The organism is Paenibacillus agri (assembly GCF_013359945.1).
GTDB classification, from domain to species: Bacteria; Bacillota; Bacilli; order Paenibacillales; family Paenibacillaceae; genus Paenibacillus_AQ; species Paenibacillus_AQ agri.
The window spans coordinates 1-47099 of record NZ_JABWCS010000182.1; the positions used below are offsets into that span (position 1 = coordinate 1).

Here is a 47099-nt window from a genome sequence, read left to right on the forward strand (position 1 = left end):
CAAGATGAGATTTCCCAATTAGTAAGACCCCTTGAAGACGACGAGGTAGATAGGTTGGAGGTGGAAGTGCAGTAATGCATGGAGCTGACCAATACTAATCGGTCGAGGGCTTATCCTAAAACTACCCCAAAAAGTGAAGAAGAGGCTGCGAAGCCGATTCCGAGTACTTTCCGGGGGCCCCGTGAAAAGGGCGAACGCAAATTCGTTTCGGATTCAGTTTTCAGGCGATTAAGCCTGTATGGATTATATGGAAAAAGTCTTGTTTGGAGAGATACCCAAGTGGCTATAAGGGGACCCTCTGCTAAGGGGTTAGACTGCGTAAGCGGTGCGTGGGTTCGAATCCCACTCTCTCCGCCATTCCAATCCATATCAATATTAATTATTGTGGCGGTGTAGCTCAGCTGGCTAGAGCGTACGGTTCATACCCGTGAGGTCGGGGGTTCGATCCCCTTCGCCGCTACCATAATACCTGGAGGCTTAGCTCAGCTGGGAGAGCATCTGCCTTACAAGCAGAGGGTCGGGGGTTCGATCCCCTCAGCCTCCACCATTTTTACAACTGTAATACCTTACACTGTGCCGGTGTAGCTCAATTGGTAGAGCAACTGACTTGTAATCAGTAGGTTGGGGGTTCAAGTCCTCTCGCCGGCACCATTTTTCATCTAAATTGTGGAACCGTGGTGTAGTTGGCCTAACATGCCTGCCTGTCACGCAGGAGATCGCGGGTTCGAATCCCGTCGGTTCCGCCATTTATCTTAATGAAGTATAGTTTTCCACAAAAGAGTGGAAGTGTAACTATTCCGCTTCATTGTCATGTAAAAATTTCATATGGCTCGGTAGCTCAGTCGGTAGAGCAGAGGACTGAAAATCCTCGTGTCGGCGGTTCGATTCCGTCCCGAGCCACCTTTCTTGGGGGATTAGCGAAGTGGCCAAACGCATCAGACTGTAAATCTGCTCACGTACGTGTTCGGTGGTTCGAATCCATCATCCCCCACCATTTATGAGCCATTAGCTCAGTTGGTAGAGCACCTGACTTTTAATCAGGGTGTCGAAGGTTCGAGTCCTTCATGGCTCATCCCAATTAGAAAAAGTCATCACCTTTATGGTGGTGGCTTTTTTGCTTTTTAGTTATTTTTTTGTTTTTCCAGTGAAAAACTGAAGAAGGATTAGAACAAGCAAGTTTAAAAATCCGGAATTCGTTTAATTATAAGGGTATTCATGCAGTACAGAAACGAGGGATATTCCTTGATATATGATGCGATAATTGTTGGTGGTGGGATTGCTGGTTTACAGGCAGCGATTCAGTTGGGACGGTACTCGGCTTATCGTGTGTTGGTGGTGGACGCTGGGAAGGGACGCTCGAGTCTGTGCCGAAGCTATCATAACATACTGGGATGGCCGGATGGTGTATCGGGAGAGGCGCTGAGGTCCAGTGGTAGACAGCAGGCAGAGCGTGTCGGAGTAAAGTTTTTGGTGGATGAGGTCCTGAAGGCGGATAAGCAGGAGAACCATTTTCAGCTGCTGGGCAGTCAAGGTCAGACTTATCATACGAAAACGATATTGCTGGCAACTGGGGTATCGGATCGTTTTCCAGACCTGCCAGGGTTGACCTCCTTGCTGGGCTGCAGTGTATATGTCTGCCCCGACTGTGACGGGTATGAGATTCAGGACCGGCAGACCGTGCTGATGGGTGCGGGGGAAGCCGGGGCGAATATGGCTTTTATTTTACGTGAACGAACGAAGTATTTAACCTATATTAATCATGAGAAAACAGCCTTGACCCCTGAATTGCTCAATCGCCTGAACGCAGAGGGCATAACATATATAGAAGAAACTATATCGCGTGTGAACGGGCAGGAGGATGGAATGATTACTGGAGTAACTCTGGAAAAGGGTACATTTCTTCCCGCAGAGCGTGGCTTTATTGCTTTTGGCGGAAACCCTGTGCATTCGGAGCTTGCAGCCCAACTAGGCGTGGAATTGCATAAGAACAAGCACATAGAAGCTAATAAGCGCTCAATGACAACCAATGTGGAGAATGTATGGGTGGCAGGAGATGTAGCTGTTCATGCTGAGCAAGCGACAGTAGCTATGGGCGAGGGTGCTCTGGCCGCGATCTGGATGAACAAGGCTTTGAAGAAATTGAAACGTGAAGAACATGACTATTCTGAGAGTACAACCGGAATATGACATAAAATTGCACAAGATATTATCGTTCGACCTGTTCTGACACCGCATGATGCATAGAAATATGTTAAAATAGTCGAAAAGAGTAAGAGTGGTGGAGTATGGTGACGATGGATAGCGAGACATTGCGTCAAAAGTTGGAACAGCTCACCGGAAAAAAAACCGGACTCAAGCAGTTAGGGAGGCAGCAATCCGCTTCCCTTTTTGGCGTAGGAACGGAAGGCAAGGAACAGCAGCCTGTTATCTCTGAAGGAAGTTTGTGGGTGCCCTTATATGATAATGATGGCCGTATAACGACAGTATGGGTTGAATTGGAAGGTCTTAGTTCGCGGGAAGTTCAGCTGGTCAATTATGCAGCCCAGAACTTTGCAGTAGCGCTGAAAGCCACAGGATTTCGTGAAGAAGGCGAGGTGGAAGCCCGTCAGCTTAGCAGTTGGTTGAATGTCCAGTTGGAGCAAGAGAAGGATGACGCAGAGATCCCTGATGATATGGCTTTAAAGAGCCGGCTGTTCAGCGATATGATTCCTTTTCTTCTAAGTAGTGAAAACGTACACAGTCCTCAGGTATCTTACAGATCGCTAATGAAGTTGCTGCGGAGTTATTTTGAGAATGAGGTTCTGCTTATTCCGCTTCAGGAGAAGGAATGGTTGATTTTAGCGCGTAAGGAGCTGCTCACCGGCGGGGATGATAAGGAAGATGAAGAAGAGAATGACGATGATCTGCTGGCCCAGACTTCAATGGGGCTGCATGAGCTGATCGCCAGTGAATGGGTGGGGATCTTTCATCTAGCGGTAGCACCAGCGGTTGTTCCGGTCAAAGGTCTAACGGGTTCAGTGGCGTTGCTACGGGAAACCATCATTTTAGGTCGGATTTTCCAGGTCGGCGAATATATTCATCTCCCTTGGGAGCTGCGCTTAGAGCGTCTAGTGAATAGTATTCCTGACACCAGACGACGCAAGCTACTTGGGCAGATCGGCGACTATAGCTCTGTCTTGTCCGACAAGGAAATGCTGCTGACACTGGAGACTTTCTTTGAAATGGACTGTAATGTGAGTGAAACCGCTAAGAAGCTATATATCCACCGTAATACGCTGCTCTATCGTTTGGACAAGATCAAGCAGGAGACTGGGGCCGACGTCCGAAGCTTTGGAGACGCTGCAATTGTAAAGCTGACGATGCTATTGTATAAAGTGACGAAAAGAAAATAGGTTTTTTGTGAACGTTACAAATAGCCATCCCGGCATAACTGGGGTAAGATAAATGTACAAGAAACGAATTGATGTTTTAATCCAATAAATGACTCGAGGGGGAAATACAATGGCAGGCGTACGTTTAGAGCATATTTTCAAAAAATACCCGGGTTCTGATAAAGCTACAGTTGAGGATATCAATCTTGATATTAAAGATAAAGAATTTCTAGTACTGGTTGGACCTTCCGGTTGCGGTAAATCCACAACTTTGCGGATGATCGCAGGTCTGGAAGAAATCTCCGAAGGTAAAATGTACATTGGCGACCGTGTCGTGAATGACGTTGCTCCTAAAGACCGTGACATCGCGATGGTATTCCAATCTTACGCGTTGTACCCGCATATGAGCGTGTACCAAAACATGGCGTTTGGTCTGAAACTGCGTAAAGTGAAGAAAGAAGAAATCGACAAGAAGGTACGTGAAGCTGCGAAGATTCTCGACATCGAGCACTTGCTTGAGCGTAAACCAAAAGCACTCTCCGGTGGTCAACGCCAACGTGTCGCTTTGGGACGTGCGATTGTCCGTGACCCGCAAGTCTTCTTGATGGATGAGCCTCTTTCCAACTTGGATGCTAAACTTCGTGGTCAAATGCGCGCGGAAATCACTAAACTGGTTAAGCGCCTTGAAACTACTTGTATCTACGTAACGCATGACCAAACAGAAGCTATGACAATGGGTGACCGTATCGTAGTTATGTACGATGGTATCATTCAACAAGCTGCTTCTCCTGAAGAGCTTTACAACCAACCTCAAAACCTGTTCGTAGCGGGCTTTATCGGTTCCCCTACAATGAACTTTATTACAGGTACTTTGAGCGACGTAAACGGCGCTGTTCGTTTCCGTGCTGATAACCTGGATGTTGAAGTTCCAGGCGGCAAAGCTCAAATCGTTCGTAACAAAGGCTTCATCGGTAAAGAAGTGGTTATGGGCGTTCGCCCAGAAGATATCCATGAAGAGCCAGTATTCCTGGAAGCTTCACCGAATACAATCTTCTCTTCGCTGGTTGATGTTACCGAGAACCTTGGTCACGAAATGCTCTTGTACCTGAGCGGTGTAGGCAACGGTACTGTAATCGCCCGTGTAGACGGACGTTCTACAACTCGCGAAGGCAGCAAGCCAAAATTGGCGATCGACATGAACAAAGTTCATTTCTTCGACAAAGAATCCGAAAAGAACATTTTGCTGGGATAAGATTTATTCCCGCTTTACGAGCCACCCCTTTGGGGGTGGCTTTTTTGTTGGCCTGTGAAGGGGATGCATCCCTCTCTGAAAGGGGATATACCCTTAGTTGGAGGGCTTTAAGATTGCATTCATAGGCATTATCCATTAAGATTAGCAGGAGAATTACCTGCGGATGGAATGGGAATATCATCCTAACCGAACGCGGGATAGCGGAGAAAAACCGCAGGCGAGGAAAGGAAGAATTCACATGGCTAAGAAGGTAAAAGTATCTGAATTGGTACAGCATTTTCAATTAGAAGTGGTATCGGGACATGAGGGTCTGAAGCGGCCGATCACGGTCGATGACCTCAACCGCCCTGGTCTGGAAATGGCCGGTTATTTTGAATATTACCCTGAAGAACGTGTACAGCTGCTGGGCAAGACCGAGCTGGCTTTCTTCTCCATGCTGCCGGAGGAAGAGCGGAAGAGCCGTGTCCGGGGCATTTGTAATGACAATACACCTTGTATTGTAATCACCCGTGCTTTGGAAGTACCACAGGAACTCATTGATATAAGTAATGAAAAGGGATTGCCTGTGCTGCGCAGCTCGATGGCTACTACGATTTTTTCCAGCCGTCTGACGAGTTTCCTGGAAGGGCGTTTGGCTCCTACGGCTACCATTCATGGCGTATTGTGTGACGTGTATGGGGTAGGGATGCTTATTACTGGTAGCAGTGGTATCGGTAAGAGTGAGACGGCGCTTGAGCTTGTAAAACGCGGTCATCGTCTGATTGCCGATGATGCGGTTGAGATTCGCCAAACTTCGGATAACCAGCTTCATGGTACAGCACCGGAACTGATCCGTCACTTGCTGGAGATTCGCGGCGTAGGAATTATCAACGTGATGACGCTATTTGGTGCTGGTGCGATTCGCAATCATAAGCGTATTACGCTAGTGGTTAGACTGGAAGCTTGGCAGCAGGATAAACAATACGACCGCCTGGGACTTGATGAAGAGACGACCCGTATTATCGATACGGATATTCCGCTCGTAACCATTCCGGTTCGTCCGGGACGTAACCTTGCGGTTATTATCGAGGTTGCGGCGATGAACTACCGTTTGAAGCAAATGGGCTTTAATGCGGCGCTGCAGTTTACCAACAAATTAACAGCCACCATCTCTGAGGATATGGATGATCTGGACTAGGAGAGTGAGAGAATGTTCCCTTTAGCTTTGGACCCTATAGTCTTTAGAATTGGATCTCTGCCGGTTCACTGGTATGGATTGATTCTAGGTCTGGGCGCACTGGTGGGATTATTTCTGGTCATTCGCGAAGGCAGCCGGTTTGGCATTCCTCAGGAGTTCTTTATGGACATGCTTTTGCTGGGAGTGCCCTCCGCAATTATCGGTGCCCGCATTTATTATGTAGCGTTCAAGTGGAATGACTATAAGGATAACTTTGTGGATGTCTTCAAAATCTGGAACGGAGGCATTGCCATCTACGGCGCGCTAATCGGTGCCATTATATGCGGAATCATCTATTTCCGGTATAAAGGTTATCCATTCTGGCGGATTATTGATATTTGCGCACCTGGGCTGCTTGCCGGTCAGATGATCGGGCGCTGGGGGAACTTCGTGAATCAGGAAGCCTATGGCGGTGTTGTTGAGGAATCTTTCCTGCGCAGCAAGCTACATCTGCCTGACTTCATTGTTAATCAAATGTACATAGGAGATGCTTTTCATCATCCTACCTTCCTCTATGAGTCACTCTGGAGTCTGCTCGGGATCGCAATTCTAATGATACTCCGGCGCCAGAAGTTTGTCCGTGCAGGTGAAATATTCCTGTCTTACTTCATCTGGTACTCCATCGGACGTTTCTTCATTGAGGCCTTGCGTACGGACAGTCTCGGTTACAATGGAAGCAGTGGTCTGGCATCCTTTATCAATGGACTTTGGAGTCCGATGAAATGGCTGGGCTTTGAACCAGGGTTCCTGGATCCAAACTACGGAAATATCCGCATTTCTCAGCTGTTGTCTTTGTTAATTATTGTTGCTGCAGTGGTGCTCATTATTATCCGTCGGACTACAGGACAGCCGAAAGCTCATTATTCCGATCCTATTGTTTCGACAAAGACCGGGAACACAGATGCCGTTGTACCTGACAGCGCTGAGCATACACCACAGCAGGCCCCTAAGGGGTCACAGGCCGGTCTCAAGCCGCCTGCTGAAGAGGATAAGAAGGAGCAGTAAACTTGAAAATAGAATGCGTTCTTTTTGATCTGGATGGAACGATTGTTGATACGAACGAGTTGATTCTGAATTCGTTCATGTATGCACTACAGCACAATAACCTGCCCCCACTGAGCAGGGAAGAGATGATTCCCCACATGGGGACTACGCTTCAGCATCAGATGAGAGTGTTCTCGGGGCTGGAGGATATAAGTGGTTTGGAAACTTCCTACCGCTCCTATAATTACGAGCATCACGATGCGCTGATTCGTTCCTTTCCACATGTGAATGAGACGATGGAAGCATTGGCGCGGCGGGGGATCAAGATGGGGATTGTAACCACGAAGATCCGTCCGACAACTATCAAAGCGCTAGAAATGTTCGATCTGCTCAAGTACATGGATACCATTGTAACGGTGAACGATGTTACGGAACCTAAGCCACATCCTGAGCCTGTCCTGACAGCTGTACGCAATCTGAATGCTGATCTCCGTACAACCTTGATGGTGGGGGACAGCATCGTGGATATTCAGTCAGCTAAGGCTGCGGGAGTGTATGCGGCAGCTGTCGCCTGGTCACTCAAGGGCGAGGAGACGCTTAGCAAGTATGGACCGGACTATATCATCCACGATATGAAGGAAATCTGTGATCTCGTGGATCAAGGGACGGATTAATCGTGAGAAATGTGACCCGCTATCCCGTGGAAGGGCATAACTCGCTGTGGTACATTTACCGCACGGTCAGCCCGTGGAAGGGCGTCAAAAACTTTATTTTCATTCAAATTGCCCGTTACTGTCCGATTCTGCCGTTAAAGAACTGGATTTACCGGCATATGCTCGGTATGAAGGTGGGGAAACATACGGCATTTGGACTGATGGCGATGGTGGATGTATTTTTTCCGGAAAAAATAACGGTTGGTGAAAACTCAATCATTGGCTATAACACAACTATCCTGGCGCATGAGTATCTCATTAAGGAATATCGTCTGGGTGAAGTCATTATCGGGGAGAACGTACTGGTGGGTGCCAATACCACGATCCTTCCCGGAGTGACCATTGGCGATGGGGCGATCGTAGCTGCAGGCTCTGTAGTCCACAGAAATGTGCCAGCCGGTGCTTTTGTGGGAGGTAATCCGCTTAGAGACCTGAGACCGTCCCAAAGCGCAGAGAGTGTGGAAGAATTGTGAATAACAGCTTGGACCCTGCAGTTGAATATTGCGTGCTTGTGCGCAACACCTGCAGGGTTTTTCGCGTCTTATATGAATAATGGAAACACAAAGCTTAACAGGAGGGAAGATGATGAAGCAAAAAGAAAGGATTCCACAGCTGGATATTTTCCGGGCCATTGCTATTTTTGCCGTGCTGGCGATTCATGCTACTTCGCGTACGCTCGCGGAGACGCTGGGAACCTCAATGTTTCACCCGTTCTTATTCATTAATAAATTCAGTCAGTTTGCAGTCCCTTCATTTGTATTTTTGAGTGGGTTTGTCTTGTTCTACAATTACATAGATCGGCCGCTAAGCGGCAAGACGCTTGGGAAATTCTATAGCAGACGGTTAATTTATATCATAGTCCCGTATGTGATGTTCTCGCTGATGTACTTTATTCTGAAAATGACCGCAGGACACACGTGGAGTCTGCCACCTATGGAACTGGCTTCCAAGCTGGGCAAGTATCTGCTGACAGGTACGGCGTATACGCACCTTTATTATGTCATTATCATTATTCAATTCTATGTGCTGTTCCCGCTGATCCTGTGGTGTCTGCAAAAGGTCCGTTCCCTGGCGGCTTGGGCTCCGTTAATCGGGCTGGCACTTCAGTGGGGCTTCGTCGTTCTTAACAAATATATGACCAACCACGGGTACTGGCAGTTGACGAAGGGAAGCCTGGCTAGTACATACTTCTCTTACTTCCTGCTCGGGGCAGGGATAGCGGTCTATTACGGATCATTGAAGAAATGGCTGGTACCTTCTCGCGAAGGCTGGCGTGCCGGTAGGGGTTCTGTCTGGGTTGCGCTCTGGTTGCTGTGGATCGCTGCAGGTGTGGTTCATGTAGAGCTGTGGTTCAATAACTTTACCAAGAAAACCGTCATCAACAGTCTGTGGTATGAGGCATTCTCCAACCTGCATGCGCTGCTCTCCTGCCTTGTTCTGCTGCAGCTGTCCTTCCTGCTATACGGGGCGGGCCGCAGTCTGACTGCTAGATTGCTGACCTCTGCAGGCGCATGCTCGTTCGGAATCTACTTGATCCATCCGGCGCTTCTCTTCTTCTATAGAAAACTGCCATTCCATGGCGGTTCGCTGGCCTACACTGCAGCCATTGCCGGAGGCTGGCTGGTCGCGTTGCTCGTGTCCTGGTTGATTGTCGCTATAGCCTTCCGCTATGTGAAGCCAGCATGGATTGTGTTCGGCTCTGCACCGCAGAAGGCGAAACCAGGCGTGCAGAGCTAATCTGCTGACCTGTAGCCTACATTCTGCCTAAAATACTCGGTGACAGCTTAGAAAGCGCCGTACATCCCCAAAGTGGGGTGTACGGCGCTTTCTGGTTACTATAGAAGAAATAGCTGATTCTACTCCCCGGCTTGTTCCCGCTGGAATTGGGCAATGGCCTCGTACTGACTTTCCAGACTTCTAAATACGGAAATATAGATTGGCAGGAGCTTCTTGTACACCTTGGCATGCTCACTGAACGGATGGTGCTGGTGTGTGGAGCCAATCATATCGAACACGACGTCGAAGGATTCTGCACGCCCAGTGGCGAGCAGTCCGAGGACAACCGCGCCTAGGCAAGAGCTTTCGAAGCTCTCTGGCACAACCACCTCCTGGTCAAAAATATCGGCCATCATCTGCCGCCAGAGCGGGGAGCGGGCGAAGCCGCCTGTCGCGAGAATTTGATGCGGACGGCCGATGCTCTCTTCCATCGCCAGCAGCACGGTATACATATTGAAAATTACGCCTTCCAGCACCGAGCGGATCATATGCTCTTTGTGATGGTTCATCGACAGTCCAAAAAAGGAGCCGCGGGCGTCAGGATTCCATAGTGGCGCTCGTTCACCTGTCAGATAAGGATGGAACAGTAAGCCGCCGCTGCCGGGGGGCACCTGCTCGGCAATACGTGTCAGCACCTCGTAGGGATCGATGCCAAGACGCTTCGCTGTCTCTACTTCGGAGGCGGCGAATTCATCGCGTACCCAGCGGAACAGCATGCCGCCATTATTCACTGGTCCGCCGATGACCCAATGGTTTGCCGTAAGAGCGTAACAGAAAATCCGCCCTTTGGGATCTGTAATTGGACGATCTACAACCGTTCGGATAGCCCCGCTGGTCCCAATCGTAGCGGCGACAACTCCCGGCTTAATGGCACCTACACCGAGATTGGACAGCACGCCATCACTCGCGCCAACGACGAAACGGGTCGATTGGAGCAAACCAAATTTGTCCGCCAGCCCGGGGAGCAGGCCCTGCATGACATGTGTAGTCGGCACAATCTTCGAGAGTCGGTCTTTGGTAATCCCGGCGATATCCAGGGCTTCAGCATCCCAGTCGAGCTGCTTCAAGTTAAGCATGCCTGTCGAAGAGGCGATGGAGTAATCGATAACATATTCGCCGAACAGCTTGGCGAATATGTATTCTTTAATGGAAATGAACTTATCCGCCTGCTGGAACACGTCCGGATGATCTTCCCGCAGCCACATTAGCTTGGTAATTGGCGACATAGGATGGATAGGCGTCCCTGTTCGAAGGTACAGGTCCTGGCCATGCAGTTCATTCTTGAGGCGCAGCGCACAACCTGCGCTGCGATTGTCAGCCCAAGTGATACAGGCCGTTAAGGGATTGCCACTGCGGTCAACGGCAATGACACTGTGCATAGCGGAACTGAAGGAAACGAACAATACATCGTTCGCCCGGGTCCCGCTCTTTTTCATTACATCCGACACGGTGCGGATGACCGCCTCCAGAATTTCATTCGGGTCCTGCTCTGCCACTGATGGGGACGGCTGATGAAGCGGGTAGCCGCTGTTAGCCTGGGCTACAATGTCACCATTTTCCCGGAAGAGGACCGCTTTGGTGCTAGTCGTCCCGATATCCACGCCAATCATATAAGAATTGCTCATGCTTCATTCCTTCTTTCCACTGGAAGTACTGCATAAGATACGAACATTTTAAAGGGGATTTCATGCAGTCTGAAGAAAATGTATTACGTACAGAATTACATAAATAATCTCTGATGCATTCCTGCATTCTAAGTATAAAGAGGTCGTCCGAGCCGGACTCCCTAACGATTTTAGCATACCTTGAGAGGGCGGTTCCAACCCCTTTAAGCCAGAGATCTGCAATGCGTCTGAACGGAGTGGAAGGTCCGAGGGGTTTTGTAACTACGGTAACCATCAAGAAATTAGGCTTGAACATCGCCAGTTTTATAAGGCACAATTGACGATTAAGAGTAGTACGTGATACGATATTGCAAATACTTTAATTTACTACCACTTTACCATAGTAAAGTGATTTAAATTTATAAATCCCAATGATACCTGATGAGGTGAACCTTGAAGATGTCCAAACCAAAAGGATTCGAGAAGCCGGCCGGCGTGCGTGACTATCTCCCGCATGCGGTATCGAAGCTGCGCAAGATTGAAAGAGACGTGCTGCATTGCATGAGCCGTTGGGGATACCGGCAGATGATCACACCTACGCTGGAATACTACGATACCGTTGGTGTTGCCAGCTCTACATCCGATCAGAAGCTATATAAATTGCTGAATAACCGCGGTCAGGCATTGGTGCTGCGTTCGGAGATGACTGCACCGGTAGCCCGTGTGGTCTCCTCGCTGCTGAAGGATGAGCCGCTGCCGCTGCGTCTCTCTTATCACGCTAATGTCTTCCGGGCAATTGAGGAAGAGGCCGGGCGGGAAGCGGAATTTTTCCAGACTGGTGTTGAACTGGTGGGTGACGATTCCCCAGAGGCGGATGCAGAGGTGGTTGCGCTGGCGATTGCATCGCTGCAGGCTGCAGGTGTGAAGTCTTTCAAAATCGCGATGGGCCATGTCGGATTCCTAAATGGGCTGTTCCAAGAAGCTGTACCGGGACTGCCAGAGGCTCAAGAGGAATTAAAGAGCCACCTGCTGAGCAGGGATTATGTCTCCTTCCGTGAGACCCTGCGCCGTCTTGAGCTGCCTGAAGCACAGAAGAATGAGCTTAACGACCTGCTGCGTCTTCGTGGCGGTAAGGAAATATGCAATCAGGCGCTGGAGCTTAGCGTTCACCCGCTGGCCCGGGCTTCCATCGAGCATTTATGCAAAGTGTGGGAGGTGCTGGAATCTTACGGGGTATCCCAGCACGTGTTGATCGATCTGACGATGATCGGAGACTTCACTTACTATACCGGAATGACCTTCGAGGGTTACGCGGCTGAGTTGGGCTTCCCGGTATGCAGCGGCGGACGATATGACAATCTGTTGCAGCAGTTTGGTCGTCCCGTTCCTTCCACAGGCTTCTCGCTCAAGACGAATCGTATTCTGGACGGTGTTCCTGCAGAGAATGAAACGGAAGAGCTGCCTATTCTGGTACAATACGATGTATCCCGGCGTCAGGAGGGGCTGCAGGAGGCTGCACGATTACGGTCCGAGGGGCGCGTTGTAGTAACTCGTTTGCTCTCCGAGCAAAGAGATTCTGATAGCGGCGATAAACCAGGGGCTGATAGTGCCGGGTTGCAGGAAGAAAGATATGAGGAAGTACGTACATTCGCGGTCCGTTCATGACTTCGAATTATAAATATAATTAACCAGATCTAAATAACTGTCGTGAGCGGCAGACAAAAATAACCAATGATCGCACCGGAAATGGAGGCAATTGAACAATGGCGCAGATTTTGAAGGTGGCTATGCCTAAAGGCCGCATTTACAATAAAGCGGCGGAATTATTCCGTCAAGCCGGGCTTCCGATTCCGCCGGATGGCGAAGAATCCCGCAAGCTGGTCGTCCCAATTCCCGAAGCTGGCATGGAATTCATACTGGCGAAGCCGGTAGATGTTCCTACATATGTCGAATATGGTGTGGCAGACATCGGAATCGTGGGGAAGGATGTTTTGCTGGAAGAGGACCGGGATGTGTATGAACTGCTTGATCTGGGTATTGCACGGTGCCGGATGTCGATTATCGGCCTGCCGAACTGGCAGCCGGGTATTCAGCAGCGGGTGGCAACCAAGTACCCTAATGTAGCGTCCCGTTACTTCCGCGAGCAGGGTCAGCAGGTGGAGGTTGTTAAGCTGAACGGCTCTATCGAACTGGCCCCGCTAATCGGACTGGCGGATCGGATCGTTGATATGGTAGAGACCGGACAGACCTTGCGGGATAACGGACTCGTGGAAATGACCAGTATCTTTGAAATTACAAGCCGTCTTGTGGCGAACCGGGTAAGCTACCGGATGAAGAATGCAGAAATCCAGCAGCTGTGCGACCGCCTTCAAGGCGTGATTGCAGGTCCAGGGCTCGAAGTTGGCGTGAACAAGCAGCGTTAGGGATGTCTAAAGGAGGAACCAGCAGTGAAGATCCAATCAAGTAAAGAATTCAATCTTCAGCGGGAAGTTGAATATGGAACCCCGGAGCAGAATAAGGCCGTGAAGGAAATAGTGGCCGATATAAAAAAAGAAGGAGACGCTGCGCTTTTCCGTTACACGGAGCGTCATGACGGCGCCCTCTTGACGCCGGATACACTGCGGGTGAAGCCGGAGGAGCTGGAGGCAGCCTACGGGAAGGTTGAGGCGTCGTTTGTCTCCGCCATCCGCGCGGCGGCAGCTAACATTCGGGCGTTTCATGCCCGGCAGAAACGCAATTCCTGGATGGATCTGCAGCCGGATGGCACCATCCTCGGCCAGATCATTCGCCCGCTGAAGCGGGTGGGCGTATACGTCCCTGGCGGGAAGGCGGCATATCCTTCTTCCGTGCTGATGAATGTCATCCCCGCCCAGATCGCGGGCGTGCCGGAGATTGTGATGGTGACTCCGCCATCCACCGGCGGCAAGGAAGGCATTGACCCTTATATTCTCGTGGCCGCCGCGGAAGCAGGCGTACACGAGATCTACCGTGTCGGCGGTGCGCAGGCGATAGCCGCGCTGGCCTACGGCACGGAAAGCATCGCGCCTGTCGATAAGATCTGCGGCCCCGGCAACATCTACGTCGCGCTGGCGAAGCGCGAGGTGTACGGGGCTGTCGATATCGACAGCATCGCCGGTCCAAGCGAGATTGTCGTGCTGGCGGATGAGACCGCCGAGCCGGCTTATGTCGCTGCTGACCTGCTCTCACAGGCCGAGCATGACGAGATGGCCTCGGCCATTCTGGTGACGCCATCGCAAAGCTTGGCGGAATCGGTTGCCGCCGAAGTGGAGCGGCAATTACAGGCGTTGCCACGGCAGGCCATCGCCCGGGCCTCAGTAGAGAATTACGGTGCGATCATCGTCGTAGAGTCGATGGAAGAGGGCATCTCGGTCGTTAACCGGCTGGCGCCGGAACACCTGGAGATTGTAACCGCTGATCCGATGAGCCTGACCGGAGCCATCGAGAATGCTGGTGCGATTTTCCTGGGCGCGTACAGCTCGGAGCCAGTGGGGGATTATTTTGCGGGACCGAACCATATCATACCGACCAATGGAACGGCACGCTTTTCCTCCCCTGTGGATGTGGACGATTTTATTAAAAAATCAAGCCTGATCTACTACAGTAAGGAAGCTTTACTGCGTGACGGGCAGACGATTATAGAACTGGCGCGCCGTGAAGGGCTGGAAGGCCATGCGCGGGCCATTGAAATCAGACTGGAGAACGAACTGAAAGGTGGAAACGGACATGGAGAGCAATAACGGACAGGTGGCACGCGAAGCGGGGTTAAGCCGCACAACGAACGAGACGGACATCAAGCTGTCCTTTGCTGTAGACGGGAACGGGACTTCGGAGCTGGAGACTGGAGTACCTTTTCTGAACCATATGCTGGATCTCTTCACCAAGCACGGCCAGTTTGATCTGACAGTTCAGGCGAATGGCGATATTGATATTGACGATCACCACACGGTGGAGGATATCGGTATTTGTCTCGGGCAGGCGCTGCGTGAAGCGCTGGGCGATAAAAAGGGAATCAAGCGTTATGCGAGTGTGTTCGTTCCAATGGACGAGGCGCTGGCTCAGGTTGTTATTGATATCAGCAACCGGCCTCACTTTGAGTACCGGGCAGAGTATCCTTCTCAGCAGGTAGGAAGCTTCTCGACAGAGCTGGTGCATGAATTCCTCTGGAAGCTCGCACTGGAAGCACGGATTACCCTGCATGTCATCGTACACTACGGCTCCAACACGCACCACATGATCGAGGCTGTGTTCAAGGCGCTGGGACGTGCACTGGATGAAGCCACCTTGATTGATCCTCGTGTGAAGGGTGTGCCTTCCACTAAGGGAGTGCTGTAACATGGCTGTTGCAATCGTCGATTATGGCATGGGCAATCTGCACAGTGTTAGCAAAGCCGTCGAACGCTTGGGCTGCGAGTCTTTGGTGACGGGTGACCGTGAGCAGATCTTGGCTGCGGACAGCGTTATTCTGCCGGGTGTCGGCGCCTTTGGCGATGCCATGGAGCATCTGCGGGAGAGCGGCCTGGATACGGTGGTAAAAGAGGCCGCTGCCGCTGGGCAACCACTCCTCGGTATCTGCCTCGGCATGCAGCTGCTGTTCAGCAGCAGCCAGGAGCACGGTTCACATGATGGCCTGGATATTCTGCCAGGCTCCGTGGTACGTTTTGCGCCCCGTGATGGCTACAAGGTGCCGCATATGGGCTGGAACCGCTTGAGCTTCCGCCAGCCTGAGAGTCCACTGCTGGAAGGGCTAGAGGAAGGACATGTATATTTTGTCCATTCCTATCATGTGGAAGTGGGCCGGGAGAGCAATCTGCTGGCCGTGACTGATTATGGTCATCCGGTAACGGCAATCGTCGGACAGGGTAATGTCTTCGGCATGCAATTCCACCCGGAGAAGAGCGGGGAGCTCGGCGTGCAGTTGCTGGGGAATTTTTTGAAGCTTACTAGGGAACGGGTTTAGGGGATTTTTAACGGCTACGGGCTATGAGCGTCTGAGAATCAAGTAAGGGCTAAAAGTAAGGTGCTAAAACCGTAGCAACGAGAATTAGAATACTAGTTCCGAGAGTAACAATAACCGTATCAGCTATAACAAACATAAGCCCATTGCTGGGCTATAACCATTTTGCAACGAGAGCGGGGAGCGTCAATGTCTTCTTTTATAGTGTATCCGGCGATTGATATCCGGGATGGAAAATGCGTCAGATTGCAACAGGGCGATTACAATCAGGAAACAATCTTCAGCGACAGTCCACTGAAGGTGGCGCAGTCGTGGGAAGCCCAAGGTGGAGAGTTTATCCATCTGGTTGACCTTGATGGAGCGAAGGCCGGGCATCCGGTCAACGATGCCATTATTGGCGCCATTGCTTCCAGTGTGAATGTTCCTGTACAGGTTGGTGGAGGTCTTCGTACCCTTGCCGATGTGGAAAAGCTGCTGGGCCTCGGGGTCAGTCGTTTGATTATCGGGACAGCGGCGATCAATGACCGCGAATTCACGGAAGCCGTGCTGGGTAAATACGGCGACAAGGTAGCCATCGGCATTGATGCGCGGAACGGCTTCGTAGCCACGCATGGCTGGCTGGAAACCTCGGAGGTGCGTGCGGAGGATCTAGCCAAGGAATTGGCGGCCAAAGGTGCTGAGACCTTTATCTACACTGACATTTCCCGGGACGGGATGATGCAGGGTCCGAACGTGGAAGGCATTCTGTCGATGGCAGCGGCCAGCGGCAAAACAGTGATCGCTTCCGGCGGTGTGACCAGCCTTGATGACCTGCTGCGTCTGAACGTGCATAGCAGCAGTGGTATTGGCGGCGCAATTGTCGGTAAAGCGCTTTACACTGGCAACATCGACCTTGGCGGAGCACTGAAGGCGCTGGGACAGAAATAAGATCGGGGGATATCATCTATGTTGGCTAAACGTATCATTCCCTGCCTCGACGTCAAGGACGGGCGGGTAGTCAAAGGCGTCAACTTTGTCAATTTGCGCGACGCTGGTGATCCAGTCGAACTGGCAGCTCTATACGACCGCGAAGGTGCGGATGAGCTGGTATTTCTGGACATCTCCGCTTCAGTGGAAGGCCGGGCGACCATGATTGAGGTGGTACGGCAGACCGCAGGTGAGATCAGAATTCCTTTTACCGTCGGCGGCGGAATTTCTGCACCGGAGGATATGAAGCGGCTGCTGCGCGCAGGTGCGGATAAGATTGGTATCAACACTGCGGCTATAACCAATCCGCAGCTAATTTTGGAAGGTGCCCGGCGTTTCGGTTCCCAATGTATTGTCGTGGCTATTGATGCCAAATACAATGATGCTTGGGGCGAGTGGGAAGTGTATACGCATGGCGGACGCAAGCCCACCGGAATCCGTGCACTTTCCTGGGCCAAGGAAGCGGAAAAACTGGGAGCAGGTGAAATCTTGCTTACGAGTATGGATGCTGACGGCACAAAGGACGGCTTCGACCTGAAGCTGACAAGCGCTGTCTGCGATCTGCTCAGCATTCCCGTGATTGCCTCAGGCGGGGCCGGGAAGAAAGAGCATTTTTACGATGTATTTACGGAAGGAAAAGCGGATGCTGGGCTGGCCGCTACCATTTTTCACTATAAAGAAATTGCTATTCATGAGTTAAAGACTGATTTGAAGCAAAAAGGGGTGGAGATCCGATGAGCCAGGAGCAAGGAAAGAAAGAGCTGACACAACAAGAGGTCTTGGAGGGCATCCGCTGGAACGAGGCAGGTCTGCTGCCTGCAGTCGTTCAGGATGCAAATACGCTGGAGGTTCTAATGTTCGCCTATATGAACGAGGAATCGCTGCGGCTGTCGCTGGAGAGTGGACAGACTTGGTTCTGGAGTCGTTCGCGCAGTGAACTATGGCATAAGGGCGGTACTTCCGGGAATACCCAAGGAATCACTTCCATTCATTATGATTGCGACAGTGATACTCTGTTGGTCAAAGTGGTTCCTGAAGGCCCCGCATGCCACACAGGCGAGACCTCCTGCTTCTTCCGCGAGATTCCGCTTAATCGAACAGTTGAGGTGGCACTGGACGCAGGGAAAGATGCGCAAGCGGACACTGCTGCAGCCAATCTTTCAGACGCTCAGCGCTTCGCGGTGCTTGGCGAACTGGAACGCGTCATTGCTGAGCGGGAAGTAGAACGGCCGGAAGGTGCGTACACAACTTATCTGTTCGATAAGGGCGTCGACAAGATTCTGAAAAAAGTAGGCGAAGAAGCTTCCGAAACGATCATCGCCGCCAAGAATAAAGATAACGCCGAGCTGCGCCTGGAGATCAGTGATCTGATCTACCACCTGCTCGTGCTGCTGCAGGAACGCAAGCTGCCGCTGGACGAGATCATGGAAGAACTAAGCGCTCGTCACGAACGCCCACGCCGCGACTAAGGGGGTTCTTAAGAAATGCATATCGACTATCATACCCATCATGAACGCTGCGGGCATGCTGTGGGCAAGCTGGAGGAGTACGTCAAGCGCGGGATAGAGCTGGGTCTGGAACAAATGGGCTTATCTGATCATTTGCCGTTGATTCATGTGGACCCGGCCAGCTATTATCCCGAGATGGCGATGCCACTGTCAGAGCTGCCCTGCTATGTGGAAGAGTGTCTGTCGCTAAAAGAGCGATACCGGGGCATTATTGATCTGAGAGTAGGCCTGGAGGCTGATTATATCGAAGGCTACGAGGAGCAGATTCGTGAGCTGCTGTCTCCGTACCCGTGGGATTATTTAATTGGTTCCGTACACTTTCTGGGAGAGTGGGATATCACGGATTTCCGGCAAGTTCACGGCTGGGAGGGCAAGGATCCCCTGGACGTTTACCGGAAATATTATGATGCGGTTAGGAAGTCGGCGTTATCGGGATTATATGATATTATAGGACATATGGATGTGATTAAGCGCTTCGGCTATGGGCCCCAAAGCCCTGAAGGTCGTGCTGAGGTAAAGGAGCTTGAACGCAGCGCGTTGCAAGCCATTGCTAAAAGTGGCATCGCCATGGAGCTGAACGCTTCCGGGCTGACTAAGCCCTGCGCCGAGATGTTCCCGGCGGAGCATGTGCTTCAGGAGGCGCTGGCGCTCGGTATTCCGCTTACCCTTGGTTCTGATGCTCATGACCCAGCTAAGCTCGGCGAAGGCCTTCAAGAGGCACGCAGGCTGCTGTGGGAGACGGGCTTCCGCGAGTTAGCGGTATTCGAGGGTCGCAAGCGCACATTCGTACCGTTTGAACTATAAAAATATAATCTTGCAGGAGGGCGTCATGCATCATCATCAATTGCGTATTTTTTCCGGTTCGTCGAATCCAAAGCTGGCCGCAAATATTGCGGAACGGTTAGGAGTGGAATTGGGGCAGATCAAGCTGACCCGCTTCAAGAGCGGCGAGATTTACGTGCATTACGAAGAAAGCATCCGGAACTGCGACGTATTTTTGGTGCAATCCCTCTCTCATCCCATCAATGAGATGTTTGTAGAGCTGCTGGTAATGATTGATGCCGCCAAGCGTGCATCGGCTCGCACCGTCAATATTATTGTGCCGTATTACGGGTATGCCCGGCAGGAACGCAAGTCCGCACCGCGTGAGCCGATCTCGGCTAAAATGGTGGCGGATGTGCTGACCACAGCGGGTGCGAACCGCGTCATTACGATCGATCTGCATGCAGCAGCCATTCAGGGCTTCTTCAATATTCCTGTCGATCATCTGACGGCGCTTGACCTGATCAGCGGATATCTGAAGAATAAGAAGCTTACGGATCTCGTGGTCGTCTCTCCGGATGCCGGACGTGCATCGATGGCTGAAAAGCTGGCGAACCGTCTGGACTCGCCGTTCGCGATCATGATCAAGAAGCGTCCAGCCCATAATGAATCAGTCATTACTCATGTGATCGGTGATGTGGAAGGGCGTACGCCTATTATTATAGAAGATCTGATTGATACGGGAACCACGATTGTTAATGTGGTCGAGGGTTTGAAGGAAAGAGGGGCCAAGGACAGCATCATCTGCGCTACGCATGGCCTGTTCTCCGGGCCGGCATTAGAGAAGCTGGATCATCCTAACATTCAGGAAGTCGTGGTCACCGATTCCATCGCATTGCCTGATAACCACTCCAGCCGCTTCAAAGTATTGTCTGTCGCCCCTATGTTGGCACAGGCTACGCGCATCATTCTGGAAGGTGGCTCCATTGATCAATTATTCAGAGACGCGGGAATCTAGATTCCCCGTCTTTTTTTATGCGTAATCTTCATGATTGAGGTCTCAGGCTCTCTCTGAAGGCTTTCTTTTCCTGTTTTTGCAGTCAGAACCCTATTCGCATGGTGAGAATCTCCTTGATACATGTGGTATACTGTGTGAAGACAGTCGGAACCATTACTGGAAACGACAGAGACCTTAAATAAGGAGTAGGGCTGCCGCAGGGCGCCACTCTCCTATTTTTTATAAGGATAAAGGAAGCTTACAAGGGAGGTGCGTTGCTTCCATGATGGAAACCACTTCAGAGAACGATGCGGTGAACAGCAAGCTGATCCCCGTCACTCTGGATGCCAATTTTTTCTTTGAAAGAGCCGTTCGGTCGCTGGACCGCTTTCAATATGATAAGGCATTAAAACATTTTCGCAAGGCTGTAGAGTACGAACCGGATAATCCGGTGAATCATTGCAACATGGCGGGTATATTATCAGAGATGGGCAAATACGAAGCCTCGAATGATATATTGGCTCAAGTTCTGGAAACAATAGATCCAGGAATGACGGAATGCCACTTCTATATGGCTAATAATTACGCTAATATGGAAAGCTTTGAAGAGGCGGAGCGGGCGCTCGTCACATATCTGGAAGAGGATGCCAAAGGAGAGTTCCTGGCTGAATCCGAGGAACTGATGGAATTGCTGCAGTACGAGCTGGATCGCCCGGCACCGCTGAACCGGATCAAGAGCCGGGAAGGGGTCGTGGAACATGACCGGGCCCGGGCGCTTCTGGAAGCTGGTCAGTTTACGCAGGCAGTGGGACTGCTGGAAGAGATCGTGAGCGCTACTCCGGACTTTCTCGCTGCACATAACAATTTGGCCCTGGCCTATTTCTATATGGGGCGTTTCGCCAAGGCCCGGGAGTGCATCTCCGAGGTGCTTGAGCAAGATTCCGGCAATTTGCATGCCCTGTGCAATCTGGCGATCTTCTTGCAATATGAAGGGGACCGGGATCAACTTACCGGGCTGGTACGCATGCTAGAGGCTACAGTTCCCTTCCACCAGGAGCATGTCTTCAAATTGGCAACGACCATGGGTATTCTGGGCCGCCACCGCACCGCTTACGGCCATTTCCGCCGTCTGCTGAAGGATGAAGAGGTCGGCGGGGATGCTAGCCTCTACCATTACTGTGCGGCTGCAGCCAGCAACAGCGGGCTTTATGCCGAAGCCCAGCGCTGCTGGCGGCAAGTTACCAAGCTGGACCCCGAATCGGTGGTCCCGCAGTTCTTCTTAGCCCAGCTGGAGCAAGCCCAGAGTGAAGGGATCGAAATGCCGCTGGTGAGCTACAACTATCAACTGCCCTTTCAGGAGAAGCTGAAGCTGTGGAAGGATAACAAGGGCAGCTTCGCCGAGGAAGTGAAGACCAATCCGCTGCTGCGCTCCTCATTCTTCTGGGCGCTGCGTTATGGCGATACCAACACGAAGCTGCAGGTCACCGAAGCATTGCGCTGGATTGACGACGCAGAGATGTCCGAGATTCTACAAGACCTGCTTAGCCAACAGCCTTTGCAGGAGGAGAAACTGCAGGAGGCCGCTCTGCTTAGCCTGCAGAAGCTGATTGGCAGTGGCCCGGTGGAGAACGCGCCGCTGCAGCAAGATCCAGAACCGGCACCCTTGTTCCAGAAGGGACAGCCGGAATGGAAAGAGGACTGGCAGCGGGTCATTGACCAGACCGCCAGCATGATGGACCGCCGCTATGATGCCGGCCAGAAGAAGGACGCCGAGCAGCTCTGGCAGCAGTTCATCGGCCGGCTGTACCCGGATGTGCCTTACATCCGTCACGCTGAGGGCTGGTGTGCCGCCTTGGAGTATCTAACCGCCAAGCTGCATAAGAGGCCGGTCACGTTCCGGGAAGTCGCGCAGCGATATGGCGTCACCGAATCGATGGTCAGCCGCTATGCCAAGCGGATCGCGGCAGAATGTGAAATTAACTAGTAGTTTGACTCCGTTTACCGAGAACAGATAAGTGTCTGGCGTTACAGGAAGAGGTCTGGAAATATAACAATTTATAGTTTTTATGATATGAATGGTCTTTATTTTTTGATGAGAAAACGGATGTCGCTCCTTTTCTTCAGAGGACGGCCCCCGTTTCTTCTTATAAAACCCTATCTGCGAGGAGGCCACTGTGATGTACAAAACAATTGTAATCGGAACAGGCCCGGCCGGGCTGACTGCTGCTATTTATCTAGCACGTGCCAACTTGAACCCGCTGGTCATTGAAGGTTTGCAGCCGGGTGGACAGCTGACCACCACTACAGAAGTAGAGAACTTCCCAGGTTTCCCTGAAGGAATACTCGGTCCTGATCTGATGGATAATATGCGCAAGCAGGCCGAGCGCTTCGGTGCAGAGTTCAAGAATGGTTGGGTGGAGTCTGTTGATTTCTCCCAGCGTCCATTCAAAGTAACGGTAGATGGATTAGGCGTGCTGGAGGCGGAGTCGGTGATTATCTCGACCGGCGCTTCAGCCAGATATCTGGGTATTCCCGGTGAGCAGGACAACGTGGGGCGCGGGGTCAGCACATGCGCAACCTGTGACGGATTCTTCTTCCGCGGCAAAAAGATTGTCGTGGTCGGCGGCGGCGACTCCGCGATGGAGGAAGCCAGCTTCCTGACCCGGTTTGCTTCCAGCGTCACGCTGGTACACCGTAGGGACGAACTGCGCGCTTCGAAGATCATGCAGGATCGTGCGCGAGACAACAGCAAGGTAGCCTGGGCGCTTAACCGGACTCCGCTTGAAGTCACGACAGACGAGTCTGGCGTGAAGGGCTTGACGGTGCGCAACAATGAGACGGGGCAAGAAGAGCTTGTTGAAGCAGACGGTGTATTTATCGCTATAGGGCACACCCCAAACACGGCATTCCTCGGTGGACAAATTACCACGGATGAAGGCGGATATATTGTAGTGAACCCAGGTACAACGGAGACGAATATTCCAGGCGTCTTCGCCTGTGGCGATGTGCAGGATAACCGTTACCGCCAAGCGATCTCGGCTGCGGGCACAGGTTGTATGGCTGCAATGGATGCAGAGAAGTTCCTCGAAGGTACCATGGTGCATGACTGGAGCGAGACTCTCGATAAATAAGCATATTTTCAATGTAATACAACCGCGTACCGTTGAGGGTACGCGGTTTTTTTTATGTTTAGATTAAATCTCCATATGGAGCACGTTCGTACCCAATATTTTCCTCCTAGATTATTCGTAAATTTCATCTATATAGACGAATTAGAATGACAAACAAAGCCTGAGTTAATAATCATGATTTCCGAAGTGTAATTAACGGCATTTTTGTATCTTAAATAGTCTGCAATTAGTGGTTATTAGAAATTAAGTGCAATATTGTACCTTAAATCTTCCACAATACCCCTTTTAACGTGATCTTTTAAAAATAAGCTACAAAAATGCTCTTAGTTTGCTTATATGCCTCTATTTGAGAAATATAAGGTACAAAAATGCTCTTATATGGCCTGAACTGAAAAATTTACTTAAGGGAACGGATTGGAAGGGGATTTTGGATTTTTGGATCTGTAGGAGCGATAGTGTCGGCATAAAAGCTTTTCGAAAGAAAACTGGCATCGGAAGCATAGGCATAAGCGCTCCGGGTTTTATCCGCGAATAGCGGTACAATCCCGAGAAATCTGGAGACAACCGCAGCCGGAAGTCCAAACACTTGCCGCAATGACAACCATAGACCTAGTTAACATCCAAGTTCAATCTACATAGTTGAAGAGGTTACATTTATCGAAAGTTGTTGCCTGAAAATCTCTATCTACCCTCTTAAGAACTCTTTTTTTCACTTTGTGATTGCAATCACTATGGTGCCTGTTTTCCTATGATAATCTGATGTTGAGAACAGTTCTCAGTGAGGGGGAGCACAGATGAAAAAGGTGCTGAAGCTGGATGAATCCATCTTCGAGCTGGTAGGCAGGCACCCCGAGGTAATGGAGATTATGGTGGAGCTAGGATTTCACGATATTGCCAAACCAGGAATGCTGCAGACGGCCGGCCGTTTCATGACTCTGTCCAAGGGAATCAAGTTAAAGAAAATGGACCCGGATACCGTTAAGCTGGCTTTTGAGCAGCGGGGGTTCAAGGTTCTGAAATAGATGTTCCGCTGGCTGACCCTATTACAGACAAGGAGAGGAATACCAATGAGCGAACTGATCAATAACCGTGAAACCACAGTGCCAGAGCAGACCCGCCGTCAAGCCATGCTAAAGGAGATTATCAAGGAACTGCATGCTGGAAAAAGCGTAGAGGAGGTCAAAGCCCGCTTCGCTGAAGCGGTAGGGAATGTGACGGTAGCCGAAATTTCCGCGATGGAGCATTCGCTAATGACAGAGGAGGGCATTCCGGTCTCCGAGGTGCAGCGCCTGTGTTCCGTGCATACGGCAATTTTTAAAGGCTCAATAGAGGAGATTCACCGTTCCTCGACGCCGGAAGAACAGCCGGGACACCCTGTGCATACATTCAAGCTGGAGAACCGTGAGGTGGAAAAGCTCCTGAACTTCCGTCTATCTCTGCACGCAGACAAATTCGGGAGAGCGGACAGCGAGGAAATGGTCTACAAGCTACTGGAGGACCTCAGTCTGTTGCTGGACCTCGACAAGCATTATAGTCGTAAGGAAAATCTTTTGTTCCCGTATCTAGAGAAATACGGGATCTATGGTCCGACCAAAGTGATGTGGGGCGTCGATGACGGCATCCGCAGCCTGATTAAGACCGCCAAGGCGCAGCTGAGTCCTTATCGGGGTAATCAGAAGGAAGTTGGCGAGTTGCTGACAGAGATCATCCAGGAAGTTAATGAAATGATATTTAAGGAAGAAAATATTCTATTCCCTATGGCGCTCGACAAGCTGACTGAGGATGAATGGGTGAAGATTGCCCGGGAAAGCGATGAAATCGGTTTTTGCCTGACCTTCCCTGAGCAGGAATGGATACCGGAGCGTGCCTCGGAGCCGGAGGGAGCTGCGGAATTCGCAGCCTCAGAAGAAGAAGGCGGAACTGTACCGAAGGGCTTTATCCGTTTTGAGACTGGTCTGTTATCGCTTCATCAACTGGAGACCGTGCTCAATCATTTGCCGGTGGACCTGACTTTTATAGATGAGAACGACGTGGTGCGGTATTTCTCGCACGGCAAGGAGCGTATTTTCGCCCGGACCAAAGCCGTTATCGGCCGTACAGTACAGAACTGCCATCCGCCGCAAAGTGTGCATGCAGTAGAGAAGCTGCTGGAAGATTTCAAGGCGGGCCGCAAGGATGCCGAGGATTTCTGGATTGCGATCAAGGATAAATTCATCTATATCCGTTACTTTGCTGTGCGCGATAAGGAAGGTAACTATATGGGCACTTTGGAGTTTACGCAGAATATTGCTCCGATCCGGGCGCTCGAGGGACAGAAACGCATTTTATCGGAGTAACATCAGCATTGCGAGTGGATTATAATATACCAGGGAGTCCTGGTAGTGAAATATAAGACTCTCTACCCCAGTGGGCAGGGAGTCTTTTTTTAAAATATAAATATTTATATGTTCTACGCTACAAATTATCCTTATATTTCCCGTTGAAACGAATACCATCCCTTAAAGGACGGCAAAGCCGTTTCTACTTACTAATATAGAATTAATCAGTCTTACAGGAGATATATAACAAAAAGCCGGGTGTATCGCCTTTCCTTGACCGCAGGGAGGGCTTCTATTATAGTGGGTACGTAGGATTAACTATTTTAGTATAGAAAAAGGTGGCTTGTTACATGTCTGAAAATATCTACGTTGGCGTGGATTTGGGCGGAACCGCAATCAAGGTTGGAATCTGCAATGCCGAGGGGCACCTGCTGCATACTTATGAAGGTCCGACAGGGACCCAAGAAGGCGTCGATACGGTTATCGATAATATCGTAAAGTACGTACGTCAAATCGTTGAAGACTCTCCATACACTTGGGACCAGCTTGCCGGTGTGGGAGCAGGGGTGGCCGGGTTCACAAATATCCGTGAAGGAATCATCATTCTTGCGCCGAACATAGGTTTTCGGGATGTGCCGATCCGTGCCATTCTGGAGGAGCGTTTAAACAAGCCTGTCAAAATAGACAATGATGCCAATGTGGCAGCTCTTGGCGAAGCCTGGAGCGGTGCGGGACGCGGCGTAGACAATTGTGTTTGCTATACTCTCGGAACCGGTGTCGGTGGCGGTATTATCATTAACGGTAAGATTTATCAAGGCTTCGGAGGCCTGGCTGGTGAGCTTGGACACATCTCTGTTGTGCCGGATCTGGAAGCTATTCAATGTGGCTGCGGCAAGATGGGTTGTCTGGAAACCGTTTCCTCGGCAACGGGAATTATTCGTATGGCCAATGACGCTGTAGCACGCGGTGATCGTACTTCCCTGTCCATGGTGGAGAAAATCGCTGCTAAGGAAGTATTCGATGCGGCAAAAGCTGGCGACGAAGTTGCGATCCGTATCGTTAACCGTGCTGCCTTCTATCTGGGCAAGTCTATGGCTGCTGTAGCTGCTGTGCTTAACCCTGAGAGCTTTATTGTAGGCGGAGGCGTGTCCAAGGCCGGAGATATTCTATTTGATGAGGTTCGCCGTGTATTCGCTAAGCTGGCGCCTGAGCCGCTTCAGGGTGGCGTAAGCATTATCCCTGCCGAGCTGGGTAATGATGCTGGTATTGTTGGCGCCGCAGGCTTGCTGCTTCGCTCTTAGAGTTGTTCTCGAAAGACCGCCTTTATTCATATAATATCCGATAGGAGGGGACGCTTGATGACGGAACTGGAGGAAGCTCCGACCGGAGGAGCCACCCTGATCATCATTACAGGCATGTCGGGTGCGGGCAAGACGATCGCTGTTCAGAGTCTGGAAGACTTAGGCTTCTTCTGCGTCGATAATTTGCCGCCCGTGCTGATCCCGAAGTTTGCAGAGCTGATCGAGCAGTCCAAAGGTAAAATCGCCAAGGTCGCGCTTGTCATCGATTTGCGGGGACGGGAATTTTTCACTGCCCTGTCTGAATCGCTCAGTTTTATTAAAGAACAATTCACCATCGGCTGCGAGATTTTGTTCCTCGACGCGACCGATTCCGTACTCGTCCAGCGCTACAAGGAAAGCCGGCGCCGGCATCCGCTTGCCCCTAAGGGCATGCCGCTTGATGGTATCAAGCTGGAACGCAAAATGCTGGAAGAACTGAAGAGTTCAGCAACCCAGTACCTGGACACCAGCAGCATGAAACCGGCGCAGTTGAAGGAGAAGATTGTATCTCGTTTTTCCCACCTTGGAAAAAGCACACTCTCTGTCAATATCACATCGTTCGGCTTCAAGTACGGAATACCCATTGATGCAGACCTCGTTTTCGATGTCCGCTTTCTGCCCAATCCGCATTATGTGGATCACCTGCGGCCTCACACAGGCCAGGATAGTGATGTCTATGAGTACGTAATGAAATGGCCTGAAACGCAGGCGTTCCTGACCAAACTGCTCGATATGCTTCATTTTCTGATTCCCCAGTACCGCAAGGAAGGTAAATCCCAGATTATTATTGGCATTGGCTGTACCGGAGGTAAGCATCGTTCGGTAGCGATATCGGAATATCTGGGTAAAATGCTGGGGGTCAGCGAGACGGAATCCGTCACGGTCAGTCATCGTGATTCCGAGCGTGATCGGCATTAACGAGAGAAGGGATCAATAGTGGCTGAAGAACAAAGACAGCGTCCCCGAATCGTCGTGATGGGCGGCGGGACCGGACTGTCTGTAATGCTTCGCGGTTTGAAGGAAAAGCCGCTTGATATAACGGCTATCGTTACGGTAGCCGATGATGGGGGCAGTTCCGGCATTCTGCGCAGTGAGCTGCAGATGCCTCCTCCAGGCGATATCCGCAACGTCCTCACGGCGATGGCGGATGTGGAGCCGCTGATGGCGGATATCATGCGATACCGCTTCAGCAATGGTGAGGGGCTTGCCGGGCATAGCCTCGGCAACCTGATTCTGGCGGCGCTCACCGATATCTCCGGTGACTTCGTCACCGCTGTGCGTGAGCTCAGCCGATTGTTCGCCGTACGCGGACGGGTGCTTCCGGCTGCGGGCGATGCGGTTGTGCTGCATGCCGAAATGGCGGATGGCAGCATTATCACCGGCGAATCGAAGATTCCGGAAGCCGGTGGTGTCATCAAGCGGGTGTTCTTGGAGCCTGCCGATGTGGAACCGCTCCCCGAAGCGCTGCAGGCCATTGAAGAGGCGGATGCAATTCTTCTTGGACCGGGCAGTCTCTACACCAGCATTCTGCCGAACCTGCTTGTGCCGAAGCTGGCGGAGGCGGTCGTGAATTCGAATGCGATCAAGATTTTTGTCTGTAATGTCATGACACAGCCCGGAGAGACGGATAATTACACCGTGAGTGATCACCTCCAGGCGGTCTATGATCATATTGGGCTGCATCTGTTCGATTACGTCATCGTCAATGATGGCGAAATCCCAGAGCAGGTACAGAGTAAATACGCCGAGAAGGGCGCACGTCCGGTGCAGCTCGACCGGGAGGCGCTTGAAAGCAACCGCTATAAGGTGATTGCCGATAAGCTTGTACTATTTCGGACGTATTTAAGGCATGATACGGATAAGTTAAGCCATCACATTTACCAGCTTGTACAGGACTGGATGACCAGAAAACCTGTCAGTAACGGATCGGGCCCCGAGGCTTAGTTTCAGTTGTCTGCGGAATTTCCCGTAGCGGTAATAAAGTGATATCATGAAAGAGGTGAGATTCTTGTCTTTTGCGGCACTTACCAAAAAAGAGCTGACGATGGTGGAGAGCCAGCCCTGCTGTGAGAAAGCGGAAATGTCAGCCCTGATCCGGATGAACGGTTCGGTGCAGCTTTCAAGCAAAAAGGTGGTTCTTGACATCTCGACGGAGAACGCCGCGATTGCAAGACGGGTATATTCTTTGCTTAAGAAATATTACCAGGTCCATATCGAGCTGCTCGTGCGTAAAAAAATGCGTTTGAAGAAGAATAATGTCTATATCGTTCGAATCCCGAGCCATGTGCAGGAGATATTGAATGATTTAAGAATCGTCTCCGAGGGCTTTATTTTCACGGATGGGATTGACCATGAAATTGTCGCTAAGAATTGCTGCAAGCGGGCTTATCTGCGCGGAGCATTCATGGCGGGCGGATCGGTCAACAACCCGGAGGGCTCCTCTTACCATCTGGAGATTGCTTCTATGTATGAGGAGCATTGCAAGGCGTTAGTGGATCTTGCGGGTGAATTTCACCTGAATGCTCGCTGCATTGAGCGAAAAAAAGGCTTCATTCTGTATATCAAGGAAGGCGAGAAAATTATCGAATTCCTTAGCTTGATTGGGGCGCACCAGGCCTTGTTCAAATTTGAAGATGTGCGGATTATGCGCGACATGCGTAATTCCGTCAACCGGATCGTGAACTGCGAGACGGCCAATTTGAACAAAACCATCAGTGCAGCTGTGCGGCAGATTGAGAATATCAAGCTGCTGCAGCGGGAAGTTGGCCTGCAAAGCCTGCCGGATAAGCTGCGTGAAGTAGCAGAAATACGGCTGGCGCACCCGGATATCAACCTTAAAGAGGTTGGTGAGATGTTGAAGGGAACGGTCAGTAAATCGGGCGTAAACCACCGACTGCGGAAGATTGATGAGCTGGCGGATAAGGTAAGAGGCGGCTAAGTATTTTTTTTCTAGTGTGGAATAAGTAATAATGATATAATATTATAAAATTTAATGTGAAATTTTTGGGCAGATCTCAATTAGGGGGTAAGTGTTTCATGACAAAGCACCCGGTAGTTGTACGGCTGAAGACGGGTCTCCATGCTCGGCCGGCAGCATTGTTCGTGCAAGAAGCCAACAAGTTTTCGTCGGAGATTTTCGTGGAAAAAGACGATAAAAAAGTAAACGCTAAGAGCATTATGGGTATCATGAGTCTGGCGATCAGTTCCGGCACGGAGATTTATATTAGCGCAGATGGCGCTGATGCGGATCAAGCTGTAACCGCTTTGACCAGTTTGGTGAGCAAGGAAGAACTGGAGAACCAATAATTGTAAGGCCTTACTTTATATTCGGCAGGACCAAAAGCCCCTTTGTGGGCTTTTTTTCATATTGAAAACTATAAATTTGAATTTATTAGACTATTGATAATGAGGTGTATAGTTATGGCGAAACATGTGAGATTGGTACCGCCGGGTCCTGAGTATAAAGAGGCCTATCTGGAATTTTACCGGGAATGGGTAGATAGCGGGGAAGATATCGTTCCTTGGGTTGTAGAGAAGGATCCTAGTGATTTTGCAGCGATGTTGCACTTCCTGGAGGAGAACCGGCTAGGCCGGGGTCTACCGGAAGGCTGGGTGGCGAATTCAACATTTTGGCTGGTGACCGAGGATGGGCAAGTTGTCGGCGCTGTTAATATCAGACACACTTTAACCGAGCGAGGGCTACTCGTGAGTGGGCATATCGGCTATGGGATCAGGCCTGCGGCCAGACGTAAGGGGTACGCTACAGAATTGCTAAAGCAGGCGCTGGTGAAGGCCCGGGAGCTCGGTATTAATAAAGTGCTGGTGCTCTGTGATACAGTGAATACAGGATCCGCGAAGACGATTGCCAATAACGGCGGCGTCGAAGATAAGCCCTATACCGAGGGAGATGGGAATGTCATCCGTCGCTTCTGGATTGAGAGCTGAGGATTAACTTGAAAAGAGTCTGGAATAATCGATAAATATTTTTGTGTTCCGATATAAAATGATGCAACATTTGCCAACCCGTCCCGTCTAAAGGGTACCAACTAATCAAGAAGACTGAAAGGGGATAGTAAACATGAATAAATTGGCTAAATCATTTGGAACGGTAATGCTGGCAGGGAGTTTGCTCGTTGGAGGCAGTGCTTTGAGCGCTGTATTCCAGGGAACTGCCACGGCCTATGCGGATGAGGTACAGAAGAATGTCGTGAATGTAGTCGGTAAAGGCGAATTGTCGATCAAGCCGGATATCGTCTACCTGTCCATCGCTGTAGACACTTCGGCAGCAACGGCACAGGAAGCACAGAAAACGAACGCAGCCAAGATCCAAAAAATCACTGCACTACTGAAGAACACTTGGAAGATTGCGGATAAGGACATTCAAAGTACCCAGTTCTATGTACAGCCCAATTACACCTACAATGAAAAAGAAGGACAGCAGGTAAAAGGCTACAACGCTAATCATACTTTGGTGGTTGCCTACCGTGATCTGGCAAAAGTAGGAGAGTTGTTGGATGCTGCTTCAGCTGCAGGCGCTAACAATATCGGCAATGCACGTTTTGCAGTAGAGGACAGCTCTGCTTTCGAAGCACAGGTTATTGAAAAAGCAATGGCTAACGCTGATGTTAAAGCTGGTGCGATTGCCAAAGCCGCTAAGCGCAGCCTGGGTCAGGTGATTAGTGTCAGCCAAAGCGATATTGGCAGCCAGCCGGTGTTCTTCGATCAAACGTTAAAGTCGATGGCCGCTTCGGCAGATGCCGCTGGCAGCACGTCCGTTCAACCGGGAGAAGTTAAAGTAACTACACAGCTTAATGTAACCTATGAATTGAAATAAACTAGAAGTCTGGGTCTAAATGACGACAGTGTGAAATCATGAAGGGGCCATCTCCTGCCGCGTGAGCGGAGGGAGTGGCCTCTTTTTGCTGCGGATGTTCTTTAGAAAGGTAGGAATTCTCTCATTTTGTTTAATGAAATGTAATAACACTAGCTAATTAGCTGCTAATTTACTAAGGAATTGTAAAGAGAATTGTAACGACTGCATATAGCGGGTTCTCTATAATTAAAGCAGTGCAAAAGACTCGGAGGGAGAAATGATAATGAGTAAGATATCGATGAAAAATGGACGAAAATGGGGTGTGGGCCTGCTGGCGGCGGGGCTGCTGCTGGGTGGAGGCGTGTTGCCAGTACATACTAGCTTTGCTGCACCTGCCGTTAAGAATCCGAGCAAAGCGGACACAGTGGCAGTTCTGAAATGGAATGGTGCCCTTACACAGCAGACCGGAATCGTTAGAAACGGACAGGTTTTTGTACCGGTAACTTTTCTGCGCGATGTTGTGAAGCTTCCGGTAACCTACAGTCAAAAGGACAGTGCCTATACGATTGGAAAAGACAGTGCGAAGATGAAGCTGTTGGTCTCTTCGTATGGGGTGTCCATCACGGTGAATAACTTTTTCATTAACGATTATGAAGGACTAAACGTCAATAACCGGTTATATGTTCCACTGGGACTTCTGACTGATTATATGGGTTATAAAGGTGACTGGAACGCCCCGTCTGGCCGCCTGAACCTCATGGTCAGTCCGCAGAATGCACTGAAAATTACCACGGCGAATTATGCCAAGGGTAGTGAGGATAAGGGGGCAGTCATCAACCTCGATTACCCACAGGTAAGCGGGCTAGCTAATACGGATGTACAACAGAAAATCAACGCTGCACTCAAGCAGTCGACCATGAGATTCGCAGCTAGCGCTGAAGAGGACATTGCAGGCAGAGACAAGCAGAGTCCGCCTTATTCATATGATGCAGGATATGCGGTGACCTACAATCAAAATGGTGTGCTGAGTGTGCTGCTGAATCAGTATGGTTATAGCGGAGGCGCGCATGGTATGTCCTACCGTCAGGCCTTCACCTTCTCCTTGAAGGATGGGAAACAGCTGCTCTTGGGTGATCTGTTCGGCGCTAATCCCAATTACAAGAAAGACCTGAATACCAAGCTGAGCCAGCGATTCAAAGCTGATGAAAGTTATTTTGGCGGCTTCACAGGCCTGAATACGGAGCAAAGTTACTATTTGAAAGACGGTAAGGTCGTTATCTTTTTCCAACTTTATGAATACACTCCATACGCTGCCGGATTCCCTGAATTCGCCTTCACTTTCAAGGAGTTGTTACCGAATGGGGGTAGCCCGTTTTCCGCTTTAAAATAGAGCCAAGGACACCTCCCCGTTACCTATTCTATGCAAGGCTCATATGATACATAGAGGTCCAGCATAGAGCGGGGAGGGAGAGTTATGAGCTTTCAGTATACAGCGCTGGGTGATTCCTTGACGACCGGATTTGGGGCGTTGCCGGGCAATGGATTTGTGCCAGTATACCGCAGAACGGCGGAGTCCAGGCTGGGTTCCTTCGTGGCCTCGTCCAATCTGGGTGTTAATGGGATGACTACAGCTGAACTGGAACAACGTCTGCGTAGAAGCAATGTCTTCCGGCAATCGGTGCGGGAAGCGGACATTATCACGATATCTATCGGCGGCAATGACCTAATCCGTGCAGCAAAGTCGGGGTCAGGCCCTAATGGGATTTCACCCAGGGTTCTGCAAAAATCATTGCAGGAATGTAGGCAGAACTTCGGCGGCATCATGAACTCGCTTGGACAATTGAAGGCGGGTACACGGGAGCCTTATATCATAAGAATCGTGGGATTGTATAATCCCTACCCCCAAGTAGAGGAAGCGACAGCATGGGTACGTCAATTTAACCAGTATGCTTCTGGTTACAGCAGCCGGGTAGTAGGTTTCGCTTCGATCTACGGTGAGTTCGCCGGTAACGAGCGAGGTTTGCTATCGATTGACCATCTTCATCCCAATGGACGGGGATATCGGGTGATTGCGAGCAAACTGGATGGACTCGGGTACGGAATGCTGTACTGATTAACAGGCGTAGGATATGAGCATAAAGTCCGATCGAATATGTAAAAAAAGCCCCTGGATCTGCAGCGCAGATTCAGGGGCTTTTGCATGCTCAGGAGATTTAAACTCCAGGAACCAGTGTCTTCTCAATCACTTTGTCAACAATACCGTACTCGGCAGCATCAGCAGCGCTCATGAAGTAGTCACGGTCAGTATCCTTCTCAATACGCTCCAGCGGTTGGCCAGTACGTTCGGACAGGATACGATTCAGCTTGTCACGCAGCTTCAGGATACGACGGGCGCGGATTTCGATATCCGTTGCCTGTCCCTGAGCACCGCCCAGCGGCTGGTGAATCATGATCTCGCTGTTCGGAAGCGCAAAACGCTTGCCTTTAGCACCGGCGTTCAACAGGAAAGCTCCCATGGAAGCAGCCATGCCCACACAAATGGTGGAAACGTCAGGCTTGATGTATTGCATTGTATCAAATATAGCCATACCAGCAGTGATCGATCCGCCAGGACTGTTCACATAGAGGTGAATATCCTTCTCCGGGTCCTCAGCTGCCAGGAACAGCATTTGGGCGATGATGGAATTGGCCACCACGTCATTAACCTCCGTTCCGAGGAAAATGATGCGGTCCTTCAGCAAGCGGGAATAGATGTCATAAGCGCGTTCACCGCGGTTGCTCTGTTCTACTACCATTGGGATATAACTCACGTGGAAAACCTCCTTGGTATTGGCTCTTCGAATGTGTTCATTTTTTACTCTTACCGTAATAACCACATGATAAACAAATTCAAACAAAAAGTCAAAGAAAGTCAAACTTAGTTGCAAAAAAAAGAGCCACATCATGGCACTTTGGTTAAGAACACTATAGAACTTACAAATAAAGCTGTTAAAAATTAGTGGCGCGCCCGCCAAGAATCGAACTTGGATCTCAGGCTTCGGAGGCCTACGTCATATCCATTGGACCACGGGCGCAACAGAAATTATTATAATACAAGAAGGTTACAATTGCAATGTATTAATATCAAAGCATTAGAATCTTTATTTTCCACGGGTATCGTATGGAAATAGTACAAGCCAGTCCTCGCTGCAGAACAACCAATATAGATACGGTAAAGCCCTTACATCCCGTGATATATGTATAAGTTGAAAAGAGGTTGTGAATTCTACTCTCGGAAGACTTGCGCTCCCTACGAAATTTGGTTAGAATAGGGGTGGGACTTAAAAAGTTAACCCGGGACGTTTTAAGACCATGAACAAGGGAATAGAGAAAGACGAAGTTGCAGGAGTGAAAGCATGCGTAATTTATTGGAAATCCAAAAGCAGCTTCTGCCTGATCTCATGGAAACCCTTAAGAGACGGTACACGATTCTTCATCAGATCATGTTGTCCGATATTATCGGGCGCAGAACGCTGGCCGCTTCCCTTGATATGACGGAGCGGGTGCTGCGTGCCGAGACGGATCTTCTGAAATCGCAAGGGCTCATTGAGATCGAGAGCGTAGGCATGCGTATTAGCGATGCCGGTCGCAGACTGCTTGACCTGCTGGAGCCGATCGCCAAGAGCCTGTTCGGTCTGGATGATCTGGAAGAGAAAATCCGCACAACCTATGGTCTTAGTAAAGTTATCATAGTACCGGGTGATTGCGAGTCGTCACCGTTCACCAAACGAGAGCTTGGACGCGCTGGCGCCAAGGCGTTACTCGGTGTACTGCGTTCAGACGATACCATTGCCGTCACAGGCGGCTCAACGCTAGCCGAGATGGCCGATCAGTTGTCCCCCCCGCTATCCCATTCCTATAAGAACGCCTGGTTTGTACCGGCGCGCGGAGGGCTGGGAGAGAGTATGGAGATTCAAGCGAACACCATCGCATCCACGATGGCCAAACGGGTAGGCGCAAACTACCGGTTGCTACATGTACCGGATTTGCTCAGCGAGGATGCTTATCAGTCCCTCGGACTGGACTCCAATATTGGAGAGATCGTCGGCATCATCCGCCGCTCACGTATCATCGTGCACGGTATCGGTGACGCCCTGGAGATGACCCGCCGCCGTAATCTGGATGAAGCCACAGTGGCAGAGATCCAGGGAGAAGGAGCGGTAGCCGAATCTTTTGGTTATTACTTCAATGAAGAGGGCAAGGTGGTTCACACCATGCTCACAATGGGACTGCGTCTGGAGGATATCATGCGGACGGAAGTCGTCGTCGGAATTGCCGGCGGCAAACGCAAGGCCAAAGCCATTCATGCGATGCTTCGTTTTGGGCAGGAGGATATCCTGATCACCGATGAGGCGGCTGCGGTGGAGATTGGCAGAGAAATCGACAATGAAGTACAGCTTCCTTTATAGTTTTACAGAAAATGGGGAGCAACGTTAATTATTTTGCATTATACTTAATATTGTTGTCATGACAAGCTTTACGGCCTGTCTTGAATAAATAAAACGAAATCTAGGAGGAACTATTCAATGAGTGTAAAAGTAGGTATTAACGGTTTTGGACGTATTGGCCGCCTTGCTTTCCGCCGTATTCAAAATGTAGAAGGTATCGAAGTGGTAGCAATCAATGACTTGACTGACGCTAAGATGCTTGCTCATTTGCTTAAATATGATACAACTCAAGGCACTTTCAAAGGCGATGTTGAAGTGCATGATGGATTCTTCAAAGTAAACGGTAAAGAAGTTAAGGTTCTTGCGAACCGCAACCCAGAAGAATTGCCTTGGGGCGACCTTGGCGTTGACATCGTACTGGAGTGCACAGGCTTCTTCACAACTAAAGAAGCAGCTGAGAAGCACCTGAAAGGCGGAGCTAAGAAAGTAGTTATCTCTGCTCCAGCTACTGGCGACATGAAAACTGTCGTTTACAACGTTAACCATGACATCCTTGATGGTACTGAAACTGTTATCTCCGGTGCTTCTTGCACAACGAACTGCCTGGCTCCAATGGCTAAAGTTCTGAACGACAAGTTCGGTGTTGTTGAAGGCTTGATGACTACTATCCACGCTTACACTGGCGACCAAAACACATTGGATGCTCCACACTCCAAAGGTGACTTCAGACGCGCACGTGCAGCTGCTGAGAACATCATCCCTAACACTACCGGTGCTGCTAAGGCCATCGGTCTGGTTATTCCAGAACTGAAAGGCAAACTCGACGGCGCGGCTCAACGCGTTCCAGTTGCAACTGGTTCCCTGACTGAGCTTGTAACAGTTCTTGATAAGAGCGTTACTGTTGAAGAAATCAACGCAGCAATGAAAGAAGCTTCCGATCCGGAAACTTATGGCTACACTGAAGATGAAATCGTATCTTCCGACATCAAGGGTATCACTTTCGGTTCCCTGTTCGATGCTACACAAACTAAAGTATTGACTGTTGGCGACAAACAACTGGTTAAAACCGTTGCTTGGTATGACAATGAAATGTCCTACACTGCTCAATTGGTTCGTACTTTGGAGCACTTCGCAAAAATCGCTAAGTAATATCACTTTTATATAAGCATTATCTATAGAGCGGAAACAGAAGTTCCTTGTTTCCGCTCTTTCTAAATGCATTCCTTGTAATTCCTGTTCGGATAAACTATGGGTGTGGAGGAAACTGTCATGAACAAAAAAAGTGTACGTGATGTAGAAGTAAAGGGTAAACGCGTATTCGTACGCGTCGATTTCAATGTTCCTGTAGAAGATGGTAAAATTACAGATGATACTCGTATCCGTGAAACGCTTCCTACGATTAAATACTTGATCGAGAACGGTGCTAAGGTTATTCTGGCCAGCCACATGGGCCGCCCTAAAGGTGAATTCGTAGATTCCTTGCGTTTGACAGCTGCTGCTGAGCGTCTGTCCGAGCTGCTTGGCAAACCAGTGGCAAAAGCAGATGAAGCAGTTGGCGAAGCCGTTAAAGCTAAAATCGCTGAACTGGGCGAAGGCGACGTTCTCGTACTTGAGAATGTACGTTTCTACCCAGGTGAAGAGAAGAACGATCCTGAATTGGCTAAGCAGTTTGCAGAACTGGCTGACCTGTTCGTGAATGACGCATTTGGCGCGGCTCACCGTGCACATGCATCTACAGAAGGTATCGCTCACTTCCTTCCGGCGGTATCTGGTCTGCTCATGGAGAAAGAATTGTCCGTACTTGGTAAAGCACTGTCCAATCCGGAACGTCCTTTCACTGCCATCATCGGCGGTTCCAAAGTAAAAGACAAAATCGACGTGATCGACAACCTGCTGACACTGGCTGACAATGTCCTGATCGGTGGCGGCTTGTCCTACACCTTCACCAAAGCATTGGGATTCGAGATCGGTATTTCCTTGGTGGACAACGAGAAATTGGATGTTGCCCTTGGATTCATCGAGAAAGCAAAAGCGCTTGGCAAGAACTTCTTGCTTCCAGTTGACGTCGTAGTAGCCGACAAATTCGGTGCCGATGCTAACACGAAGATTGTTCCTTTCAATGAAATTCCAGAAGGCTGGGAAGGTCTTGATATCGGACCAAAAACCCGTGAAATCTATGCAGATGTAATCAAAAACTCCAAGCTGGTTGTATGGAACGGTCCTATGGGCGTATTCGAAATCGACAAGTTTGCTGAAGGTACACTCGCAGTAGCTAATGCTTGTGCAACTACAGAAGGTTACACTGTAATCGGTGGTGGTGATTCCGCAGCGGCAGCAGAGAAGTTCCATCTGGCTGACAAAATGGATCATATCTCCACTGGCGGCGGCGCATCCCTGGAATTCATGGAAGGCAAGGCTCTTCCTGGCGTAGAAGCACTTAACGATAAGTAAGACGTAGAAGGAGGCAACCAAGCCATGAGAACACCTATTATCGCCGGTAACTGGAAAATGTTCAAAACTGTTCCGGAGGCGGAAAGCTTTATCGCCGACATCAAAGGCAAAGCGGAAGTAGAAGGCGTAGAGACTGTAATCTGCGCTCCATTCACTAACCTGCCTGCTTTGGTAGCAGCAGTAAAAGGTACTAACATCAAGATTGGTGCACAAAACCTGCACTTCGAAGATAACGGAGCTTACACAGGCGAGATCAGCGGCGTAATGCTTAGCGATCTTGGTGTGGATTATGTTATCATCGGCCACTCCGAGCGTCGTGCTTATTTTGGCGAGACAGACGAAATCGTGAACAAGAAGCTGCACGCAGCATTCCGTCACGGCATTACTCCAATCGTATGTGTAGGCGAAAAGCTCGAAGAGCGTGAAGCTGACCAAACTAAAGACGTTTGTAAAGTTCAAACTGAAGCTGCATTCCAAGGCCTTAGCGCTGAGCAAGCAGCTAAAGTGGTTATCGCTTATGAGCCGATCTGGGCCATTGGTACAGGTAAATCCTCTACTTCCGAGGACGCTAATGAAGTTATTGCCTACATCCGCAGCCTTGTAAAAGGTCTGTATGATGAAGCAACAGCTGAAGCGGTTCGCATTCAATACGGCGGCAGTGTGAAGCCTGAGAATGTAACGGAGTACATGGGTCAAAGCGACATCGACGGCGCTCTCGTCGGCGGTGCCAGTCTGCAACCTGATTCCTTCGTGTCCCTGGTTGAGGGGGCGAAGTAATAATGTCAGCACCAAGACCTGTAGCTCTTATTATCATGGACGGTTTCGGTCTGCGCGGTACGGATGAAGGCAACGCTGTTGCTCAAGCCAACAAGCCCAACTATGACCGTTATCTTAAGCAATATCCGAACACCACACTAACCGCTTGCGGTGAAGCTGTGGGTCTGCCGGAAGGACAAATGGGGAACTCTGAAGTGGGTCACCTTAACATTGGTGCCGGCCGGATCGTATACCAGGATCTTACCCGTATTGACAAATCGATTCGTGACGGAGAATTCTTCGATAACGAGACGCTTGTTGCGGCTGTAAGAAATGCTAAAACAACCGGTAAAAAGCTTCATCTGTACGCGCTTGTATCCGACGGAGGGGTACATAGCCATATTCAACACTTGTTCGCGATGCTTGATCTTGCGAAGAAGGAAGATATGCACGATGTGTACATCCATGCCTTCATGGATGGCCGCGACGTAGCGCCTGATAGTGGTCAGAAGTTCATTAAGGACCTGCTGGCTAAAATCGAAGAAGTTGGTGTAGGCCATATCGCTACCGTATCTGGACGTTACTTCGCGATGGACCGCGACAAACGTTGGGAACGGGTAGAGAAAGCTTACCGTGCAATGGTTTATGGCGAAGGCCCGAAATACACAGATGCACTTCAAGCAATCACTTCATCTTATCAGAATTCTGTATATGATGAATTTGTTGAGCCGAGTGTAATTGTGGACAGCGAAGGCAAGCCTCTGACAACGGTAGAAAGCGGCGATTCCGTCGTATTCCTTAACTTCCGTCCAGACCGTGCCATTCAACTGTCGCAAGTCTTCACCAATGCGGATTTCCGCGGTTTCGACCGGGGTCCGTTGTTCCCGCAAGGACTGCATTTCGTATGCCTAACGACATTCAGCGAAACGGTGCAAGGATACGTAGCCTACGCGCCGAAGAACCTGGACAACACGCTAGGTGAAGTGCTAGTGCAGAATAACAAGAAGCAATTGCGCATTGCAGAGACTGAAAAGTATCCGCACGTGACTTTCTTCTTCAGCGGCGGCCGTGATGAAGAGCTTCCTGGGGAGACCCGTATTCTGATTAATTCGCCGAAGGTAGCAACCTATGACTTGAAACCGGAGATGAGCGCATACGAAGTGGCTGCAGCCTGCGTAGCGGAAATCGAAGCCGATAGACAAGATGCTATTATCCTGAACTTCGCCAATCCCGACATGGTTGGACACTCTGGCATGCTGGAGCCGACCATCAAGGCTGTCGAAGTAACAGATGAGTGCGTAGGTAAGGTAGTAGACGCGGTTGTTGCCAAGGGCGGCGTAGCGATTATTATTGCCGACCACGGTAATGCGGATATGGTGTTTGACGAGGACGGTCGTCCGTTCACGGCGCACACTACTAATCCTGTACCGTTCATCCTCACCGATGAAAATGTTGTACTGCGCGATTCCGGCATTCTGGCGGATGTAGCACCAACTATTCTGGATCTGATGGGCCTTCCGCAACCTGCGGAAATGACCGGACAATCCATGATTGCCAGCCGCAAGTAAGCTTCACCCGGCGCTGGAACGTTTAATAAAGCAAGATTAAGACTATACCAACGATAAAAGGAGATTAACTAACATGACTATTATTTCTGACGTATATGCTCGTGAGGTCCTTGACTCCCGCGGTAACCCAACTGTAGAGGTTGACGTTTACCTGGAATCCGGCGCTAAAGGCCGCGCTATCGTTCCTTCCGGTGCTTCCACTGGTGCACACGAAGCTGTAGAACTTCGTGATGGCGACAAATCCCGTTACCTTGGTAAAGGTGTTCTGAAAGCTGTTGAGAACGTAAATGAGCTGATCGCTCCAGAAGTTATCGGTATGGACGCTCTTGACCAACTGGGTATCGACAAATTGATGATCGCCCTTGATGGTACTCCAAACAAAGGTAAACTGGGCGCTAACGCTATCTTGGCTGTATCCATGGCTGTAGCTCGCGCAGCTGCTGACGCTTTGGATGTACCTTTGTACGTATACCTTGGCGGATTCAACGCTAAAGCTCTTCCAGTACCAATGATGAACATCATCAACGGTGGTGAGCATGCTGACAACAACATCGACGTTCAAGAGTTCATGGTTCTTCCTGTAGGTGCTCCAAGCTTCAAAGAAGCTCTTCGCGTTGGTGCAGAAATCTTCCACAACCTGAAATCCGTACTGAGCTCCAAAGGCTTGAACACAGCTGTAGGTGACGAAGGTGGTTTCGCACCGAACCTTGGTTCCAACGAAGAAGCAATCACTACAATCATCGAAGCTATCGAAAAAGCAGGTTACAAACCAGGTGTTGACGTATTCCTGGGTATGGACGTTGCTTCCACTGAGTTCTACAAAGACGGTAAATACACACTTGCTGGCGAAGGTAAATCTTACACTTCCGCTGAGTATGTTGACCTTCTTGCTTCTTGGGTTGATAAATACCCAATCATCACCATCGAAGACGGTATGTCCGAAGACGACTGGGAAGGTTGGAAATTGCTTACTGAAAAATTGGGCGACAAAGTTCAATTGGTTGGTGACGACTTGTTCGTTACAAACACTGAGCGTCTTGCAACAGGTATCGAAAAAGGTATCGGTAACTCCATCTTGGTTAAAGTTAACCAAATTGGTACACTGACTGAAACCTTCGATGCGATCGAAATGGCTAAACGCGCTGGTTACACAGCAGTTATCTCTCACCGTTCCGGTGAATCCGAAGATAGCACCATCGCTGACATCGCAGTTGCGACTAATGCTGGTCAAATCAAGACAGGTGCTCCTTCCCGTACAGACCGTGTTGCTAAATACAACCAATTGCTTCGCATCGAAGACGAACTGGGTGAATTGGCTCAATACAACGGCCTGAAATCCTTCTACAACCTCAAAAGATAATTTACTTCTCTCGAAGAAGTGAACAGAAGACCTGCCGTTTTCGGCAGGTCTTTTTTTGATTGTAGACAAATCGCTGGATTTCAAAGGAACTTATGGTCTTACTGGTTGTATTACCCCAGTTGTTATGATAAAATGAGAATGCTGTTTAAGATTCGTGAACCCTAAATGCCTATAGATATGATGCTTAGACGTAGGAGGTGGAAGTGAATGGATATCTTTTTGAAAGTATTGCTCCTTGTTTTTTCGATCGGTCTGATTACGGTCGTTCTTCTGCAAAAGGGGAAAAGCGCAGGTCTTTCCGGTGCCATCTCCGGCGGTGCTGAGCATCTTTTTGGTAAAACAAAGGCACGTGGTATGGAACTCGTACTGCAACGTGTAACAGTTGGTTTGGCAGCTGGATTCTTTATCATGGCGATCCTTGTTGCAGTTTTTGTTGACTAGATTCTTTATAATGTACATGCAAAGCCTTGGCTCTCTTCTGGATGGAACAGAGCGAAGGCTTTTTTTGTTATATATCTTAATTTTTTGTCCCGACTTAACGTCCAGATTACAGTTCTAGGGATGCCGACGATTGATTTCGTGTATACTAGGGTATGAAGTAGGTAAAGGTAAATTTTACTTGCGGCATATTTATCCTATAGGGACAAGCCATACATATATGCCAGCGGCTACGGAGCCGCGGAGGGCCGAGGTGAAGGAACAAATGATAACACAGGAAGTACTACTTGATTTTATGCGCGAAACAGCATACAAACCTATGACTTACGACGAACTGGTGAGCCATTTCGCTCTGGAAGATAGCAACGAGTTCAAAGCGTTCGAGGATCTGCTGATTGCCTTGGAACAGGACGGGCGTATGGTGTTGACCCGCCATGGCCGCTACGGCGTGCCGGAACGGATGGACCTGCTGCGCGGAAGACTGCAAGCACATGCTAAGGGCTTTGCTTTTCTTATCCCCGATGATCGGGAACATCCTGACGTATACATCCATGCGAACGACCTGAAGGGTGCCATGAATGGCGATATCGTTCTGGTGCGCGTGAGCTCCAAGAGCCCATCCGGTGGACGGATGGAAGGTGAGGTTGTACGGATTGTTAGAAGAGGTGTGCTGCAGACTGTAGGCGTTTTTCAAAGCCTGGAGACTTATGGTTTTGTGCTGCCTGATGATAAACGGATTAACCGGGATATTTTTATTCCCAGGGAGTCCTTTAATGGTGCGGTGGACGGCGAAAAGGTCGTTGTACGCATCGTGAATTATCCGGAAGGCCGGTCAGCGGCTGAAGGGGAGATTATCGAGATTCTTGGGCACAAGGATGATCCGGGGATCGATATTTTGTCTGTTATCCGCAAGCACCAGCTGCCGGAGGCTTTCCCTGAGGAAGTTATGGCGGAGGCGAACGCTGCTCCAGATGCCATTACCGAAGAGGAGATCGTTCAGCAGGGACGACGCGATCTGCGCGGTCTGAACATTGTTACCATTGACGGTGAAGATGCGAAGGATCTCGATGACGCAGTCAACGTAGAACGGCTCCCGAACGGAAACTATAAGCTCGGCGTTCACATTGCGGATGTCGGCTATTATGTGCGGGAGAGCTCAGAGCTCGATAAAGAAGCTTATGATCGCGGGTGTAGCGTGTATTTGGTGGATCGGGTTATCCCAATGCTGCCGCACCGGTTGTCGAACGGGATTTGCAGCTTGAATCCGCAGGTGGACCGTCTGACGATGTCCTGTGAGATGGAGTTCAACGAGCATATGAAGGTTGTGAAGCATGATGTCTTCACGAGCGTTATTCGTACCAAAGAGCGGATGACTTATAAAAATGTCCGCAGAATTCTGGAGGATGAAGATCCTGAGCTGCTGGAACGTTACAGTCCGCTGATTGAAGACTTCCGTCTGATGAAAGAGCTGGCCATGAAGCTTCGCGATGCGCGGATGCGGCGCGGGGCGGTTGACTTTGACTTTGAAGAGAGCAAGATTATTGTTGATGAGAACGGCAAGGCTGTAGATATTGTAAAACGGGAACGTTCTGTTGCTGAGCAGATTATCGAAGAATTCATGCTGGCAGCCAATGAGACAGTGGCTGAGCATTTCCACTGGTTGAAGGTTCCTTTCCTATATCGGATTCACGAAGACCCGGATCCGGAGAAGCTACAGAACTTTATGGCTTTTGCGGCCAACTTCGGCCATCATGTCAAGGGCCGGGGCAACTCTGTTCACCCGCGTGCTTTGCAGAACCTTTTGGAGGAGATTCAGGGTACGAAGGAACAGACGGTTATCAGCACGATGATGCTTCGCTCTATGAAGCAGGCTAAATATGATGCGGAAAGCACAGGCCACTTCGGCCTTGCTGCGGAATACTATTCCCACTTCACATCGCCAATCCGTCGTTATCCCGATCTGGTCATCCACCGGGTAATGCGCGAGGTGATTGAAGGCGGCGGTGTGCTGACTCCGAAGAGACAGGAATACCTAGCTACCCGGATGCCAGATATTGCACAGCAATCTTCTGAGCGCGAACGCGTAGCAGTCGAAGCTGAGCGGGATACCGAGCAGCTTAAGAAAGCGGAGTACATGCTGGATAAGGTGGGCGAGGAATTCGACGCCATGATCAGCAGTGTGACCAGCTTCGGGATGTTCATTGAGCTGGAAAACACCGTCGAAGGACTAATTCGTCTCAGCGCGCTGACCGATGATTATTACCACTTCGACGAAGCTCATATGGCGCTTATCGGTGAGCGCACCTCGAAAGTGTTCCGCATCGGCGACGAGGTGAAGATTCGGGTCGCCCGTGTGAACATGGACGACCACACGATCGACTTCGAGCTCGTCGATATGAAGCCGCGCGCGGCAGGCGAGCGCCGCAGCGGTGGTTTTGGCGGCGGCCGCGGAGGCAAGGGCGGTCGCCCAGGCGGGTTCAACAAGCCGGGCAGCGGTAAGGCCGGCGGTGGTAAGGGCCGCGGCGGTAAAGGCAAGCCCGGCTCAGGTGCCGATGCTGGCAAAGCAGGCAGAGGCAAGGGCGCGGGTGTTACGGCCGATGCTGGCAAGGCCGGCAAAGGCAAGACAGGCGCGGCGGGTGCACGCGCCTGGGAAATGCCGCGCGGTGCCGAAGGCAGCGCGGCTGGCGGTGGCCGCGGCAAGCGTAAGCGCGGCGGCCGTGGGGCCGGCGAGGATGCGAGCCGGGCAGCAGCGGTGCTTGCACCCGGCGTAAGCACGGGTGCAGAGCGCAGCGACGGCGCCGAGCGTACCGCTGGCGGCGCGAAGGAGCAGGGCCGAAGTGGAGGCATCAACTTCGGCTTCGGGTCTGGCAAAGGCGGCTACAGCGCGCCAGGCAGCGGGCATGACCGTAACGGCCGCAGCGACTTCCGCGGTGTAGACGGCAGCACGAAGTTCCGCAGCCGGGAAGATCGCGGCGGCACCAGCTCTGCTGGTGCAGGCGCCGAAGGCAAAGGACGCCGCAAGAAAAAAGCCAAGGGCGGCGTGTTCATCGGACAAGCCGTGACCCCGGGTAACGTGGAGACCGCGGAGCAGGTATCCTCTAAGCGTAAAGACGGCGAGGGCAAGAGCCGTAAGAAGAAAAAGAAATAACACGCAGCGCAACAGCTGCTGAAAGAATAATTATTAAAACGCTGTTCTCTGTTAGCAGGGAACAGCGTTCTTTTTTACAGTAGAAGAAAAGCATTTGCTTAGCCCGGAAGAGCCCTAGGTGCAGAGATAAACCTCAATACCATACTCCTAAGGGGCGAAGACACACAAAATTCGAAGATACGAGGAGAAGGTTAAGTATAAATTGGAGACTCCCCTGCCAACTTCCTTGCGCTCCGTGGATTCCATTTGTTACAATATAGATCTGACGTTCGGATGATTTTATGAAATATGATTCAAGGAGTGATTCTCATGGGTAAAAAGGCAGACGGGAAAGTGCTCGCCCAGAATAAAAAAGCATCCCATGATTATTTTATCGAGGACACTTTTGAGGCTGGAATGGTGCTAACAGGAACGGAGATCAAATCGCTTCGTAACGGCCGCGCCAATATTGGGGATGCTTTTGCCACGATTCGTAATGGCGAGATTCACATTCACAATATGCATATCAGTCCTTTTGAGCAGGGCAACCGTTCCAATCCTGATGATCCAACCCGCACACGTAAGCTATTGATGCATAAAGCACAGATTCACAAGCTGCTTGGTCTGTCGAAGCAGGATGGCTACTCCATCGTGCCGCTGAAGATCTACGTGCGCAATGGTTATGCGAAGCTGTTAATTGGCTTGGGTAAAGGTAAGAAGCAATATGACAAGCGTGATTCTGCTGCTAAAAGAGATGCACAACGCGATATCCAACGTGCGCTGCGCGAGAAGCAAAAGATCGCCAGATAGTCTCGTTGCTACGCAAACTGCCATGGTTCCAGATTCAACCTTCAATTCCTTTAACCCACGTGTTAAAGTGTTGATAAATGTGATATACTGTGTAAGTAAAGTAATTGCTTCTAAACAGTCTTCTGATGAAGAAGCTGTGGATTGGATCTCTCTTGCTGGATGATCCGCTTAATCCGAAGCGCCCTTTTTAATGAGGGGCCGTTCTTGGATTCGACGGGGGTAGTTCGAGCATGAGCAGCGAGTAGTGGGGACGCGTCCGCTTCATCAACGCTAAAGCCTATTAAACGGCAAACAACAAAACAACTACGCTTTCGCAGCTTAATAACCTGTGTGCGTGCTTCTACCCTGCATCGCCCATGTGACAGGGATAGGGGCTAACAAGTAGTGGGATACGCCGCTTGGTCTCCGCCTGGGGTCAACGGAAGAAGATAATCAG

42 protein-coding genes, 9 tRNA genes, 1 rRNA gene and 1 other RNA gene are annotated in these 47099 nt (G+C 50.3%); 50 read left to right on the forward strand and 3 right to left on the reverse strand.

All coding sequences use genetic code 11. The features are described from left to right. From HPT30_RS02520 to HPT30_RS02600, 17 genes are all read left to right on the forward strand, one after another. A 23S ribosomal RNA gene (locus HPT30_RS02520) occupies nucleotides 1–118 on the forward strand; the annotation flags it as partial. A gap of 147 nt (nucleotides 119–265) precedes the next feature. Then, nucleotides 266–357 (forward strand) — tRNA-Ser (locus HPT30_RS02525). 29 nt (nucleotides 358–386) lie between these two features. Beyond that, nucleotides 387–463, forward strand: a tRNA-Met gene (locus HPT30_RS02530). 8 nt (nucleotides 464–471) lie between these two features. Then, nucleotides 472–547: transfer RNA gene (locus HPT30_RS02535), tRNA-Val, on the forward strand. 28 nt (nucleotides 548–575) lie between these two features. After that, a tRNA-Thr gene (locus HPT30_RS02540) sits at nucleotides 576–651 on the forward strand. Nucleotides 652–668: 17 nt separating this feature from the next. Beyond that, nucleotides 669–746: transfer RNA gene (locus tag HPT30_RS02545), tRNA-Asp, on the forward strand. A gap of 81 nt (nucleotides 747–827) precedes the next feature. Beyond that, nucleotides 828–900, forward strand: a tRNA-Phe gene (locus tag HPT30_RS02550). Between the two features lie 8 nt (nucleotides 901–908). After that, nucleotides 909–994, forward strand: a tRNA-Tyr gene (locus HPT30_RS02555). 5 nt (nucleotides 995–999) lie between these two features. Then, nucleotides 1000–1072, forward strand: a tRNA-Lys gene (locus HPT30_RS02560). A 170-nt stretch (nucleotides 1073–1242) separates the two neighbouring features. Next, complete coding sequence (locus tag HPT30_RS02565; RefSeq protein WP_175369939.1) at nucleotides 1243–2187, forward strand: NAD(P)/FAD-dependent oxidoreductase; 945 nt, start codon at nucleotides 1243–1245, stop codon at nucleotides 2185–2187. Between the two features lie 107 nt (nucleotides 2188–2294). Beyond that, entirely contained in the window at nucleotides 2295–3392 is a 1098-nt protein-coding gene (locus HPT30_RS02570; protein ID WP_175369940.1) for a PucR family transcriptional regulator, read from the forward strand. A 109-nt stretch (nucleotides 3393–3501) separates the two neighbouring features. Next, nucleotides 3502–4623: an ABC transporter ATP-binding protein gene (locus HPT30_RS02575; protein ID WP_175369941.1), complete on the forward strand. Its 1122-nt coding sequence runs from the start codon at nucleotides 3502–3504 to the stop codon at nucleotides 4621–4623. A 238-nt stretch (nucleotides 4624–4861) separates the two neighbouring features. Further along, nucleotides 4862–5800: an HPr(Ser) kinase/phosphatase gene (gene hprK, locus HPT30_RS02580; RefSeq protein ID WP_175369942.1), complete on the forward strand. Its 939-nt coding sequence runs from the start codon at nucleotides 4862–4864 to the stop codon at nucleotides 5798–5800. A 12-nt stretch (nucleotides 5801–5812) separates the two neighbouring features. Continuing rightward, a complete protein-coding gene (lgt, locus tag HPT30_RS02585) occupies nucleotides 5813–6844 on the forward strand; it encodes a prolipoprotein diacylglyceryl transferase (protein WP_175369943.1) in 1032 nt (343 codons plus the stop codon). 2 nt (nucleotides 6845–6846) lie between these two features. Next, nucleotides 6847–7497, forward strand: a complete 651-nt coding sequence (gene ppaX, locus HPT30_RS02590; protein ID WP_175369944.1) for a pyrophosphatase PpaX — start codon at nucleotides 6847–6849, stop codon at nucleotides 7495–7497. Between the two features lie 2 nt (nucleotides 7498–7499). Further along, nucleotides 7500–8009: an acyltransferase gene (locus HPT30_RS02595; protein ID WP_175369945.1), complete on the forward strand. Its 510-nt coding sequence runs from the start codon at nucleotides 7500–7502 to the stop codon at nucleotides 8007–8009. 109 nt (nucleotides 8010–8118) lie between these two features. Continuing rightward, nucleotides 8119–9273, forward strand: coding sequence for an acyltransferase (locus HPT30_RS02600; protein ID WP_246316895.1), 1155 nt, complete (start codon nucleotides 8119–8121; stop codon nucleotides 9271–9273). Nucleotides 9274–9392: 119 nt separating this feature from the next. On the opposite strand, the gene gntK is transcribed toward HPT30_RS02600, so the two are convergent. Beyond that, complete coding sequence (gntK, locus tag HPT30_RS02605) at nucleotides 9393–10937, reverse strand: gluconokinase (protein ID WP_175369946.1); 1545 nt, start codon at nucleotides 10935–10937, stop codon at nucleotides 9393–9395. A gap of 438 nt (nucleotides 10938–11375) precedes the next feature. On the opposite strand from gntK, the gene HPT30_RS02610 reads away from it, so the two are divergent. The 23 genes from HPT30_RS02610 to HPT30_RS02720 all read left to right on the forward strand — a co-directional run bounded on the left by HPT30_RS02610 (nucleotide 11376) and on the right by HPT30_RS02720 (nucleotide 33839). Further along, nucleotides 11376–12581: an ATP phosphoribosyltransferase regulatory subunit gene (locus HPT30_RS02610; protein ID WP_246316896.1), complete on the forward strand. Its 1206-nt coding sequence runs from the start codon at nucleotides 11376–11378 to the stop codon at nucleotides 12579–12581. 98 nt (nucleotides 12582–12679) lie between these two features. Then, nucleotides 12680–13339 (forward strand): ATP phosphoribosyltransferase, encoded by a 660-nt coding sequence (gene hisG, locus HPT30_RS02615; RefSeq protein ID WP_175369947.1) that lies wholly within the window; start codon nucleotides 12680–12682, stop codon nucleotides 13337–13339. Nucleotides 13340–13363: 24 nt separating this feature from the next. Then, nucleotides 13364–14674: a histidinol dehydrogenase gene (gene hisD, locus HPT30_RS02620; RefSeq protein WP_175369948.1), complete on the forward strand. Its 1311-nt coding sequence runs from the start codon at nucleotides 13364–13366 to the stop codon at nucleotides 14672–14674. Further along, a complete protein-coding gene (gene hisB, locus HPT30_RS02625) occupies nucleotides 14661–15269 on the forward strand; it encodes an imidazoleglycerol-phosphate dehydratase HisB (protein ID WP_175369949.1) in 609 nt (202 codons plus the stop codon). The genes hisD and hisB overlap by 14 nt, the downstream gene beginning before the upstream one ends. Nucleotide 15270: 1 nt before the next feature. After that, nucleotides 15271–15894, forward strand: a complete 624-nt coding sequence (gene hisH / locus HPT30_RS02630) for an imidazole glycerol phosphate synthase subunit HisH (protein WP_175369950.1) — start codon at nucleotides 15271–15273, stop codon at nucleotides 15892–15894. Nucleotides 15895–16080: 186 nt separating this feature from the next. After that, nucleotides 16081–16818 (forward strand): 1-(5-phosphoribosyl)-5-[(5-phosphoribosylamino)methylideneamino]imidazole-4-carboxamide isomerase, encoded by a 738-nt coding sequence (gene hisA / locus HPT30_RS02635; RefSeq protein WP_175369951.1) that lies wholly within the window; start codon nucleotides 16081–16083, stop codon nucleotides 16816–16818. Nucleotides 16819–16836: 18 nt separating this feature from the next. Then, nucleotides 16837–17595 (forward strand): imidazole glycerol phosphate synthase subunit HisF, encoded by a 759-nt coding sequence (gene hisF / locus HPT30_RS02640; protein ID WP_175369952.1) that lies wholly within the window; start codon nucleotides 16837–16839, stop codon nucleotides 17593–17595. After that, nucleotides 17592–18326 carry a bifunctional phosphoribosyl-AMP cyclohydrolase/phosphoribosyl-ATP diphosphatase HisIE gene (gene hisIE, locus HPT30_RS02645; RefSeq protein WP_175369953.1) on the forward strand — a complete coding sequence of 245 codons (735 nt, stop codon included), beginning with the start codon at nucleotides 17592–17594 and terminating at the stop codon, nucleotides 18324–18326. Before hisF ends, hisIE begins: the two co-directional genes overlap by 4 nt. A 15-nt stretch (nucleotides 18327–18341) precedes the next feature. Beyond that, a complete protein-coding gene (gene hisJ / locus HPT30_RS02650) occupies nucleotides 18342–19169 on the forward strand; it encodes a histidinol-phosphatase HisJ (protein WP_175369954.1) in 828 nt (275 codons plus the stop codon). A 25-nt stretch (nucleotides 19170–19194) separates the two neighbouring features. After that, on the forward strand, nucleotides 19195–20145 hold the full coding sequence (locus tag HPT30_RS02655) for a ribose-phosphate diphosphokinase (RefSeq protein WP_066375716.1): 951 nt from the start codon (nucleotides 19195–19197) through the stop codon (nucleotides 20143–20145). Between the two features lie 262 nt (nucleotides 20146–20407). After that, nucleotides 20408–22108: a tetratricopeptide repeat protein gene (locus tag HPT30_RS02660; RefSeq protein ID WP_175369955.1), complete on the forward strand. Its 1701-nt coding sequence runs from the start codon at nucleotides 20408–20410 to the stop codon at nucleotides 22106–22108. A 193-nt stretch (nucleotides 22109–22301) separates the two neighbouring features. Further along, entirely contained in the window at nucleotides 22302–23255 is a 954-nt protein-coding gene (trxB, locus tag HPT30_RS02665) for a thioredoxin-disulfide reductase (RefSeq protein ID WP_175369956.1), read from the forward strand. A 794-nt stretch (nucleotides 23256–24049) separates the two neighbouring features. Next, nucleotides 24050–24277, forward strand: a complete 228-nt coding sequence (locus tag HPT30_RS02670) for a DUF1858 domain-containing protein (protein WP_175369957.1) — start codon at nucleotides 24050–24052, stop codon at nucleotides 24275–24277. A gap of 45 nt (nucleotides 24278–24322) precedes the next feature. Further along, nucleotides 24323–25591 (forward strand): DUF438 domain-containing protein, encoded by a 1269-nt coding sequence (locus tag HPT30_RS02675; protein ID WP_175369958.1) that lies wholly within the window; start codon nucleotides 24323–24325, stop codon nucleotides 25589–25591. A 332-nt stretch (nucleotides 25592–25923) separates the two neighbouring features. After that, nucleotides 25924–26874, forward strand: coding sequence for an ROK family glucokinase (locus HPT30_RS02680; protein ID WP_175369959.1), 951 nt, complete (start codon nucleotides 25924–25926; stop codon nucleotides 26872–26874). A 57-nt stretch (nucleotides 26875–26931) separates the two neighbouring features. Beyond that, nucleotides 26932–27831, forward strand: a complete 900-nt coding sequence (rapZ, locus tag HPT30_RS02685) for an RNase adapter RapZ (RefSeq protein WP_175369960.1) — start codon at nucleotides 26932–26934, stop codon at nucleotides 27829–27831. Nucleotides 27832–27849: 18 nt separating this feature from the next. After that, a complete protein-coding gene (gene mgfK, locus HPT30_RS02690) occupies nucleotides 27850–28857 on the forward strand; it encodes a gluconeogenesis morphogenetic factor MgfK (protein ID WP_512699060.1) in 1008 nt (335 codons plus the stop codon). A gap of 64 nt (nucleotides 28858–28921) precedes the next feature. Beyond that, a complete protein-coding gene (whiA, locus tag HPT30_RS02695) occupies nucleotides 28922–29851 on the forward strand; it encodes a DNA-binding protein WhiA (protein WP_175369961.1) in 930 nt (309 codons plus the stop codon). A 98-nt stretch (nucleotides 29852–29949) separates the two neighbouring features. Beyond that, nucleotides 29950–30219, forward strand: coding sequence for an HPr family phosphocarrier protein (locus tag HPT30_RS02700; protein WP_019914358.1), 270 nt, complete (start codon nucleotides 29950–29952; stop codon nucleotides 30217–30219). Between the two features lie 114 nt (nucleotides 30220–30333). Next, nucleotides 30334–30858, forward strand: coding sequence for a GNAT family N-acetyltransferase (locus HPT30_RS02705; protein WP_175369962.1), 525 nt, complete (start codon nucleotides 30334–30336; stop codon nucleotides 30856–30858). Between the two features lie 133 nt (nucleotides 30859–30991). Then, complete coding sequence (locus tag HPT30_RS02710; RefSeq protein WP_175369963.1) at nucleotides 30992–31747, forward strand: SIMPL domain-containing protein; 756 nt, start codon at nucleotides 30992–30994, stop codon at nucleotides 31745–31747. A gap of 262 nt (nucleotides 31748–32009) precedes the next feature. Further along, a complete protein-coding gene (locus HPT30_RS02715; RefSeq protein WP_175369964.1) occupies nucleotides 32010–33116 on the forward strand; it encodes a PdaC/SigV domain-containing protein in 1107 nt (368 codons plus the stop codon). 84 nt (nucleotides 33117–33200) lie between these two features. Then, nucleotides 33201–33839: a GDSL-type esterase/lipase family protein gene (locus tag HPT30_RS02720; protein ID WP_175369965.1), complete on the forward strand. Its 639-nt coding sequence runs from the start codon at nucleotides 33201–33203 to the stop codon at nucleotides 33837–33839. Between the two features lie 100 nt (nucleotides 33840–33939). Here HPT30_RS02720 and clpP read toward each other — a convergent pair whose 3' ends face one another. Both clpP and HPT30_RS02730 read right to left on the reverse strand, forming a co-directional pair. Then, nucleotides 33940–34536: an ATP-dependent Clp endopeptidase proteolytic subunit ClpP gene (gene clpP, locus HPT30_RS02725; protein ID WP_175369966.1), complete on the reverse strand. Its 597-nt coding sequence runs from the start codon at nucleotides 34534–34536 to the stop codon at nucleotides 33940–33942. A gap of 189 nt (nucleotides 34537–34725) precedes the next feature. Then, a tRNA-Arg gene (locus tag HPT30_RS02730) sits at nucleotides 34726–34800 on the reverse strand. 321 nt (nucleotides 34801–35121) lie between these two features. Between HPT30_RS02730 and HPT30_RS02735 the strand changes: the two genes are divergently transcribed. The 10 genes from HPT30_RS02735 to ssrA all read left to right on the forward strand — a co-directional run. After that, on the forward strand, nucleotides 35122–36174 hold the full coding sequence (locus tag HPT30_RS02735; RefSeq protein WP_175369967.1) for a sugar-binding transcriptional regulator: 1053 nt from the start codon (nucleotides 35122–35124) through the stop codon (nucleotides 36172–36174). Between the two features lie 117 nt (nucleotides 36175–36291). Further along, nucleotides 36292–37302 (forward strand): type I glyceraldehyde-3-phosphate dehydrogenase, encoded by a 1011-nt coding sequence (gene gap, locus HPT30_RS02740; RefSeq protein WP_175369968.1) that lies wholly within the window; start codon nucleotides 36292–36294, stop codon nucleotides 37300–37302. Between the two features lie 120 nt (nucleotides 37303–37422). Then, nucleotides 37423–38604 carry a phosphoglycerate kinase gene (locus HPT30_RS02745; protein ID WP_175369969.1) on the forward strand — a complete coding sequence of 394 codons (1182 nt, stop codon included), beginning with the start codon at nucleotides 37423–37425 and terminating at the stop codon, nucleotides 38602–38604. Between the two features lie 24 nt (nucleotides 38605–38628). Continuing rightward, nucleotides 38629–39381 carry a triose-phosphate isomerase gene (tpiA, locus tag HPT30_RS02750; RefSeq protein ID WP_175369970.1) on the forward strand — a complete coding sequence of 251 codons (753 nt, stop codon included), beginning with the start codon at nucleotides 38629–38631 and terminating at the stop codon, nucleotides 39379–39381. Nucleotides 39382–39383: 2 nt separating this feature from the next. Continuing rightward, nucleotides 39384–40928 carry a 2,3-bisphosphoglycerate-independent phosphoglycerate mutase gene (gene gpmI, locus HPT30_RS02755; protein WP_175369971.1) on the forward strand — a complete coding sequence of 515 codons (1545 nt, stop codon included), beginning with the start codon at nucleotides 39384–39386 and terminating at the stop codon, nucleotides 40926–40928. 73 nt (nucleotides 40929–41001) lie between these two features. After that, nucleotides 41002–42288, forward strand: coding sequence for a phosphopyruvate hydratase (eno, locus tag HPT30_RS02760; protein ID WP_175369972.1), 1287 nt, complete (start codon nucleotides 41002–41004; stop codon nucleotides 42286–42288). 207 nt (nucleotides 42289–42495) lie between these two features. Next, complete coding sequence (secG, locus tag HPT30_RS02765) at nucleotides 42496–42729, forward strand: preprotein translocase subunit SecG (RefSeq protein WP_175369973.1); 234 nt, start codon at nucleotides 42496–42498, stop codon at nucleotides 42727–42729. A gap of 262 nt (nucleotides 42730–42991) precedes the next feature. After that, nucleotides 42992–45874, forward strand: a complete 2883-nt coding sequence (rnr, locus tag HPT30_RS02770; protein ID WP_175369974.1) for a ribonuclease R — start codon at nucleotides 42992–42994, stop codon at nucleotides 45872–45874. A 309-nt stretch (nucleotides 45875–46183) separates the two neighbouring features. Next, nucleotides 46184–46663, forward strand: a complete 480-nt coding sequence (smpB, locus tag HPT30_RS02775) for an SsrA-binding protein SmpB (RefSeq protein ID WP_175369975.1) — start codon at nucleotides 46184–46186, stop codon at nucleotides 46661–46663. 194 nt (nucleotides 46664–46857) lie between these two features. Continuing rightward, nucleotides 46858–47099: a transfer-messenger RNA gene (ssrA, locus tag HPT30_RS02780) on the forward strand; the annotation flags it as partial.

What these genes read in the sequence shown, in the direction of transcription:
- HPT30_RS02715 (WP_175369964.1), top strand. Translation starts at nt 32,010, where the DNA reads ATGAGTAAGATATCGATGAAAAATGGACGAAAATGGGGTGTGGGCCTG.
- hisG (WP_175369947.1), top strand. Translation starts at nt 12,680, where the DNA reads ATGGCGCAGATTTTGAAGGTGGCTATGCCTAAAGGCCGCATTTACAAT.
- HPT30_RS02570 (WP_175369940.1), top strand. Translation starts at nt 2,295, where the DNA reads ATGGATAGCGAGACATTGCGTCAAAAGTTGGAACAGCTCACCGGAAAA.
- HPT30_RS02735 (WP_175369967.1), top strand. Translation starts at nt 35,122, where the DNA reads ATGCGTAATTTATTGGAAATCCAAAAGCAGCTTCTGCCTGATCTCATG.
- eno (WP_175369972.1), top strand. Translation starts at nt 41,002, where the DNA reads ATGACTATTATTTCTGACGTATATGCTCGTGAGGTCCTTGACTCCCGC.
- HPT30_RS02575 (WP_175369941.1), top strand. Translation starts at nt 3,502, where the DNA reads ATGGCAGGCGTACGTTTAGAGCATATTTTCAAAAAATACCCGGGTTCT.
- tpiA (WP_175369970.1), top strand. Translation starts at nt 38,629, where the DNA reads ATGAGAACACCTATTATCGCCGGTAACTGGAAAATGTTCAAAACTGTT.
- HPT30_RS02660 (WP_175369955.1), top strand. Translation starts at nt 20,408, where the DNA reads ATGATGGAAACCACTTCAGAGAACGATGCGGTGAACAGCAAGCTGATC.
- hisA (WP_175369951.1), top strand. Translation starts at nt 16,081, where the DNA reads ATGTCTTCTTTTATAGTGTATCCGGCGATTGATATCCGGGATGGAAAA.
- rnr (WP_175369974.1), top strand. Translation starts at nt 42,992, where the DNA reads ATGATAACACAGGAAGTACTACTTGATTTTATGCGCGAAACAGCATAC.
- gntK (WP_175369946.1), bottom strand. Translation starts at nt 10,937, where the DNA reads ATGAGCAATTCTTATATGATTGGCGTGGATATCGGGACGACTAGCACC.
- HPT30_RS02745 (WP_175369969.1), top strand. Translation starts at nt 37,423, where the DNA reads ATGAACAAAAAAAGTGTACGTGATGTAGAAGTAAAGGGTAAACGCGTA.
- gpmI (WP_175369971.1), top strand. Translation starts at nt 39,384, where the DNA reads ATGTCAGCACCAAGACCTGTAGCTCTTATTATCATGGACGGTTTCGGT.
- hisB (WP_175369949.1), top strand. Translation starts at nt 14,661, where the DNA reads ATGGAGAGCAATAACGGACAGGTGGCACGCGAAGCGGGGTTAAGCCGC.
- HPT30_RS02720 (WP_175369965.1), top strand. Translation starts at nt 33,201, where the DNA reads ATGAGCTTTCAGTATACAGCGCTGGGTGATTCCTTGACGACCGGATTT.
- lgt (WP_175369943.1), top strand. Translation starts at nt 5,813, where the DNA reads ATGTTCCCTTTAGCTTTGGACCCTATAGTCTTTAGAATTGGATCTCTG.
- hisJ (WP_175369954.1), top strand. Translation starts at nt 18,342, where the DNA reads ATGCATATCGACTATCATACCCATCATGAACGCTGCGGGCATGCTGTG.
- rapZ (WP_175369960.1), top strand. Translation starts at nt 26,932, where the DNA reads ATGACGGAACTGGAGGAAGCTCCGACCGGAGGAGCCACCCTGATCATC.
- HPT30_RS02655 (WP_066375716.1), top strand. Translation starts at nt 19,195, where the DNA reads ATGCATCATCATCAATTGCGTATTTTTTCCGGTTCGTCGAATCCAAAG.
- HPT30_RS02675 (WP_175369958.1), top strand. Translation starts at nt 24,323, where the DNA reads ATGAGCGAACTGATCAATAACCGTGAAACCACAGTGCCAGAGCAGACC.
- HPT30_RS02610 (WP_246316896.1), top strand. Translation starts at nt 11,376, where the DNA reads ATGTCCAAACCAAAAGGATTCGAGAAGCCGGCCGGCGTGCGTGACTAT.
- gap (WP_175369968.1), top strand. Translation starts at nt 36,292, where the DNA reads ATGAGTGTAAAAGTAGGTATTAACGGTTTTGGACGTATTGGCCGCCTT.
- HPT30_RS02670 (WP_175369957.1), top strand. Translation starts at nt 24,050, where the DNA reads ATGAAAAAGGTGCTGAAGCTGGATGAATCCATCTTCGAGCTGGTAGGC.
- trxB (WP_175369956.1), top strand. Translation starts at nt 22,302, where the DNA reads ATGTACAAAACAATTGTAATCGGAACAGGCCCGGCCGGGCTGACTGCT.
- hisIE (WP_175369953.1), top strand. Translation starts at nt 17,592, where the DNA reads ATGAGCCAGGAGCAAGGAAAGAAAGAGCTGACACAACAAGAGGTCTTG.
- hisF (WP_175369952.1), top strand. Translation starts at nt 16,837, where the DNA reads ATGTTGGCTAAACGTATCATTCCCTGCCTCGACGTCAAGGACGGGCGG.
- smpB (WP_175369975.1), top strand. Translation starts at nt 46,184, where the DNA reads ATGGGTAAAAAGGCAGACGGGAAAGTGCTCGCCCAGAATAAAAAAGCA.
- HPT30_RS02700 (WP_019914358.1), top strand. Translation starts at nt 29,950, where the DNA reads ATGACAAAGCACCCGGTAGTTGTACGGCTGAAGACGGGTCTCCATGCT.
- hisH (WP_175369950.1), top strand. Translation starts at nt 15,271, where the DNA reads ATGGCTGTTGCAATCGTCGATTATGGCATGGGCAATCTGCACAGTGTT.
- HPT30_RS02705 (WP_175369962.1), top strand. Translation starts at nt 30,334, where the DNA reads ATGGCGAAACATGTGAGATTGGTACCGCCGGGTCCTGAGTATAAAGAG.
- HPT30_RS02600 (WP_246316895.1), top strand. Translation starts at nt 8,119, where the DNA reads ATGATGAAGCAAAAAGAAAGGATTCCACAGCTGGATATTTTCCGGGCC.
- HPT30_RS02680 (WP_175369959.1), top strand. Translation starts at nt 25,924, where the DNA reads ATGTCTGAAAATATCTACGTTGGCGTGGATTTGGGCGGAACCGCAATC.
- secG (WP_175369973.1), top strand. Translation starts at nt 42,496, where the DNA reads ATGGATATCTTTTTGAAAGTATTGCTCCTTGTTTTTTCGATCGGTCTG.
- hprK (WP_175369942.1), top strand. Translation starts at nt 4,862, where the DNA reads ATGGCTAAGAAGGTAAAAGTATCTGAATTGGTACAGCATTTTCAATTA.
- HPT30_RS02710 (WP_175369963.1), top strand. Translation starts at nt 30,992, where the DNA reads ATGAATAAATTGGCTAAATCATTTGGAACGGTAATGCTGGCAGGGAGT.